Annotated in this window: 46 protein-coding genes and 1 pseudogene (1 of these 47 only partly in view); 21 read left to right on the top strand and 26 right to left on the bottom strand. The window is 66.1% G+C overall.

Going from position 1 to position 54,971, the window contains the following annotated elements; genetic code table 11:
* Positions 1–490 precede the first annotated feature (490 nt).
* A complete protein-coding gene (gene purB, locus ACJ7C5_RS01815) occupies positions 491–1,858 on the bottom strand; it encodes an adenylosuccinate lyase (RefSeq protein WP_412702907.1) in 1,368 nt (455 codons plus the stop codon).
* A 294-nt stretch (positions 1,859–2,152) separates the two neighbouring features.
* Between purB and ACJ7C5_RS01810 the strand changes: the two genes are divergently transcribed.
* On the top strand, positions 2,153–3,580 hold the full coding sequence (locus tag ACJ7C5_RS01810) for a class II fumarate hydratase (RefSeq protein ID WP_097049571.1): 1,428 nt from the start codon (positions 2,153–2,155) through the stop codon (positions 3,578–3,580).
* A gap of 114 nt (positions 3,581–3,694) precedes the next feature.
* Here ACJ7C5_RS01810 and ACJ7C5_RS01805 read toward each other — a convergent pair whose 3' ends face one another.
* The 6 genes from ACJ7C5_RS01805 to ACJ7C5_RS01780 form a co-directional block, all read right to left on the bottom strand.
* Entirely contained in the window at positions 3,695–4,120 is a 426-nt protein-coding gene (locus ACJ7C5_RS01805; RefSeq protein WP_088026520.1) for a hypothetical protein, read from the bottom strand.
* A 100-nt stretch (positions 4,121–4,220) separates the two neighbouring features.
* Entirely contained in the window at positions 4,221–4,832 is a 612-nt protein-coding gene (locus ACJ7C5_RS01800; RefSeq protein ID WP_412702906.1) for a DUF2884 family protein, read from the bottom strand.
* Positions 4,833–4,862: 30 nt separating this feature from the next.
* The gene (locus ACJ7C5_RS01795; RefSeq protein ID WP_412702905.1) at positions 4,863–5,750 is read right to left on the bottom strand and encodes a DUF4097 family beta strand repeat-containing protein; all 888 of its coding nucleotides are present in this window, start codon (positions 5,748–5,750) and stop codon (positions 4,863–4,865) included.
* Positions 5,751–5,775: 25 nt separating this feature from the next.
* Complete coding sequence (locus ACJ7C5_RS01790) at positions 5,776–6,804, bottom strand: ABC-2 transporter permease (protein ID WP_094000990.1); 1,029 nt, start codon at positions 6,802–6,804, stop codon at positions 5,776–5,778.
* A complete protein-coding gene (locus ACJ7C5_RS01785) occupies positions 6,801–7,676 on the bottom strand; it encodes an ABC transporter ATP-binding protein (protein WP_088026516.1) in 876 nt (291 codons plus the stop codon). Before ACJ7C5_RS01785 ends, ACJ7C5_RS01790 begins: the two co-directional genes overlap by 4 nt.
* The gene (locus tag ACJ7C5_RS01780) at positions 7,676–8,035 is read right to left on the bottom strand and encodes a GntR family transcriptional regulator (protein ID WP_006453095.1); all 360 of its coding nucleotides are present in this window, start codon (positions 8,033–8,035) and stop codon (positions 7,676–7,678) included. The genes ACJ7C5_RS01785 and ACJ7C5_RS01780 overlap by 1 nt, the downstream gene beginning before the upstream one ends.
* Before the next feature lie 609 nt (positions 8,036–8,644).
* Here ACJ7C5_RS01780 and ACJ7C5_RS01775 point away from each other — a divergent pair.
* From ACJ7C5_RS01775 to ACJ7C5_RS01755, 5 genes are all read left to right on the top strand, one after another.
* The gene (locus ACJ7C5_RS01775) at positions 8,645–9,232 is read left to right on the top strand and encodes a glutathione peroxidase (protein ID WP_412702904.1); all 588 of its coding nucleotides are present in this window, start codon (positions 8,645–8,647) and stop codon (positions 9,230–9,232) included.
* Positions 9,233–9,445: 213 nt separating this feature from the next.
* Positions 9,446–10,306 carry an FKBP-type peptidyl-prolyl cis-trans isomerase N-terminal domain-containing protein gene (locus tag ACJ7C5_RS01770; RefSeq protein ID WP_412702903.1) on the top strand — a complete coding sequence of 287 codons (861 nt, stop codon included), beginning with the start codon at positions 9,446–9,448 and terminating at the stop codon, positions 10,304–10,306.
* Between the two features lie 23 nt (positions 10,307–10,329).
* On the top strand, positions 10,330–11,679 hold the full coding sequence (locus tag ACJ7C5_RS01765) for a UDP-glucose dehydrogenase family protein (RefSeq protein ID WP_412702902.1): 1,350 nt from the start codon (positions 10,330–10,332) through the stop codon (positions 11,677–11,679).
* Positions 11,672–11,911: a SlyX family protein gene (locus ACJ7C5_RS01760; RefSeq protein ID WP_049445667.1), complete on the top strand. Its 240-nt coding sequence runs from the start codon at positions 11,672–11,674 to the stop codon at positions 11,909–11,911. The genes ACJ7C5_RS01765 and ACJ7C5_RS01760 overlap by 8 nt, the downstream gene beginning before the upstream one ends.
* A gap of 10 nt (positions 11,912–11,921) precedes the next feature.
* Positions 11,922–12,608 (top strand): DUF2058 domain-containing protein, encoded by a 687-nt coding sequence (locus ACJ7C5_RS01755; RefSeq protein WP_088026511.1) that lies wholly within the window; start codon positions 11,922–11,924, stop codon positions 12,606–12,608.
* 48 nt (positions 12,609–12,656) lie between these two features.
* Here the strand turns inward: ACJ7C5_RS01755 and ACJ7C5_RS01750 are convergent, their stop codons facing one another.
* From ACJ7C5_RS01750 to ACJ7C5_RS01735, 4 genes and pseudogenes are all read right to left on the bottom strand, one after another.
* Entirely contained in the window at positions 12,657–13,844 is a 1,188-nt protein-coding gene (locus ACJ7C5_RS01750; protein ID WP_094000985.1) for an MFS transporter, read from the bottom strand.
* 86 nt (positions 13,845–13,930) lie between these two features.
* On the bottom strand, positions 13,931–16,615 hold the full coding sequence (gene metH, locus ACJ7C5_RS01745) for a methionine synthase (protein WP_412702901.1): 2,685 nt from the start codon (positions 16,613–16,615) through the stop codon (positions 13,931–13,933).
* Positions 16,612–17,706: a homocysteine S-methyltransferase family protein gene (locus ACJ7C5_RS01740; RefSeq protein WP_412702900.1), complete on the bottom strand. Its 1,095-nt coding sequence runs from the start codon at positions 17,704–17,706 to the stop codon at positions 16,612–16,614. The genes metH and ACJ7C5_RS01740 overlap by 4 nt, the downstream gene beginning before the upstream one ends.
* A 145-nt stretch (positions 17,707–17,851) precedes the next feature.
* Positions 17,852–18,649 (bottom strand): annotated as a pseudogene (locus tag ACJ7C5_RS01735) (ArsR/SmtB family transcription factor); the annotation flags it as partial.
* Between the two features lie 153 nt (positions 18,650–18,802).
* Between ACJ7C5_RS01735 and ACJ7C5_RS01730 the strand changes: the two are divergent.
* Both ACJ7C5_RS01730 and ACJ7C5_RS01725 read left to right on the top strand, forming a co-directional pair.
* A complete protein-coding gene (locus ACJ7C5_RS01730) occupies positions 18,803–19,951 on the top strand; it encodes an acyl-CoA dehydrogenase family protein (protein ID WP_097049561.1) in 1,149 nt (382 codons plus the stop codon).
* A 148-nt stretch (positions 19,952–20,099) separates the two neighbouring features.
* The gene (locus tag ACJ7C5_RS01725; RefSeq protein ID WP_412702899.1) at positions 20,100–20,387 is read left to right on the top strand and encodes a hypothetical protein; all 288 of its coding nucleotides are present in this window, start codon (positions 20,100–20,102) and stop codon (positions 20,385–20,387) included.
* Between the two features lie 153 nt (positions 20,388–20,540).
* On the opposite strand, the gene ACJ7C5_RS01720 is transcribed toward ACJ7C5_RS01725, so the two are convergent.
* From ACJ7C5_RS01720 to ACJ7C5_RS01710, 3 genes are read right to left on the bottom strand one after another with little or no spacing between them, the layout of a single operon-like run.
* Complete coding sequence (locus tag ACJ7C5_RS01720) at positions 20,541–23,714, bottom strand: multidrug efflux RND transporter permease subunit (protein ID WP_094000981.1); 3,174 nt, start codon at positions 23,712–23,714, stop codon at positions 20,541–20,543.
* Positions 23,715–23,729: 15 nt separating this feature from the next.
* On the bottom strand, positions 23,730–24,998 hold the full coding sequence (locus ACJ7C5_RS01715; RefSeq protein ID WP_094000980.1) for an efflux RND transporter periplasmic adaptor subunit: 1,269 nt from the start codon (positions 24,996–24,998) through the stop codon (positions 23,730–23,732).
* Positions 24,998–25,654, bottom strand: coding sequence for a TetR/AcrR family transcriptional regulator (locus ACJ7C5_RS01710; protein ID WP_088026504.1), 657 nt, complete (start codon positions 25,652–25,654; stop codon positions 24,998–25,000). Before ACJ7C5_RS01710 ends, ACJ7C5_RS01715 begins: the two co-directional genes overlap by 1 nt.
* A gap of 319 nt (positions 25,655–25,973) precedes the next feature.
* On the opposite strand from ACJ7C5_RS01710, the gene ACJ7C5_RS01705 reads away from it, so the two are divergent.
* From ACJ7C5_RS01705 to ACJ7C5_RS01695, 3 genes are all read left to right on the top strand, one after another.
* Positions 25,974–30,881: an NAD-glutamate dehydrogenase gene (locus tag ACJ7C5_RS01705; protein ID WP_412702898.1), complete on the top strand. Its 4,908-nt coding sequence runs from the start codon at positions 25,974–25,976 to the stop codon at positions 30,879–30,881.
* A gap of 393 nt (positions 30,882–31,274) precedes the next feature.
* Positions 31,275–32,048, top strand: a complete 774-nt coding sequence (locus ACJ7C5_RS01700) for an NAD kinase (RefSeq protein WP_049445646.1) — start codon at positions 31,275–31,277, stop codon at positions 32,046–32,048.
* Between the two features lie 47 nt (positions 32,049–32,095).
* Complete coding sequence (locus ACJ7C5_RS01695; protein ID WP_005417414.1) at positions 32,096–33,040, top strand: 5'-nucleotidase; 945 nt, start codon at positions 32,096–32,098, stop codon at positions 33,038–33,040.
* A gap of 149 nt (positions 33,041–33,189) precedes the next feature.
* On the opposite strand, the gene ACJ7C5_RS01690 is transcribed toward ACJ7C5_RS01695, so the two are convergent.
* The 11 genes from ACJ7C5_RS01690 to asnS form a co-directional block, all read right to left on the bottom strand.
* Entirely contained in the window at positions 33,190–33,741 is a 552-nt protein-coding gene (locus tag ACJ7C5_RS01690; RefSeq protein ID WP_125428448.1) for a DUF2939 domain-containing protein, read from the bottom strand.
* Positions 33,742–33,796: 55 nt separating this feature from the next.
* Positions 33,797–34,483, bottom strand: a complete 687-nt coding sequence (locus ACJ7C5_RS01685) for a DUF2461 domain-containing protein (RefSeq protein WP_094000977.1) — start codon at positions 34,481–34,483, stop codon at positions 33,797–33,799.
* Complete coding sequence (sbcB, locus tag ACJ7C5_RS01680; RefSeq protein WP_412702897.1) at positions 34,480–35,919, bottom strand: exodeoxyribonuclease I; 1,440 nt, start codon at positions 35,917–35,919, stop codon at positions 34,480–34,482. The genes ACJ7C5_RS01685 and sbcB overlap by 4 nt, the downstream gene beginning before the upstream one ends.
* Entirely contained in the window at positions 35,919–37,286 is a 1,368-nt protein-coding gene (locus tag ACJ7C5_RS01675; protein WP_412702896.1) for an FAD-dependent oxidoreductase, read from the bottom strand. Before ACJ7C5_RS01675 ends, sbcB begins: the two co-directional genes overlap by 1 nt.
* A gap of 31 nt (positions 37,287–37,317) precedes the next feature.
* Positions 37,318–38,592, bottom strand: coding sequence for a kynureninase (gene kynU / locus ACJ7C5_RS01670; protein ID WP_412702895.1), 1,275 nt, complete (start codon positions 38,590–38,592; stop codon positions 37,318–37,320).
* A gap of 246 nt (positions 38,593–38,838) precedes the next feature.
* A complete protein-coding gene (locus tag ACJ7C5_RS01665) occupies positions 38,839–39,360 on the bottom strand; it encodes a 3-hydroxyanthranilate 3,4-dioxygenase (RefSeq protein WP_412702894.1) in 522 nt (173 codons plus the stop codon).
* A 19-nt stretch (positions 39,361–39,379) separates the two neighbouring features.
* A complete protein-coding gene (can, locus tag ACJ7C5_RS01660; protein WP_014037740.1) occupies positions 39,380–40,042 on the bottom strand; it encodes a carbonate dehydratase in 663 nt (220 codons plus the stop codon).
* 72 nt (positions 40,043–40,114) lie between these two features.
* A complete protein-coding gene (locus tag ACJ7C5_RS01655) occupies positions 40,115–40,753 on the bottom strand; it encodes an FMN-binding negative transcriptional regulator (protein WP_412702893.1) in 639 nt (212 codons plus the stop codon).
* 7 nt (positions 40,754–40,760) lie between these two features.
* Positions 40,761–41,075: a hypothetical protein gene (locus ACJ7C5_RS01650; protein WP_006453002.1), complete on the bottom strand. Its 315-nt coding sequence runs from the start codon at positions 41,073–41,075 to the stop codon at positions 40,761–40,763.
* Positions 41,076–41,082: 7 nt separating this feature from the next.
* Complete coding sequence (locus ACJ7C5_RS01645) at positions 41,083–41,382, bottom strand: hypothetical protein (RefSeq protein ID WP_005410232.1); 300 nt, start codon at positions 41,380–41,382, stop codon at positions 41,083–41,085.
* Between the two features lie 30 nt (positions 41,383–41,412).
* A complete protein-coding gene (gene asnS / locus ACJ7C5_RS01640) occupies positions 41,413–42,807 on the bottom strand; it encodes an asparagine--tRNA ligase (RefSeq protein WP_057500623.1) in 1,395 nt (464 codons plus the stop codon).
* A gap of 128 nt (positions 42,808–42,935) precedes the next feature.
* On the opposite strand from asnS, the gene ACJ7C5_RS01635 reads away from it, so the two are divergent.
* From ACJ7C5_RS01635 to zipA, 7 genes are all read left to right on the top strand, one after another.
* Positions 42,936–43,274 carry a HesB/IscA family protein gene (locus ACJ7C5_RS01635; RefSeq protein ID WP_006376495.1) on the top strand — a complete coding sequence of 113 codons (339 nt, stop codon included), beginning with the start codon at positions 42,936–42,938 and terminating at the stop codon, positions 43,272–43,274.
* 58 nt (positions 43,275–43,332) lie between these two features.
* Entirely contained in the window at positions 43,333–43,875 is a 543-nt protein-coding gene (locus ACJ7C5_RS01630) for a CbrC family protein (RefSeq protein WP_412702892.1), read from the top strand.
* 229 nt (positions 43,876–44,104) lie between these two features.
* Positions 44,105–44,542 (top strand): 30S ribosomal protein S6, encoded by a 438-nt coding sequence (gene rpsF, locus ACJ7C5_RS01625; protein WP_049445625.1) that lies wholly within the window; start codon positions 44,105–44,107, stop codon positions 44,540–44,542.
* A gap of 11 nt (positions 44,543–44,553) precedes the next feature.
* On the top strand, positions 44,554–44,784 hold the full coding sequence (gene rpsR, locus ACJ7C5_RS01620; RefSeq protein ID WP_002804494.1) for a 30S ribosomal protein S18: 231 nt from the start codon (positions 44,554–44,556) through the stop codon (positions 44,782–44,784).
* Between the two features lie 105 nt (positions 44,785–44,889).
* A complete protein-coding gene (gene rplI, locus ACJ7C5_RS01615; protein ID WP_014037734.1) occupies positions 44,890–45,339 on the top strand; it encodes a 50S ribosomal protein L9 in 450 nt (149 codons plus the stop codon).
* Between the two features lie 259 nt (positions 45,340–45,598).
* A complete protein-coding gene (gene smc, locus ACJ7C5_RS01610) occupies positions 45,599–49,102 on the top strand; it encodes a chromosome segregation protein SMC (protein ID WP_412702891.1) in 3,504 nt (1,167 codons plus the stop codon).
* A gap of 46 nt (positions 49,103–49,148) precedes the next feature.
* Positions 49,149–49,886, top strand: coding sequence for a cell division protein ZipA (gene zipA / locus ACJ7C5_RS01605; RefSeq protein ID WP_088026490.1), 738 nt, complete (start codon positions 49,149–49,151; stop codon positions 49,884–49,886).
* A gap of 196 nt (positions 49,887–50,082) precedes the next feature.
* Here the strand turns inward: zipA and ACJ7C5_RS01600 are convergent, their stop codons facing one another.
* Positions 50,083–51,207, bottom strand: a complete 1,125-nt coding sequence (locus ACJ7C5_RS01600; RefSeq protein WP_412702890.1) for a pyridoxal phosphate-dependent aminotransferase — start codon at positions 51,205–51,207, stop codon at positions 50,083–50,085.
* Between the two features lie 317 nt (positions 51,208–51,524).
* On the opposite strand from ACJ7C5_RS01600, the gene ligA reads away from it, so the two are divergent.
* The 3 genes in view from ligA to epmA are tightly spaced (at most 49 nt apart) and all read left to right on the top strand, a layout consistent with a single transcriptional unit that may run on beyond the window.
* Positions 51,525–53,990, top strand: coding sequence for an NAD-dependent DNA ligase LigA (ligA, locus tag ACJ7C5_RS01595; protein ID WP_412702889.1), 2,466 nt, complete (start codon positions 51,525–51,527; stop codon positions 53,988–53,990).
* Positions 53,991–54,039: 49 nt separating this feature from the next.
* A complete protein-coding gene (locus ACJ7C5_RS01590) occupies positions 54,040–54,525 on the top strand; it encodes a GNAT family N-acetyltransferase (protein WP_010480482.1) in 486 nt (161 codons plus the stop codon).
* Positions 54,522–54,971, top strand: the 5' end (the start) of a protein-coding gene (gene epmA / locus ACJ7C5_RS01585; RefSeq protein WP_412702888.1) for an EF-P lysine aminoacylase EpmA. It continues 507 nt past the right edge of the window; only the first 450 of its 957 coding nucleotides appear in the window; it begins with the start codon at positions 54,522–54,524; its stop codon lies beyond the right edge, outside the window. The genes ACJ7C5_RS01590 and epmA overlap by 4 nt, the downstream gene beginning before the upstream one ends.

Genomic DNA, 54,971 nt, shown 5'->3' with positions numbered 1-54,971 from the left:
GGGCGCTTGGGGGATTCCTCTCCCCCTGGCGCCCCCCCCCCCCCCGCCCCACCCCCCCCCCCCCCCCCCCCCCCCCCCCCCCCCCCCCCGGCCCCTGACAGTTTCCTGCGCGGCCCGCCACGGAATGGAAGAAGAAGATCAAAGGCAACGGCGGGTCGCGCGCTGCGCTTGCTCATGCCAAAACAAAAGAGGGACGCGGCGAAGCCGCGCCCCTCTTTCAAATTCCGTCCCGACAACCCAAAGCTCTTCGATCCGTCACCAGGAATCTGTCAGAGGTGGGGCGGGATGGGCCAGCGGGACCGTTGGCGCCATGGATGGCGCCATCGAGCCCCCATGGACGGGTTTACGGCGTGTCCCGCTGGCCCATCCCGTCCCGCCCAGCTAGCAGCAATCCAGAGCCGCTCTTGACGTTGCTGTTGCTGTTGCCGTTGCCGTTGCAGTAGAGCCTGCCGCAGGCAGCGCCCGCGGCCGCCGCCGCAAAGGAAACCCCTTAAATCTTCTTCGCCAGCGACTCGGCCAGACCGGTGTAGCTGCCCGGGGTCATCTCCAGCAGGCGCTGCTTCGCATCCGCCGGCAGCTCCAGCCCCTGCACGAACGCACGCATCGACTCGGCGGTGATGCCCTGGCCGCGGGTCAGCGCCTTCAGCTGCTCGTACGGGTTCGGCAGGCCGTGGCGGCGCATCACCGTCTGCACGGCCTCGGCCAGCACTTCCCAGGCCGCGTCCAGATCGGCGTCCAGACGCTGCGGGTTCACTTCCAGCTTGCCCAGGCCCTTGGCCAGCGAATCCAGTGCCACCTGGCTGTGGCCGAACGCGGTACCCAGTGCACGCAGCACGGTGGAGTCGGTCAGGTCACGCTGCCAGCGGCTGATCGGCAGCTTCGCGCTGAAGTGCTCGAAGAGCGCGTTGGCGATGCCGAAGTTGCCTTCGGCGTTCTCGAAATCGATCGGGTTGACCTTGTGTGGCATCGTCGACGAACCGACTTCGCCTTCCTTCAGACGCTGCTTGAAGTAGCCCAGCGAAACGTAGCCCCAGATGTCACGGGCCAGGTCGATCAGGATGATGTTGGCGCGGCGTGCGGCATCGCCGATCTCGGCGATGTTGTCGTGCGGCTCGATCTGCGTGGTGTACGGATTGAACACCAGGCCCAGACCGGTCACGAAGCGCTCGGCGAAAGCCGGCCAGTCCACGTCCGGGTAGCTGGCGATGTGGGCGTTGTAGTTGCCCACCGCGCCGTTGATCTTGCCGGTCAGTTCGACGGCGGCGATCTGCTTGCGCTGGCGTTCCAGGCGGGCGACCACGTTGGCCAGTTCCTTGCCCAGGGTGGTCGGCGAGGCGGTCTGGCCGTGGGTGCGCGACAGCATCGGCTGGCCGGCGTGGGTGTGGGCCAGGGTGCGCAGGGTGCCGGCGATGCCGTCCAGGGTCGGCAGCAGCACCTCGCGGCGGGCCTGTTCCAGCATCAGGCCGTAGCTGAGGTTGTTGATGTCTTCGCTGGTGCAGGCGAAATGCACGAATTCCAGCGCCGGGGCCAGCGCGGCGTCGTCCTTCAGCTGTTCCTTGATGAAGTACTCCACCGCCTTGACGTCATGGTTGGTGGTGCGCTCGATCTCCTTCACGCGCGCGGCCTGGGCCGGGCTGAAGCTGGCGGCCAGGGCGCGCAGGCGGGCGATGGCGGCGTCGGAGAACGGCGCCAGCTCGACGATGCCCGGCTCGGCGGCCAGGGCCAGCAGCCATTCCACCTCGACCGTGATGCGGGCCTTGATCAGGCCGTACTCGGAGAAGATCGGGCGCAGGGCGTCGACCTTGGCGGCATAGCGGCCATCGAGCGGGGACAGGGCGAGCAGGGCGGAATCGGACATGTCGGCAGGGCTGGGGCGAGCGGCGGGGGCCATATTCTACGACGTGCCGGTGAGGTTGGGCCGGCGGCTGGCCGCCCACCCCGCCCGGTCCTGCTCCCCTTGTGTTGCCGGCCAGCGGCCGGCACTACCCCTTGCGCGTGCAGATCGGCCGTGCAGACGGAACGATCTGGCCCGCCCTCGTCATCCCATGCTGCGGGCAAGGGAGTATCGTTGGCGCAGCCGCCAGCCCGGGAAGCGACACCCTGCCAGCCGCCGCTTCCCTTTCCCCAACTGAAGTAGTGCGGAGTTGATGCAATGAGCAAAGCTGCAAGCAAGGGTTTCAGAATCGAACACGACAGCATGGGCGAGCTGCAGGTGCCTGCGGACGCCCTGTGGGGCGCCCAGACCCAGCGTGCCGTGCAGAACTTCCCGGTGTCGGGCCAGCGCATGCCGCGCGGTTTCATCCGTGCCCTGGGCCTGGTCAAGGGCGCCGCCGCCGGCGTCAACGCCGAGCTGGGCCACCTGCCGAAGAATGTGGCCAAGGCCATCCAGACCGCCGCTGCCGAAGTGGCCGCCGGCAACTGGGACGCACACTTCCCGATTGACGTCTACCAGACCGGTTCGGGCACGTCGTCGAACATGAATGCCAATGAGGTCATTGCCACCCTGGCCAACCGTGCCGGCAAGGCGGGCAAGACCACAGTGCATCCCAATGACCACGTCAACCAGGGGCAGAGCTCCAACGACGTGATTCCGACCGCGCTGCGCGTGTCGGCGGTGCTGGCGACGCACGAACAGCTGCTGCCGGCGCTGGTGCACCTGCGCAAGACCCTGGACAAGAAGGGCCGCAGCCTGCGCAAGGTGGTCAAGACCGGCCGTACCCACCTGATGGACGCGATGCCGCTCACCTTCGAGCAGGAATTCGGTGCGTGGTCGGCGCAGCTGGCCTCGGCCCAGGAGCGCATCGAAGATAGTCTCAAGCGCGTGCGCCGGCTGCCGCTGGGCGGCACCGCCATCGGCACCGGCATCAACGCCGACCCGCGTTTCGGCGCGCAGGTGGCCAAGGCGCTGAAGCAGCAGACCGGCTTCAAGTTCGACAGCGCCGAGAACAAGTTCGAAGGCCTGGCCGCGCAGGACGATGCAGTGGAGCTGTCGGGTCAGCTCAATGCACTGGCGGTGGCGCTGATCAAGATCGCCAACGACCTGCGTTGGATGAACGCCGGTCCGCTGGCCGGGCTGGGCGAGATCGAACTGCCGGCACTGCAGCCGGGCAGCTCGATCATGCCGGGCAAGGTCAACCCGGTGATTCCGGAAGCGACCGTGATGGCCTGTGCGCAGGTGATCGGCCACCACACTGCGATCACCGTGGCCGGTCAGACCGGTAACTTCCAGCTCAACGTCACCCTGCCGCTGATCGCGGTGAATCTGCTCGATGGCATCGGCCTGCTCGCCAACGTGTCGACCCTGCTGGCCGACAGTGCCATCGTCGGGTTGAAGGTGCGCGAGGACCGCGTGGCCGAGGCGCTGGCGCGCAACCCGATCCTGGTCACCGCACTGAACCCGATCATCGGCTATGAGAAGGCTGCGGCAATTGCCAAGCGCGCCTACAAGGAACAGCGCCCGGTGCTGGACGTGGCGCTGGAGGACAGCGGGTTGGCCGAAGCCGAGCTGCGTCGCCTGCTGGACCCGGCCGCGCTGACTGCCGGTGGCATCCAGGCCGGTGGCGGTGGCGGCGGCGGTTGATCTGGATTCTGCAATCTGTAGAGCCGAGCCCATGCTCGGCTCAGGTTCCAGCCAGTAGCCGAGCATGGGCTCGGCTCTACAAAAGGAAACGCCGCCCTCGGGCGGCGTTCTTCTTCAGCGACGGTCGGCGACGATGTTGCCGAAGGTGTCGGTGTAATCCTTGAACTCCGGGATGCGCTGGATCAGGTCCGCCGGAATCACGTCCATGCCCTCCGGCGGCTGGATCTTCACCGGCTGCATGTTGGGATCGGCCGGGGCCGCCACCAGAGTGTTCTGGCGCAGTACCTGCAGTTTGCCGAACATGGTCTGCAGCATCTGCTTCTGCGCGTCGTCCAGCGGAATCTGGATTTCGTCCATCTTCATCGTGCCATCGGCGAGGATGATGATGTTCGGTGCGGGCGGGCGACGCACGGTGACCATGCCTTCGCTGACGGAAATCTTGGGCTTGCCGCGCTCGGCGCGATGGTTGCGGTACTCCTGGTCACAGCCGACCAGGCCGAGGCAGAGCAGGGCGGTCAGCAGCAGAAACAGTTTCTTCATGGCATTCGGTTCGGGGACATCCGGGGGCCCCATTGTAAGCCCGCCAACGCAGTACGACCGGCAACGGAAGGCCGCTGCCGGTCCGGCGCGTCGATTTGTCTCACTTGGAGAACGTGACCGAGTTGTTCTTGCCGCAATCGTCCACGTCGCTCTGGTCCATCGTTGCGTACGGCTTGAAGGCCGGCAGTTCACGCGCCAGGGCTTGCTGGCTGGCCAGCATCGCCGGCAGGCGTTCGCAGATGCGCTTGGCCTGGGTCTCGATCTTCGCGGCTTCGGCGTTGATGCGCTTCTCGACACCTTCGCTGTCGCCGCTGAAGATGCCCTTCAGTGCTTCACCGGCCGCATTGGCCCCCAGCTTGGCGCCGGCCAGGCCAACGTCCATGCCATCCATCGCGATGGCGACCACGTGGCCACGGTACTCCTGCAGGTGGCGGCGCTGGGTGTCGTTGACGGTGATCTCCTTGCCGGCGATCAGCAGGCGGCCATCCGGCGTGATCTCCGCACGCGGCTGCTTGTCGGCCGAGATCTTGATGTTGCCCTGGGCGATGTCCTTGCGGGCATCGTCCATGGCGTTCTTGACGGTCTGACCGACGCCGCTGGTGGCTTCGGCGACGCTCTTGCCGACAGTCTTGTCGGGCGAGGACGAGGTGCCGCCGCAGGCGATCAGCGGCAGGGACAGCAGCATAGCGGGCAACAGGCGCAACAGGTTCATGGTGGTCCCCTGGAGGTGTCTGGAAGTGGATTATTTGCTGCGCGGCAGGGTGACCTTGCCGTTGACATTGCGATGATCGACGTCACCGCTGCCGCTGTGGTCGACGGTCAGGCTGCCGCCAACGCCGTCGACCTGGATGTCGCCCGAGCCGTGGCTGCGGACGTGCACGTTGCCGCCGATGTCGGCCAGGTCGATGCCGCCGGAGCCGACCACGCCCACCTCGACGCTGCCCTTCACCCGCTTGAACTCGATATCACCCGAGCCCACGGTGTCCAGCCGCGCGTTGCCACGCACATCGGTGATCTTCAGGTCACCGGAGCCCACGGTACCGGTGCTGGCATCACCGCTGATGTTGCGCACGTTGACATCGCCGGAGCCCAGCGACAGCAGGTTCAACGAAGTGCCGCCATCGATGTTGAGGTCGCCCGAACCCACCGCGGCGTGGATGCTGCCACGGGTGCCGCGGGCCACGGCATCACCGGAACCCACGTCCACGCTCAGCGACTGCGCGTTCTCCACGCTGGCATCGCCCGAGCCGACCTTGAGCTGCAGCGGCAGGTTGTCCGGCACGCTGCCGCGGACGTCCAGCCAGGCGTAACTGTTGCCGATGCTGATGCTGGGCGAGCGACCTTCGCGGCGCAGGCTGACCACCAGCTTGTCGCCCACCTTGCGCTGGTCCAGTACCAGCTGGTCCAGCCATTCCTGGCTGGACGCGCAGGCGCGGCCGTCCAGCTGGCCGCCGCCGGCGCTGGCGACCACCTTCAGGTCATGCTGGTTGACCTCGAACACCACCGTTTTGGCACCGGCCACGTCCAGCTTCAGCGCGCGGGGGGCAGTGAACTTGCAGTTCGGAGCATCGGCAGCGAGTGCCGACAGCGGCAACAGCAACAACGCAGAACAGGCGAGCAGGGAACGCATGGGTGGTGCCTCCGGGTGGATGGAATCAGATCTCGCCGGCGCGCTTGCGCAGGCGGATGGCGAGGAAGATGAACACTGCACCGACGGCCGCACCGATCCACAGTTCCGGCATCGCCAGCGACTTCAGCTGTGAAGCCGGGGACATCAGGCTGACCACCGAGTCCAGGTCGCGGCGCGAACCTTCACCGGCGCTGAGGCGATACAGCAGGTCCATGCCAGGGACACCGCCCAGCAGCAGGCGGCCGACGATGTTCTGCCAGAACCAGCCGGTGCTCAGGCCGAACAGCGGCATGATCTTGGTGGTGCTGACGATGACACCGGCAAACAGCGGCAGCATTACCGCCCACAGGAATGGCTTGCTCTTGGCCCAGGCCGAGCACAGCAGCAGCCAGCCGGCGGTGGGCAGCGCCCACAGGGCATAGACCGGAATCCAGGCCAGGTGGCCTGCGGCCAGGGTCAACGGGCTGGCCGGACCCCAGATCAGCGCCATCGGGCTGCCGCCGTGCATCAGCGCGACGACACTGATGATCAACATGAAGCCGAACATGGTGATGATGCCGGCGATGACTGCGATCAGCGGTGCCACGATCAGTGCGCTGATCACCTTGGACAGCACGGTCTGGGTATCCGACAGCGGCAACGACTTCCAGAACAGGATGCTGCGGTCGCGGCGATCGTCGTACAGGGCGCCCAGGCAGTAGAAGAACACGACGAAGGCCAGTACCAGGAACGGCCACGCCGAGCTGAGCACCAGGGTCAGGTCCAGGCCATTGCCGAGATCGGCCAGATCCTTGCCGTTGATGTTGCGGGTGAGCAGTGCCAGGTCCAGGCCGTTGACGTTCACGCTTTCGCCATCGACATGCAGTGCGCCGTTGCGCGCTGCACGGTTCAGCGCGAACAGGCCGAAGGCGATGCCGACGGTGCTCATCACCAGCGAGATCAGGCCGGCGATCAGCGGGGCATACAGGAAACCGCCGCGGTTCTCCCAGTACTCGCGCTTGAGCAGCCAGCGCAGGGTACCCAACGGGCTGACGGGGTGGTTGACGGCATTCATGCGTAGGTCCCCTTCATGATGGCGACGAACAGGTCGGCCAGGCCCGGGCTGCGGGTCTCGCCGAGGGTGGAGAGCTGGGTGCGCGGCACGCCATCGAACAGCATCACGGTCTTGCCGAACGCCAGGCTGCGCTCGTCGATCGGCTTCAACGCGCGGGCCGTTTCGAGCTGGTCGGCATTGACCAGCAGTTCGGTGTAGCGCTGGCCGACCTCGTCCATTTCCGCATCGAGCACGATGCGGCCATCACGGATGAACATCACGTCGCTGAGGATGTGCTCGATCTCTTCCACCTGGTGGGTGGTGACGATGATGGTCTTCTGTTCGTCGAAGTAGTCTTCCAGCAGGCGCTGGTAGAACTCCTTGCGATAGAGGATGTCCAGGCCCAGGGTGGGCTCGTCAAGCACCAGGATGCGGGCGTCGATGGCCATCACCAGCGCCAGGTGCAGCTGCACGATCATGCCCTTGGACAGTTCGCGTACACGCTGCTTCGGCTGCAGCTTGGTGTTGGCCAGGAAGCGCTCACAGCGGGCGCGGTCAAAGCGCGGGTGGACGCCGGCGACGAAATCGATCGCTTCGCGGACCTTCAGCCAGCGTGGCAGCACCGCGACGTCGGCGATGAAGCAGATGTCCTTCATCAGTTCGTCGCGGTGCAGCCGTGGGTCGCGGCCGAGCACGCTCAGGTCGCCTTCCACCGAGGTCAGGCCAAGGATGGCCTTCAATGCGGTGGTCTTGCCGGCGCCGTTGGGGCCGATCAGGCCGACGATGCGCCCACTCGGAATGCTGAAGCTGGCGTTGTCGAGGGCGACGGTGGTCTTGTAGGCCTTGCGCAGGCCTCGGGCGGTGATGACCGATTCGCTTGCAGTGCTATTCATCAGACTTTCCCCTGGGGCAGCAATTCATCAAGGCTCAGGCCCAGGCGCTGGATGCGCTCCAGGACTGCCGGCCATTCTTCGTTGAGGAAACGGTCGCGCTCGCTGCTGCGCAGCTGCGTGGCCGCCTGCTCGGTCATGAACATGCCCAGGCCGCGGCGCTTCTCGACCAGGCCTTCGTCGGCCAGTTCCTGGTAAGCGCGCGAAACGGTGATGGGGTTGAGTTGATAGTCGGCGGCCACCTGGCGCACCGAAGGCAGGGCATCGCCCGGCTTGAGGATTCCGTCGAGCATCATGGCGATCACGCGCTCCTTCAACTGACGGTAGATGGGAGCGCCGTCGCTCCACTGGATGTCGCTCATATTCAGCTCCGTGGGGTCAGCGGCTGGGCGAACGAGAAATACGGCATGGACAGGGAGCTGTGCAGCCGACGCGGGGGAGGGGGGGAGGAGGGGGGGGCGTTCCCTGCCGGGGAGGCGGTCGCGTCCTGCGCACTGTCAGCGGAGTCGGAGAGGCTGGGCGCGGCCAACCAGGCCAGCACGATCAGGGTCGAAACAGCAGCGGCCGCAGGTGCGGTGAAGTTGCGACAGATCCGGACGTTCATGGCTTCCCCCTGTCTCAGGTGACTGGTGTTGTATGCAACTATAACACCGGCACGCCTACGTGCAACCCCTTGCCGGCCCCAACTGATGGCAGGGGTGGTCAGATGACTGAAACTTCAATTTATATGATTGATTTGGAAGGGAAATAAAACTGTCGCAGATGCCGATCCAAGCCATCCTTCCATTCAGTGATGTCCATGCTATGTCATCACTGCGCCGTGGATTGCGCCCGCGCAGCGCATTCGCCACGCTGCGCAAAGCCCGGGTGGGCCTGTGCCATCAGGGGCGCCGGAGCCCGGTGCTATAGTTCGGCCGATTCCCGGCCGGCAGTGGCCGGGCCTTGTGAATGGCTACCGCGGACCACCCCTGATGCCTCTGTCGACCGTTTCTCCGCGCCGCCTGCGCGGTCTGTCCCTGCTGGCCTTGCTGGTGGCCGGCGTCGCCGGTTCCGCCAGTGCGCTGGCCGCCGATCTGCTCGACCTGGACTACCGGCCGCTGGCCAGCAAGCAGCAGGTCAACCTGCAGCAGCGCTACCACGGTCAGGTACTGCTGGTGGTCAACACTGCCAGCAAATGCGGCTACACCCCACAGTACGAGGGGCTGGAGGCGCTGCAGAAGCGCTATGCAGGCCGGGGTTTCGCGGTACTGGGCTTCCCGTCCAACGACTTCAAGGGCCAGGAACCGGGTGATGAGAAGCAGATCCAGGACTTCTGCACCCTGACCTACGGCGTCAAGTTCCCGATGTTCGAGAAGGTGCATGTGATCGGTGCGGAGGCTACGCCGCTGTACCAGCGCCTGACCGCGGCCACCGGCGTGGCGCCGGGCTGGAACTTCCACAAGTACCTGGTCGGCCGCGATGGCAAGGTCATCGCCCAGTTTGCCAGCAAGGTGACGCCCGACGATCCGCAGCTGACGGCTGCCATCGACAAGGCGCTGGCCGCAGCGGCCGCGCATTGATATCCGGCACGCATGCCTCGACATCGACGGCATGCGTGCGACAATGTTTCTTTTCGCGCCGACGTCGGCGCCCAGACACTTCCAGGAATGCAGCGAATGAAGATGGGAATGCGCGGCGCCGCGGCGTCGGTTCTGATTCTGGCGATGGGCACTTCGGGTGTCGCTCTGTCGCAACAACCGGCTGCCGGCGCAGCCGCCAAGGAGACCGCAACCTTGAATTCCCCCAAGCAGAAGCTCGGCTACGCCATCGGCCTGGACGTGGCCAAGTCGTTCACCCCGATCGCCGATGAGATCGACGTTGCCGCCCTGCGCACCGCCGTCGAGCGCTCGTTCGAAGGCCTGCAGCCGCAGATCACCCAGGAACAGGCCAAGGCCACCGATGCCGCGCTGCGCCAGGTCGTGATGGCCCGCAGCGGCCAGCAGGTGCCGGGCGTGGCGCCGGGCTCGCAGCCGCCGAAGGTGGACCGCGTCAAGGTGTCGCAGATGATCGGTTCGTACTCGGTGGGTCCGTCGCTGGCACAGCTGAAGGACGACATCGACGTCGCCTCGCTGTTCGACGCGATCAGCACCGGCCTGAGCAAGGGCCAGCCGAAGATGACGGAAGCTGATGCGACCGCCACCATTCAGGCCTTCATGGGCAGCAAGCAGGCTGAAATGCAGGCCAAGGCTGCCGCCGCCGCGCAGACCAACCGTGAGGAAGGCAATGCGTTCATGGCCAAGAACAAGACCCAGCCGGGCGTGGTGACCACCGCGTCGGGCCTGCAGTACCAGATCATCCGCCCGGGCAGCGGCGAGCGTCCGCTGCCCAGCAGCAAGGTGCGCGTGAACTACGAAGGCAAGCTGCTCAACGGCACCGTGTTCGACAGCTCCTATGGTCGTCAGCCGGCCGAGTTCGGCCTGGACCAGGTGATCAAGGGCTGGACCGAAGGCGTCGCGCTGATGCCGGTCGGTTCGAAGTACCGCTTCTGGATCCCGGGTAACCTGGCCTATGGCGAGAACGGCACCCCGGGTGGCCCGATCGGCCCGAACGCAACTCTGACGTTCGACGTCGAGCTGCTGGGCGTCCTGCCGTAAGTCATCCAGGAGCGAATACGGATATGCGCGTTGCGATTTTTGGTACCGGTTACGTTGGACTGGTGACCGGTACCTGCCTGGCCGATGTTGGTCATCAGGTGGTCTGTGTCGATATCGACCAGGCCAAGGTGGATGGCCTCAACCAGGGCATCATCCCGATCTATGAGCCCGGCCTGGAGCCGATGGTGAAGGCCAACCACGCCGCAACGCGGCTGGCGTTCACCACCGATGCCGCGGCCGCCATCGATCATGGCCAGGTGGTGTTCATCGCCGTCGGCACGCCGCCGGACGAGGATGGCAGTGCCGATCTTCAATACGTGCTGGCCGTCGCCCGCACCATCGGTCGGCACATGAGCGTGCCGACCGTGGTGGTGAACAAGTCGACGGTGCCGGTCGGCACCGCCGACAAGGTGCGTGCCGCCATTGCCGAAGAGCTGGCCACGCGTGGCGCGGACATCGCCTTCGACGTGGTGTCCAACCCGGAATTCCTGAAGGAAGGCGATGCGGTTGCGGACTGCATGCGCCCAGACCGCATCATCATCGGTGCGGCCAATGAAGAGTCGGTGGCGGTGATGCGCCGCTTGTATGCGCCGTTCAACCGCAACCATGACCGCGTGGTGGAAATGGACGTGCGTTCGGCCGAACTGACCAAGTACGCCGCCAATGCGATGCTGGCGACCAAGATTTCGTTCATGAATGAAATCGCCAATATCGCCGAACGCGTCGGTGCTGACGTCGAGCAGGTCCGCCAGGGCATCGGTTCGGATCCGCGCATCGGCTGGCACTTCATCTATCCGGGCGCCGGCTACGGCGGCTCGTGCTTCCCCAAGGACGTGCAGGCGCTGGCCCGCACTGCCCAGCAGTATGGCCTCGAGCCGAAGCTGCTGAACGCGGTGGAAGCAGTCAATGACGCGCAGAAGGGCCATCTGTTCGCCCTCATCCAGCGCCATTACGACAAGGGTGAAGACGAAGGCGTGCGCGGCAAGACCTTTGCCGTGTGGGGCCTGGCGTTCAAGCCGAACACCGACGACATGCGCGAGGCCTCCAGCCGCCGCCTGCTGGCGCAGCTGTGGGAAAGTGGTGCGACGGTGCGTGCCTACGATCCGGAGGCGATGCACGAATCGCAGCGCATCTTCGGCGAGCGCGATGACCTGGTGTTCTGCAACAGTGCCGATGAAGCACTGCAGGGCGCCGACGCGCTGGTCGTAGTCACCGAGTGGAAGCAGTTCCGCAGCCCCGATTTCCAGAAGCTGCGCGAGCAGTTGAAGGATGCGGCGGTGTTCGACGGGCGCAACCTGTACGAACCGGCCGAAGTGGAAGCTGCAGGCCTGGCCTACTACGGCATCGGCCGGGGACGTTCGCTGCATGTCTGATCTACCGTCCGAACGCGAGCAGGCGCTGGAAGCGCGCCTGGTCGAGCTGGAAATGCGCGTGTCCTTCCAGGAGCAGGCGCTGGCTGAGCTGAGCGATGCGTTGGCCGACGCCCGCATGCAGGGCATGCGCAACGCCGATGTGCTGCGCGTGCTGCTGGAAGACCTGGGCAAGGTCCGCAACGCGCTGAATTCTTCCGATCCGGCGAGCGAACCGCCGCCGCCGCACTACTGATCCGAATCCTATGAGCGATACCCTCCGCGACCAGCTGATGGGCCTGGGCTTCAAGCCGGCGCCCAAGCCCGAGCGCAAGAATGATGGCCCCCGCCGTGACGGCCGCCCGCAGGGCAAGGGCGGCAATGGCAATGGCAATGGAAAGCCGCAGGGCGCAGGCAAGGGCGAGCACAAGCCCGGCGAGCGCCGTGGGCAGGGCCATGGCGGTCCGGGCAAGCCCGGTGGCCAGCGTGGCCAGGGCCAGCATGGCCCGCGCAAGCCGCGCAGCGCCGAAGAGATGGACCTGGCCAAGGCCTATGCCATCCGCGCGCAGCGGGAGAAGGAGGAGCGCATCGAGACCGAGCGCCTGAAGCAGGAGGAGGCGCGCGTGCGCCGCGAGGCGAAGGCCAAGCTGGAAGAGCTGCTGAAGGACAAGAGTCTCAATGCCGAAGCGGCGGACATTGCCCGCCACTTCCCGTATGGCGGCAAGATCAAGCGCATCTACGTGACTGCCGAACAGCTGACCGCGCTCAATGCCGGTGAGCTGGGCGTGGTCCAGCTCAATGGCCGTTACCTGCTGGTGACTGCCGAGGTGCTGGCACAGTCCGAGGCGGTGTTTGCCGCATCGGTGGCGCTGAAGGTCGATCCGAATGCGCCGGCCGAGGAAGATCCCTACGCCGACCCGCAGTACCAGGTGCCGGACGACCTGGTCTGGTAACCAGGCCAGCAGCATGATCGAAACGCCGGGCACTGCCCGGCGTTTTCGTTATGGGGCATGCATGCTGCTGCGGCGTGCGCGGATCAGCGGCAGGCTCAGCGCGAAGAAGCACAGCAGGGCGCCGACCAGGGCGAAGCCGCTGCCGGCCAGGAAGGCGGTGCGACCATCGTCGATCTTCCACAGCTGGCCGGCAATGAGCGCGCCCAGCACGCCGCCGACACCGGACGAGAAGCCGTACAGCAGGCCTTGGCCATGGCCATTGAGGCGGCCTGGGAAGTAGGTCGCCAGCATCTGCATTGCCGCTGCGAAGAAGGCGGCGAATCCCAGCGCATGCGCGCTCTGCGCGACCAGCATCACTGGCAGGTTCTGCGGGAACAGGGCGGTGACGGCCCAGCGCAGGCAGGAGCTCACCAGTGCGATCAGCAGCATCCAGCTGGCGTCGTAGCGGCGGAAGAAGCGGCCGATGGTGAAGAACACGCCGACCTCGAACACTACGCCGATGGTCCACAGCAGGCCGAGCGTGGACGTGCGGTAGCCGTGGTGGTCCATGTAGACCGAGAAGAACGTGTAGTACGGCCCGAACGAGAGCTGTTCCATGAAGGCGGCCAGGAAGAACGCCAGCACCGGTGGCCGCCGCACGATCTGCCAGAAACCGCTGGCATCGCCTTCGGCCTTGCCGATGCCGCGTGCGTAGTGGTTGCTGAAGGCGGACACCACCATCAGGGCGAACAAAGGAAGCATCATCCACGGCAGCAGCCCGGCGTGGCTGGTGATGCCGTCGCCCTCGATCAGCCACCCGAACAGGGTCACGACGGCGATGAACCCGAGCGAGCCCCAGACCCGGATCAATCCGTAGCGATGGCTGTCGCTGCCCAGGTGGGTGAGGGTGATCGACTCGAACTGCGGCATCACCGCGTTGTAGAAGAAGCAGAACACCACCATTGCCGGATACATCCACGGCTGCGGCAAGGGCAGCAGGAACGCTGCGAAGCTGACCAGGGTCAGCACACAGCCGATGCGCAGCAGGCGGATCGGCCGTGGCGAGGCCGCAGCCAGTGAGGTCCAGGTGCTGGGCGCGATCACGCGGGTGGCATACCACAGGCCCATCATCACGCTGATGGCGGTCACGCTCATGCCGCGCGCAGTCAAAAACAGGCTCCAGTACGGAGTGAACGCGCCCAGCGCCGCGTAATAGAACAGGTAGAAGCTGGAGAGGCGGGCTACGGGGACGGTCATCGCGGAATGATGAGGCAAAAAGGGGACGGAGGGGATTAAGTCGTTTGTGCCTCAAACGACTTAATCCCCTCCGTCCCCTTTTGGGGTCATTCGGGATCGTAGTCGAGGTTGGAAGCCAGCCAGCGCTCGGCCAGGGCGCGATCCACGCCTTTGCGCCGGGCGTAGTCGCTGACCTGTTCGCGGCTGAGCCGGCCGACCACGAAGTACTGGCTCTGCGGATGGCTGAAGTAGTAGCCCGACACCGCGGCCGTGGGCAGCATCGCGAAGCTCTCGGTCAACTCCATGCCGGCGTTGGCTTCGGCCTGCAGCAGGTCGAACAGGCGAAGCTTCTCGCTGTGCTCCGGGCAGGCCGGGTAACCAGGGGCCGGACGGATGCCACGGTACTGCTCGTCGATCAGGGCTTCGTTGTCCAGCGTCTCGGCGCGCTCATGGCCCCAGAAGTCGGTACGCACGCGCTGGTGCAGACGTTCGGCCAGCGCTTCGGCGAAGCGGTCGGCCAGTGCCTTCAGCAGGATCGCGTTGTAGTCGTCGTGGTCGGCTTCGAAGCGCGCCACGTGCGCGTCGATGCCAATGCCGGCAGTGACGGCGAAGGCGCCGATCCAGTCCTGCTTGCCACTGTCGGCCGGCGCAATGAAATCGGCCAGGCAGAAGTCCGGGCGCTCGGCCGGCTTGTCCACCTGCTGGCGCAGGAAGTGCAGGGTGGTCTCGCCCTGGGGGTGCTGCACGCGCACGTCGTCGCCGATGCTGCTGGCCGGCCACAGGCCGAACACGGCCTTGGCGGTCAGCCATTTTTCGCCGACGATGCGCTCGAGCATCGCGCGGGCATCCTTGTACAGATCGCTGGCCTGGGTGCCGACGATCTCGTCGGTGAGGATGGCCGGGAACTTGCCGGCCAGTTCCCAGGCCTGGAAGAACGGCGTCCAGTCGATGTAGTCGACCAGTTCGGCCAGCGGGTAGTCGTCGAATACGTGCAGGCCGGGCTGGTTCGGTGCCGGCGGCGTGTAGCTGTCCCATCCTCCCTGGAATTTCTGCCCGCGTGCATGTTCCAGCGTGACCAGGCGCTTGGCGTCGCCACGGTTCCGGTGGCGGGCGCGGATCTCGGCATAGTCGGCTTCGTTGGCGGCAACGAAGGCCTCGCGCAGGTCACGCGAGATCAGCGACTGGGCCACGCCGACCGCGCGCGAGGCATCCTTCACCCACACCGTGGGCGCCTTGTAATGCGGGTCGATCTTCAGCGCGGTATGCGCGCGCGACGTAGTGGCGCCACCGATCAGCAGCGGCAGCTCGAAGCCCTGGCGCTGCATCTCGCGGGCGACGTGGCTCATCTCCTCCAGCGAGGGAGTGATCAGTCCGGACAGGCCGATCAGGTCGGCGTTGTGTTCGCGGGCGGCATCGAGGATTTTCTGCGCCGGCACCATCACGCCAAGATCGACGACCTCGAAGTTGTTGCAGGCCAGGACCACGCCGACGATGTTCTTGCCGATGTCATGCACATCGCCCTTCACCGTGGCCATGATGATCTTGCCGTTGCTCTTGGCGGTGTCGCCGCTGCGTGCTTTTTCCGCCTCGATGTATGGCAGGAGGTAGGCCACGGCCTTCTTCATCACCCGCGCGGACTTGACCACCTGTGGCAGGAACATCTTGCCGGCGCCGAACAGGTCGCCGACCACGTTCATGCCATCCATCAACGGGCCTTCGATCACGTCCAGCGGGCGGCTGGAGGCCTGCCGGGCCAGTTCGGTGTCTTCTTCCACGAAGGCATCCAGGCCGTGCACCAGTGCATGCGCCAGGCGCTGCGCCACCGGCTTCTCGCGCCAGGCCAGGTCTTCGGTCTTTGCCGCACCCTTCCTGCCCTTGTAGCGCTCGGCGATTTCCAGCAGGCGCTCGGTGGCATCACTGCGGCGGTTGAGGATCACATCCTCCACGCGCTCCCGCAGTTCCGGTTCCAGTTCGTCGTAGATCGGCATCGCGCCGGCGTTGACGATACCCATGTCCATGCCGGCGGCGATGGCGTGGTACAGGAACACCGAGTGGATGGCCTGGCGCACCGTTTCGTTGCCACGGAACGAGAACGAGACGTTGGAGACGCCACCGGAGACATGGCAGTGCGGCAGCGTCTGCTTGATGATGCGGGTGGCTTCGATGAAGTCGACCGCGTAGTTGTCATGCTCTTCGATGCCGGTGGCGACGGCGAAGATGTTCGGATCGAAGATGATGTCCTGGGGCGGGAAACCGATCTCGTCGACGAGGATGCGGTAGGCGCGGGTGCAGATCTCGACCTTGCGCGCACAGGTGTCAGCCTGGCCGCTTTCGTCGAACGCCATCACCACCGCGGCGGCGCCGTAGCGCAGGACCTTGCGCGCGTGTTCGCGGAACAGCGCCTCGCCTTCCTTCAGCGAGATCGAGTTGACCACGCTCTTGCCCTGCAGGCACTTCAGGCCGGCCTCGATCACGCTCCACTTGGAGGAGTCGACCATCACCGGGATGCGGGCGATGTCCGGTTCGGACATGATCAGGTTGAGGTAGCGGGTCATCGCCGCTTCCGAATCGATCAGGCCCTCGTCCATGTTGACGTCGAGGATCTGCGCGCCGCTGGCGACCTGCTGGCGGGCCACGTCCACCGCTTCTTCGTAGCGGCCTTCCTTGATCAGTTTGCGGAACTGCGCGCTGCCGGTGACGTTGGTGCGTTCGCCGACGTTGATGAACAACAGGTCCGGGGTGATGACCAGCGGCTCCAGGCCGGACAGGCGGGTGTAGGGTGAGGTGCTCATGCGGCCTGCTGCTCCTGTGCGCCGGGCAGGGCACGCGGCGGCAGCCCGGCCACGGCCTGGGCGATCGCACGGATGTGGTCGGGGGTGGAGCCGCAGCAGCCGCCGACCAGGTTCAACAGCCCGTCCTCAGCGAAACCTCGCAGGGTGGTGGCCATGTCCTCGGGCGTTTCGTCGTACTCGCCGAAGGCATTGGGCAGGCCCGCGTTCGGATGCGCACTGACATAACAGTTCGACACCTGCGACAGGGTTTCCACGTGTGGACGCATGGCATCGGCGCCCAACGCGCAGTTCAAGCCGATCGACAACGGGCGCGCATGTGCCAGTGACGCATGGAAGGCCTCGGCGGTCTGGCCGGACAGGGTGCGACCGGAGGCATCGGTGATGGTGCCGGAAATCATGACCGGCAGGCGTGCGCCGCGCGCATCGAAGGCCTCTTCCAGCGCATACAGCGCGGCCTTGGCGTTGAGTGTGTCGAAGATGGTCTCGACCATGATCGTGTCGGCACCGCCGTCGATCAGGCCGTCGATGGCTTCGCGGTAGGTGTCGCGCAGTTCGTCGAAGCTGGTGTTGCGGAAGCCGGGATCATTGACGTCGGGGCTGATCGAGGCCGTGCGGCTGGTCGGGCCAAGCACGCCGATGACAAAGCGCGGTTTGTCCGGGGTGTTCGCAGCGGCGGCATCACAGCAGGCACGAGCTACCGCAGCGCCCGCTTTGTTCAGCTCATAGACCAGGTGTTCGAGGTGGTAGTCGGCCTGACTGACCGAGGTGGCGTTGAAGGTGTTGGTCTCGACCAGATCCGCACCGGCTTCGAGATAGGCGGTGTGGATGTCGGCGATGACCTGCGGCCGGGTCAACAGCAGCAGATCGTTGTTGCCTTTGAGATCGTGACCTTCCGGTGTGCCGTGGTCGCAGCCGGGGCCATGGGCATGGTCGTAACCTCCGGCGAAGCGCTCGCCTCGGTAATCGTCTTCCTGCAGCCCATGACGCTGGATCATCGTCCCCATCGCGCCGTCGATGATCAGGATCCGCTGGCGCAGGGCGTCGAGCAGGGCATTGACACGATCAGGATGCAACCAGGGCAGGGCGGACATGGCGTTCTCGGGCTCAGGGCTTGTTGGCGATCAGCGAAATTACTTCAAAGTGCGGCGGGCGCTTCTCGCGGGTAACCGTCTCCAGGCTCGATACCTGCAGGCCGGCCTTGTCGACGAACTTGCGCAGCTCCTTGTCGCTGAAGCCGAGGTTGACGTGGCCGTAGGCCTCCACGGCCGCCTTGTGCTCGTGCCGGGCCAGGCTGCACAGCAACAGGCGGCCACCGGGGCGCAGCACACGCGCGGCTTCGGTGACCGCCTGCGCCGGCTTGCTGGCGTAGGTCAGCGCATGCATCAGCACCACCAGGTCGAAGCTGCCGTCCTTGAACGGCAGCGCATGCATGTCGCCCTCGCGCACTTCCACATTGGGCAGGCGGCGCAGGCGCTCGCTGGCGGCGGCAACCACGCGCGCGCTGGTATCGATGCAGATGTAGCGCTTGGCATGCGGGGCGACCAGTTCGGCCAGCACGCCGTCACCGGAGGCGATATCGAGCACGTCGCCGGTCTCCAGCAGGGGTAGCGCGGTACGCGCCAGCGCCTCCCAGGTGCGGCCAGGGGAGTAGTGGCGTTCCATGTCGCCGGCCACGCTGTCGGCCCAGTTCTGGTCGGAGGCACGGTGGGCCAGCACGGCGGCGACACGTTCAGCGTCCTGCCGCAGCAGCGGGTCGTCACTTCCGTTGCTCAAGGCATGCCACAATGCACGCTGCGCCGGGTCCAGCTGGGCCTCGTCGAAGCGGTAATAGGCCGACACGCCGGCACGGCGGTCGCGGACCAGGCCGGCTTCCTTCAGGCGCGCCAGGTGGGTGGACACGCGTGGCTGCGCCAGCCGGGTGATCGCCGACAGTTCGGCCACGGTCAGCTCTTCCTGCTCCAGCAGCGCCAGCAGGCGCACGCGGGTCGCATCGGCGAACACCTTCAGGCGGGTCGACCAATCTTCCAGATCCATAAATATCTACCTATCGCGATATAGAGATATATTCGCCGAGAGAGCCTTCCGCGGTCAAGTCGCTGGCGTACGGAAACTGGCGGGCCCCGGTACAATCGAGGCACCTGGGCGCGCGGTGCGCGGCCCATAACTTCATGTACCCGGGAGGGTGTTGTGGATTTCAGCTTTACTGAAGAGCAGTTGATGCTGCAGGACGTGGCGCGGCGCATCGCGCAGGAGAAGATCGGCCCGAGCGCGGAGCACCATGACCGCACCGGCGAGTTCCCGCTGGACAACATCCGCCTGCTGGGCGAGAACGGCCTGATGGGCATCGAAGTGCCGACCGAATACGGTGGCGCGGGTATGGACCCGGTGGCGTACGTGCTGGCGATGGTGGAGGTCGCCGCCGCCGACGCTGCCCACTCGACCATCATGTCAGTCAACAACTCGCTGTTCTGCAACGGCATCCTCACCCATGGTACCGAGGAACAGAAGCAGAAGTATGTGCGTGCCATCGCCGAGGGCGAGGCCATTGGCGCGTTCGCGCTGACCGAGCCGCAGTCCGGTTCGGACGCCACCGCCATGCGCTGCCGTGCAGTGAAGCAGGCCGATGGCACCTTCGTCATCAACGGCAAGAAGAGCTGGATCACCTCTGGCCCGGTGGCCAAGTACATCGTGCTGTTCGCAATGAGCGAGCCGGACAAGGGCGCGCGCGGCATCACCGCATTCCTGATCGATACCGACAAGGCGGGCTTCGGCCGTGGCAAGACCGAGCCGAAGCTGGGCATCCGTGCCTCGGCCACCTGCGAGATCGAGTTCAACGATTACGTGGCGCAGGCTGAGGATGTGCTGGGCCAGGAAGGCGAAGGCTTCAAGATCGCGATGAGCGTGCTCGATGCCGGCCGCATCGGTATCGCCTCGCAGGCCATCGGCATCGCCCGTGCCGCCTATGAAGCGACCCTGGAATACGTGAAGGAGCGCAAGGCATTCGGCGCGGCCATCGGCACCTTCCAGATGACCCAGGCCAAGATTGCCGACATGAAGTGCAAGCTGGATGCAGCGCTGCTGCTGACCCTGCGCGCTGCGTGGGTGAAGGGGCAGGGCAAGCGCTTCAGCACCGAAGCGGCAGTGGCCAAGCTGACCGCTTCGGAAGCGGCGATGTGGATCACCCACCAGGCCGTGCAGATCCACGGCGGCATGGGCTACTCCAAGGAAATGCCGCTGGAGCGTTACTTCCGTGATGCCAAGATCACCGAGATCTACGAAGGCACCTCGGAAATCCAGCGCCTGGTGATCGCCCGCAACGAAACCGGGCTGCGCTGAGTTGCAAGGGCCGCGCCGCTGCAACGGCGGCGCGGCCTGTACATCCATTCTGTGCCTGAATGAGGGCCTCATTCAGATGACGTGATCGACCCTGGCTTGAGGCGATGGGTGCTGCTCTAATGCAGTCCGTTTTTTCGGGAATTACGACGTGATCTATCGCGGTTGGGGAATCATGACGCTGGTGACGCCGATTGCAGCGATCCTGCTGCTGGCGTACTTCTTTCCGCATGACGGCCCCAGGGGCAACATCCCGCTGCAGCAGGTGCTGATGGGGGCAGGTATCGGCGCAGCCCTGAACGTGCTGCTGGGCCTGTGGCTCAACCGGGCACCCAGGCAGAAGGGTGTGGCCGCACCCCATCATTTCTTCTTCGTACCCATGCAGTGGGCGGCGCTGGCTCTCGTGATGGTGTGCGTGGTGGTAGCTCTGTTGCGTTGAGACGTTGCCCGAACAGTGCCAACCAAGGTTGGCGGCTACTGGGCATGCCGTCGCTCTGGTGGATGCCAACCTTGGTTGGCATGGATTCAAAAGCGGCAAGAAAAAAGGCCCCGGATCGCTCCGGGGCCTTTCTCGTTTCAGCTCACCACCGGATCAACGATCCGGGCGGTGCGCGGATTCCGCATCGCGCTGGCGTTCCATGAACTCCTTCGACGGTTCATCCAGCTTGTCACCCAGCATGCGGCGCACGACCACGAAGAACACCGGGATCATCAGCAGGCCGAGCAGGGTGGCGAACAGCATGCCGCCGATCACGCCGGTACCGATGGCATGGCGGGAGTTGGCACCGGCGCCGGTGGAGATCGCCATCGGGATCACGCCCATGATGAACGCGAACGAGGTCATCAGGATCGGGCGGAAGCGCAGGCGGGCCGCTTCGATGGTGGCATCGCGCAGGTTCTTGCCTGCTGCGCGCTGCTCGACCGCGAACTCCACGATCAGGATCGCGTTCTTCGCCGCCAGGCCGATCACGGTGATCAGGCCGATCTTGAAGAACAGATCGTTGGGCAGGCCACGCAGCATCGACAGACCGAGAGCGCCGAGCACACCCAGCGGCACGACCAGCAGCACCGCCACCGGGATCGACCAGCTTTCATACAGGGCTGCCAGGCACAGGAACACCACCACGATGGACAGCACCAGCAGCAGGGTGGCGGCGTTGCCGGCCAGGATTTCCTGGTAGGACATGCCCGACCAGTCGTAGCCGAAGCCGGCCGGCAGGTCGTCGTTGACGATGCTCTCCATGGTCTGCATCGCCTCGCCCGAGCTGGTACCCGGGGCCTGCGAGCCGACGATGTTGATCGCCGAGTAGCCGTTGTAGCGGCTCAGCGACGGCGGCGCCGACACCCATTCGGACTTGACCACCGTGTTGAGCGGGATCATCGAATTGGTACCGTCAGCGTTCGTGGTCAGGCTGGACGGGCTGTAGAAGCTCTTCAGCGATTCCTGGCCGGTGCGGTACGGACCATCGGCCTGCATGGTCACGCGCTTAATGCGGCCTTCGTAGAAGAAGTCGTTGACGTACACCGGGGCCAGCATCAGCTGGATGGTGCTGTACACGTCCGACACCGACATGCCCATCGACTGCGCCTGCACGCGGTCCACGTGCAGCTGCAGCTGCGGGGCGTTTTCCAGTCCGTTCGGACGCACGCCGACCAGTGCTTCGGGCTTCTGCGCGGCCTTGCCCAGCAGGATGTTGCGCGCCTGGGTCAGCTGTTCGTAGCCGGCACCACTGCGGTCCTGCAGCCACATGTCGAAGCCACCGAACTGGCCGAGGCCCTGCACGGTGGGCAGGTTGACCACGAAGATCTGCGCTTCCTTGATGCCGTAGAACGCGCCGTTCATGTTCTGGATGAACTCGGGCGCGGTGAACTTGCGTTCCTCCCACGGCTTCAGGCGGATGAAGCCCATGCCGACGTTCTCGCCGGAACCGACGAAGCTGAAACCGGCCACCTGCAGCATGCCTTCATAGCCATCCTGCTTTTCCAGGATGCCACGCATCTGCGCGAACACTTCGTTGGTCTGGCCCTTGGTCGAGCCCGGCGGCAGCTGCACGATCGCCAGCGCATAGCCCTGGTCTTCTTCCGGCAGGAAGCTGCCCGGCATGCGGGTGAACAGGAAGCCGCACAGTGCGGTCAGCACCACGAACAGGATCATCCAGCGCGGCGCATGGCGCACCGCCGAGGTGATGTGGCCCACATAGGTGTGGCTGATCTTGTCGTAGTACTTGTTGAAGGTGCGGTAGATGATGTTCGGGTTGTCATTGTGCGTCGGCTTGAGGAAGGTCGCGCACAGCGCCGGGGTGAAGCCCAGTGCCAGGAACGCCGAGAACGCCATCGAGATGGCGATGGTCAGCGCGAACTGCTTGTAGATCTCACCGGCAGCACCGCCCTGCAGGGCGGACGGGATGAACACCGCGGCCAGCACGACGGTGATCGCCACCACCGCGCCGGTGATCTGGGTCATCGCCTTCTGCGTGGCCGGCTTCGGCGCCAGGCCTTCCTCGGTCATGATGCGTTCGACGTTCTCGATCACCACGATCGCGTCATCGACCACGATGCCGATCGCCAGCACCATCGCGAACAGGGTCAGCTGGTTGATCGTGAAGCCGATCATCCACATGCCCAGGAAGGTACCGAGCAGGGCCACCGGGATGACCAGGGTCGGGATCAGGGTGGCGCGGAAGTTCTGCAGGAAGATCAGCATCACCAGGAACACCAGGAACACTGCTTCAAACAGTGTCTTGACCACTTCCTGGATGGAGATCTTGACGAAGGTGGTGCTGTCGTACGGCGAGAACCAGGTGACGCCGGACGGGAAGCTGGGCTGCAGCTCGTCCATCTTGCCGCGCACCGCATCGGCCACGTTCAGGGCGTTGGCGCCCGGCAGCAGCTGGATGGCGAAGGCGCCGGTCGGCTTGCCGTTGTACTGGGTATCGAAGCCGTAGTTGTTTGCACCGAAGGCAACGCGGGCGATGTCCTTCAACAGCACGCGCGAGCCGTCAGCGTTGGCGCGCAGGATGATGTTCTCAAACTCCTGCGGCGAGCTGAAGCGGCCCTCGGCCGAGACCGTGGCGGTGAAGTGCTGGCCTTCCGGCGACGGGTCCGAACCCAGCGCACCGGCAGCGAACTGCACGTTCTGCGCACGCACCGCGGCCAGCACCTGGCTGGCCGACAGGCCATAACCCTGCATCTTTTCCGGGTTCAGCCAGATGTTCATGGCGTACTCGGAACCGAACTGCTGGGTGCTGCCGACGCCGGGGATACGCGAGACCTGGTCGAGCACGCGCGAACCGACGATGTCGTTCAGGGCGTCACGGTTGATGGCCGGCGTATCGGACTGCAGCGCGATCACCATCAGGAAGCCGGCGTTGGCCTTGGCCACCACCACGCCCTGCTGGGTTACTTCCGAAGGCAGTCGTGGCGTGGCCAGCGACACCTTGTTCTGCACCTGCACCTGGGCGATGTCCGGATCGGTACCGGTCTCGAAGGTCAGCGTGATCTGCGCGCGGCCGTTGGAGGCCGACGAGGAGCTGAAGTACAGCAGGTGATCGATACCGGTCAGCTGCTGCTCGATCACCTGGGTGACCGATTTCTCGGTGGTGTCCGCACTGGCGCCCGGGTAGGTCGCCGAGACGGTGACCTGCGGCGGGGCGATGTTGGGATAGGACTCCACGCCCAGGTTGAGGATCGCGATCACGCCGCTGAGCGAGATCAGGATCGCAACCACCCAGGCGAAGACTGGATGTTCGATGAAAAATTTAGGCATGACGGAAGGTTCCCGTTACTGCTTGTTCGAATCGGTGGCGGCCGGCTTGGCCGCATCGGCCTGCTCGGGCTTGGCCGCGTCGGCCGGTGCCTTGCCTGCGGCCGGTGCTGCGCCCGCCGGAGCGGCGCCGCCTGCGGCAGGCTTGCCGTTTGCGTCCTGCCCCGGGGTCCACGGCTTGGCCACCGCCGGTGCACCTTCCTTGACCTTCTGCACGCCGGCCACGATCACCTTGTCACCGGCGGCCAGGCCGTCGCTGACCAGCCAGTTGCCGTTCTGCGCGCCATCGGTCTTCACGTTCTTGCGTACGACCTTGCCGTCGGCACCGACCACCATCACGTAACCGCCGGTGGTATCGCGCAGCAGCGCCTGCTGCGGCACCAGGTAAGCGTTGTTGCGCTCGCCCAGGTTGGCCTGGAAGCTGACGAAGGCGCCAGGCAGCAGGATCTGCTGCGGGTTCGGCAGCAGCGCACGCAGCGACACCGCGCCGGTGGCCGGGTCGACCGTGGTCGAGGAGAAGTCCAGCGTGCCCGGCTCGCTGTACGTGGTGCCGTCGGCCAGCTTGACGTTGACCGTGGCCTTGCCGTCGCCGGACAGCGCCAGCGCGCCCTTGGCCTGCTGTGCGCGCAGCTGGGTCAGCTCATCCACGCTCAGCGAGAAGTTGACGTACAGCGGGTCGAGCTGGTCGACGGTGGTCAGCAGGGTCACATCGCCCTGGCCGACCAGCGCACCCTCAGTGACCTGCTGCTTGTTGGCCACGCCGCTGATCGGCGCGGTCACTTCGGTGTAGCCCAGGCTGATGCGCGAGGAGGTCACCGCTGCTTCGGCCTGCTTGACCGCGGCCAGCGCGGTGCGCTCGGCCGATTCGGCGTTGTCCAGGTCGGACTTGGAGACGAACTGCTGCGGTGCGAGCGAACGTGCGCGGTCTGCGGCGACCTTGGCATTGGCGTAGGTCGCGCGGGCCGAGGCCAGCTGTGCTTCGGAGGCGTTGAGCGAGGCGCGCAGCGGCGCCGGGTCAATCAGGAACAGGGTCTGGCCCTGCTTGACCTGTGAGCCCTCCTGGTAGACGCGCTTGAGCAGCACGCCCGGCACGCGCGCGCGCACGTCGGCGCTGCGGAACGGCGACAGGCGGCCGACCAGCTCACGCTGCAGCGGCAGGGTCTGCGGCTTGGCGTCGATCACGCCCACCTCCGGCGGCGGGGGCGTCTGCTGTTCCGGCTTCTTGCAGGCAGCCAGAGCGACAGCAACGGCGCACGTCAAGGCAAGGGTGCGGAGTGGGGCGATCATCAGGAGGAACTCCGGGGTTGGTTTGTAGACGGGGCCGCCGACGGCTGTGGCGCGAACGCGCGCAGGAAGCTGTCGACGGAGAATTCTGCCCAGCGCCGACGCAGCAGCGCGTCATCACGATGGGGGGTATGGAAGCGCTGTTTGTCGAAATCCTGACCGGCGATCATGCTCAGCAGCAGTTCGGCCATGAAGTGCGGGTCGTCATGCCGGAGCTGGCCTTGCATGCAAACGGTTTCAATCCATTCAGCAAGATGAAGCGTCAGTGCGCCGGCGCCATGCCGGTACAGCGTACGCGCCTCTTCGGGAAACTGGGACGCATCGGCGGCGATCAACCGACAGGCCTGTCCTACGTGCGGTTGGTTGAAATGCTCCAGGAAGTCGGTGGCGAACTGGAGCAGGCTGGCACGCAGGTCGTCACTGCGGAGTGCACGAACCATGGCACCGGTGGCGTGGCCGACATGGCGCTGCATCACCCGCCGCAGCAGTTCCTGCTTGCTGCCATAGCGCGAGTACAGGGTCTGCTTGGAGCATCCGGCGTGCTGGGCCACCGCGTCCATGCTCATCTGCATGCCCTGCTGGGCCAGCAGCTCGCGCACGGCATCGAACACGCGCTCATCGCGTGCGTCGAGGGCAACGGGGAGGTAGGCCGGGTTCACGCGGTGGACTATACCGTCCAGTTCAGGATTGTGGAATCGAATCGGAGTCGCTGCGTGTGTCTTCCGGTAACACGCTTTGCCGATCCTGTCGGCAGTGCTGAAGCGGGCGCCAGCACCATACCGGTGCGAACTGAATAGGCGTCTAAACCGCAGCAAACCCGAATCTACTTATTCCGTCCTGCAGCAAGGCCTTTTCGTGCGGTAGGGCTACAATTTCATTTTCCCAACTGAGCAAGCGCATCGCTCTGCCATGAAACCGCAAAAAACCGCAGCCAAGACCGTGAAAAACAAGACCAAACCAGCAGAGTCGGAGGTCGCAGTGACCGCTGGTTTCTCCCTGGAGCCGGTGTACACGGCATTGCGCAAGCGTTACCCCGCGGCCGCACAGGCCGAAGCGGTGGCCTTCGCCACTGACTTCTACAAGCGCATGGAGTCGGACGAGTTCCCGCACCACAGCGCTGAAGAGTGGGCCGCGCTCGCGGCTGAGACGCTGGAATTCGCCCGTGCCCGCAAGGCCGGCAAGGCCAACGTCCGCGTGTTCAATCCGACCGCGAAGGCCAACGGTTGGGAATCGCCGCACACCGTGCTGCAGATCGTCAACGACGACATGCCGTTCCTGGTCGACACCGTCACCATGTCGCTGGCCGAACAGGGCGTGGGCGTGCACGTGCTGGGCCATCCGGTGCTGCGCTTCACCCGCGACAAGGCCGGCAAGCTGGTCAAGGTCGGCGAGGGGGATGCCGAGTCGGTGATGCTGCTGGAAATCGACCGCCAGCCGGCCGAAGCCATGGCGGCCATCGAGCAGGCCATCAACAAGGCGCTGGACGAAGTGCGTGCGATCGTGCGCGACTGGCAGCCGATGAAGGACAAGGCGCTGGCACTGGCCGACGACCTGGGCAGCCGCCAGCTGCCGGTCGACGCAGCCTCGCGCAAGGAAGCACAGGAATTCCTGCGCTGGGCCGCCGACAACCACTTCACCTTCTTCGGCTACCGCGAGTACCGCGTCGAGAAGCAGGGCAAGGAAGAAGTGCTGGCGCCGCTGAACGACACCGGCCTGGGCCTGATGCGCGGCAAGGACAAGTCCGCCGCACGTCCGGTCAAGACGCTGGCCGCGCAGGGTCTGAACACCACGTCCGGCCTGAAGGACGCGCTGATCCTGACCAAGACCAATGCCCGTTCGCGCGTGCACCGCGCCGGCTACATGGACTACATCGGCGTGCTGGAATTCGACGCCAAGGGCAAGATCATCGGCGAGCAGCGCTTCCTTGGCCTGTTCACCTCCAGTGCCTACAACCGTCGTCCGTGGGAAATCCCGCTGGTGCGCCAGCGCCACGAGCACGTGATGAAGCAGTCGGGCCTGGCCTCGGCCAGCCACAGCGGCAAGGCCCTGCGCCACATCCTGGAAACCCTGCCGCGCGAAGAACTGTTCCAGTCCAGCGAGGACGAACTGTTCCGCACTGCCATGGGCGTGCTGGGCCTGCAGGAGCGCGTGCGCAGCCGCCTGTTCCTGCGCCGTGACAAGTACAGCCGTTTCATCTCCGCGCTGGTCTACCTGCCGCGTGAGCGCTTCAACACCGACGTGCGCCTGCGCATCGAAGCGATGCTGAAGGAAGCGCTGCACGGTGAGTACGTGGACAGCTCGGTGGTGCTGGGCGAATCGCCGCTGGCCCAGGTGCACCTGATCGTGCGCCCGAAACCGGGCGAAATGCTCGACGTCGATACCGCCGAACTGGAGCAGAAGCTGGCCCAGGTGCTGCGCAACTGGCAGGACGACCTGCGTGAAGCGCTGGTGACCCGCCATGGCGAAACCGAAGGCCTGCGCATCGCCGCCCGTATCGGCAAGGCGCTGCCGGCCGGCTACATCGAAGACAACAGCACTGCCGTTGCCGCCAACGATGTCAGCCAGCTCGATGCCCTGACGGGCCCGGACGACCTGCGTCTGAGCCTGCAGGCCGTGCCGCGCGAAAGCGGCGATGGCCTGCGCCTGAAACTGTATCGCCAGCTGGACGACATTCCGCTGTCGGACGCGCTGCCGATGATGGAAAACATGGGCCTGCGCGTGATCGCCGAGCGTCCGTACCGCCTGTCGGTCGACAACGCCCCGGTGTACGTGCAGGACTTCGAGGTCGAATCGACTGCCGGCGCGATCGATGCCGCCAGTGTCGATGAAGCCTTCGGCGAGACCTTCGCCCGCGTCTGGCACGGCGATGCCGAGAACGACGGCTTCAACCGCCTGGTGCTGGCTGCCGGCCTGCACTGGCGCCAGGTCGCCATGCTGCGCGGCTACTGCAAGTACCTGCTGCAGACCGGCGTGCCGTTCTCGCAGGCGTATGTGGAAGGCACCTTCGCCCGTTACCCGCTGCTGGCCCGCCTGCTGGTGGAACTGTTCGAAGCACGCTTCGATCCGGCTACCGGCCACGAGAGCAAGGACGACATCGCTGCCGGCCAGGCCCAGCTGAAGGCCCACTTCGATGTGCTGGCTGCCGGCGACGACGCCACCCTGAAGGTGCTCAAGACCGTGGTCGACGCCCGCAAGGGTGACCGCGACGCGCAGATGCAGGCCGCGCGCGATGCGCTGCTGAAGCTGATGGACCGCGTGTCCAGCCTGGACGAGGACCGCATCCTGCGCTCGTTCATGGGCGTGATCGACGCGACCCTGCGTACCAGCTACTACCAGACCGATGCCAACGGCCAGCACGGTCATGTCATCAGCTTCAAGTTCGATTCGGCGTTGGTGCCGGACCTGCCGAAGCCGCGCCCGTACCGCGAAATCTTCGTCTACGGCCCGCGCGTGGAAGGTACCCACCTGCGCTTCGGCGCGGTCGCCCGTGGTGGCCTGCGCTGGTCGGACCGTCGCGAAGACTTCCGCACCGAAGTGCTGGGCCTGGTCAAGGCGCAGATGGTCAAGAACACCGTCATCGTGCCGGTCGGCGCGAAGGGCGGCTTCTTCGCCAAGACCCCGCCGGTGAACGGCGACCGCGATGCGATCTTCGCCAACGGCGTGGCCTGCTACAAGCTGTTCATCCAGGGCCTGCTGGACATCACCGACAACATCGTCAACAACAAGATCGTGCCGCCGGTGGATGTCGTGCGCCATGACATGGACGATCCGTACCTGGTGGTGGCCGCCGACAAGGGCACTGCGACCTTCTCCGACATCGCCAACGGCCTGGCCATCGCGCACGGCTTCTGGATGGGCGATGCGTTCGCCTCCGGTGGTTCGGTGGGTTACGACCACAAGGGCATGGGCATCACCGCACGTGGTGCGTGGGAGTCGGTCAAGCGCCACTTCCGTGCGCTGGGCCGTGACAGCCAGAGCCAGGACTTCACCGCAGTCGGCGTCGGCGACATGTCCGGCGACGTGTTCGGCAACGGCATGCTGCTGTCGCGCCACATCCGCCTGGTCGCTGCATTCGACCACCGCCACATCTTCCTGGACCCGAACCCGGATGCGGCCACCACGTTCGTCGAACGTGAGCGCCTGTTCACCGTGCCGCGTTCGAGCTGGGCGGACTACGATGCCAAGCTGATCAGCAAGGGCGGCGGCGTGTACCCGCGCAGCCTGAAGTCGATCGAGATCACCCCGCAGGTGCGTGAAGTGCTGGGCCTGGACGAGAGCGTCAAGGCGCTGTCGCCGAACGATCTGATGAGCGCGATCCTGAAGGCACCGGTCGACCTGCTGTGGAACGGCGGTATCGGTACCTACGTCAAGGCCGCCAGCGAGCAGCACAGCGATGTCGGCGACCGCGCCAACAACGCGCTGCGTGTGAATGGTGGCGAGCTGCGCTGCAAGGTGGTGGGCGAGGGCGGCAACCTGGGCATGACCCAGCTGGGCCGCATCGAAGCCGCCCAGGCCGGCGTGCTGCTCAACACCGACTTCATCGACAACTCGGCCGGTGTGGATACCTCCGACCACGAAGTCAACATCAAGATCCTGCTCAACGATGTGGTGCGGGCCAAGAAGCTGACCGTCGAGCAGCGCAACAAGCTGCTGGCCTCGATGACCGATGAAGTCGCCGAGCTGGTGCTCAACGACAACTACCGCCAGAACCAGGCGCTGAGTCTGATGGAGCGGATGGCGGTCAAGCGCCTGGGTTCCAAGCAGCACTTCATCCGTACGCTTGAACAGCAGGGCCTGCTCGATCGCCAGATCGAATTCCTGCCGTCCGACGCCGAGCTGTCGCAGCGCAAGGCACGCGGCCAGGGCCTGACCCGTCCGGAACTGTCGGTGCTGCTGTCCTACTCCAAGCTGGTGGCGTTCGCCCAGCTGCTGGATTCGGACATCCCGGAAGATCCGTACCTGTCCAAGGAACTGCAGCGCTACTTCCCGACCCCGCTGCAGAAGAAGTACGCCGACGCGATGGAGCGTCACCGCCTGAAGCGCGAAATCATCGCCACGGCGGTGACCAACCAGACCATCAACCGCATGGGCGCCACCTTCCTGATGCGCATGCAGGAAGACACCGGCCGTTCCATCGCCGAGGTCGCCAAGGCCTACACCATCAGCCGCGAAACGCTGGATGCACGCGCGCTGTGGGCGCAGATCGATGCGCTCGACGGCAAGGTGCCGGAGTCGGTGCAGATCGACGCGCTGGAAGTGATCTGGAAGCTGCAGCGCTCGTTCGTGCGTTGGCTGCTGTCGCGCCCGGGCGCGATGCCGGGCATCACCGAAGCGGTCAACCGCTACCAGGGTCCGTTCAACGACATCCGTGTTGCCTCGGGTGTGCTGCCGGATTCGCAGCGTCCGACCTACGAAGCCCTGGTGGCCGAGTGGAAGGAAAAGGGCCTGCCGTCCGCACTGGCACAGCAGCTGGCCGAACTGCACTTCCTGGAGCCGGCGTTCGACATCATCGAACTGGCCCGCACCCGCAAGCTGAAGCCGGTGGACGTGTCCAAGGTCCACTTCCGCCTGGGCGATGCCCTGCAGCTGCCGTGGCTGTTCGAGCAGGTCGATGCGCTGGAGGTCAACGGCCGTTGGCACGCGGTGGCACGTGGCGTGCTGCGTGACGAACTGGCCGCCAACCACCGCAACCTGGCCGGCCAGGTGCTGGGCACCAAGGGTGGCAGTGCCGAAGCCAAGGTGGCGGCATGGATGGGGCGCGACGACAACAGCCTGCGCTTTACCCTGGCGATGCTGGCCGAACTGGCCGAGCAGAAGACCCTGGACTACCCGACCGTCTCGGTCGCGGTCCAGCGCCTGGGCCAGCTCGCAGCGCATGGTGCGTAAGCGCATTCGCGCTGACGCCCCACGGTTTGCTCTGCAAACCGTGGGCCCCATGCCAACCATGCTCCCAGACCCCCGCGCCGTTGGCGCGCCCCCCTGACTCAGGGGGGCTCCTGATCTGCAGCAGTTGGAGGAACGGCCCCGCGAAAGCGGGGCCGTTCTGTTTCTGCCTTTGGCCTTTTGCGACCACCTGTCCCGACGCCGGCTGTGAACCTGCCAGGTGGATGACCGGCATATCCGCCGGGACCGTGAGCGCCATGGATGGCGCGATCGAGCCCCCAGGGACGGGTTTACGGCGTGTCCCGGCGGATATGCCGGTCATCCGCCCCGCGCGGTCCAACCCCCGGCGCTCGGTTATGCTCTTCATCAGTTACCCCCCCCCCCCCGGATCCACCGATGAGCGACACCCCCCGAATCGCTTTCCTGGCCAGCACCACCGAGCCCGCGCAGATGGCCCGCGCGGCCATGGTGTCGCGCTATGGCGACTACACGCCCGAGCAGGCCGATGTACTGTGCCCACTGGGCGGCGATGGCTTCATGCTGCAGACCCTGCACCGGCATGGGCACCTGGGCAAGCCGGTGTTCGGCATGAAACTGGGCACGGTGGGCTTCCTGATGAACCAGTACCGCGGCGACGATGACGTGCAGGCGCGCATCGCCCGTGCCGAACCGGCCAACCTGCGTCCGCTGGAAATGGTCGCACTGACCGAATCGGGCACCAGTACCGGCTCGCTGGCCTACAACGACGTCTCGCTGTTGCGCCAGACCCGTCAGGCCGCGCATATCGGCATCGATCTCAACGGCCAGGAGCGCGTGGCCGAACTGATCGGTGACGGCGTGCTGGTTGCCACCCCGGCTGGCAGTACCGCGTACAACTATTCCGCGCACGGCCCGGTGCTGCCGCTGGGCTCGCATACCATCGCGCTGACGCCGCTGGCCCCGTATCGGCCGCGACGCTGGCGCGGGGCGATCCTCAAGGCCGACACCGAAGTACGTTTCCGTGTGCTTGATCCCTACAAGCGCCCGATCAGCGTGACCGCTGATTCGCACGAGACCCGCGACGTGGTCGAAGTGACCATCCGCGAGTCGAAGGACCGCCGCGTGACCCTGCTGTTCGACCCGGAGCACAACCTGGAAGACCGGATCCTGAGCGAACAGTTCGTTTTTTGAGGACAATAGGCGGCCGGCCGTGCCGACCGCTTGAAGGACCCCCACCGATGGGCGACAACTCCCCCCGTTTGCTGACCGTTGCGGTGACCTCGCGCGCCCTGTTCGACCTCGAGGAAAGCCACGCGCTGTTCGAGAGCGATGGCGTGGCGGCCTATGCCGAGTTCCAGCGCCAGCACGAGGACGATATCCTCGGGCCCGGCGTGGCCTTCCCGGTGGTGCGCAAGCTGCTGGCGCTGAACCAGGGCGCCAGCCCGGAGAACCCGCGGGTCGAGGTCATCCTGCTGTCGCGCAACTCGGCCGATACCGGCCTGCGCATCTTCAACTCGATCCAGCACTACGGCCTGGGCATCATCCGTGCGACGTTCACGGCCGGCGAGCCGACCTGGCCGTACGTGAAGCCGTTCGGCACCGACCTGTTCCTGTCGGCCAACCCCGAATCGGTGCGCAGCGCGCTGCGCCATGGCATCGCCGCGGCCACCATCCTGCCCAAGCCGCCCGGTGAGACTGCTGCGGCGGCGGCCGACCAGATCGATACCGGTCGCCCGGCCGGCCAGCTGCGCATCGCCTTCGACGGTGACGCGGTGATCTTCGGTGACGAGAGTGAGCGCATTTCGCGCGAGCAGGGCGTGGAAGCCTTTGGCCGCCACGAGCGTGAACGGGCCCGCGAGCCGCTCAGTGGCGGCCCGTTCCGCGGCTTCCTGTCGGCGCTGCATACGCTGCAGGAAGTGTTTCCGGCCGGTGACAGCGCACCGATCCGTACCGCGCTGGTGACCGCGCGTTCGGCGCCGGCGCATGAGCGGGTGATCCGCACCCTGCGCGAGTGGGGCGTGCGCCTGGACGAGGCCCTGTTCCTCGGAGGGCGCCACAAGGGACCGTTCCTGCAGGCGTTCGGCGCCGACATCTTCTTCGATGATTCACAGCACAACATCGACAGCGCCCGCGAGCACGTGGCCGCCGGCCACGTGCCACACGGCGTCGCAAACGAGGGGTAGGGTCTGGTAGTCGCCAACCTTGGTTGGCACCCACCGGGGGCACTGCGCTCTGGTAGATGCTCACCTTGGTGGGCATGGATCCAAGACGGCGCCAACCAAGGTTGGCAACTACCAGGCCCAATGCGCCAACCGGGGTGGGCCTCTACCGGTCACGGGCTGCCTGACATCCCCAGCTGCAGATCCACCACCTTCCAGCGCAGCCCCTGCGGCTCCAGCACCACCTTCAGCGGCGGCTGGCCGGGACCGCGATCGACATTGATGACGAAGCGGTCCAATGCCTCGAAATGGTGCTCGGCATGCTTCAGTGGCCGTGCCGGTTCGGTCGGGCCGAAGGCATCGCCGCCCTGCAGTTCATTGCGGCCGCGCTTCCACAGCACGTGGCCCTGCAGCATCGCGCCAATCCCGGTCGGGGTCACCATCGTCTCCACCGCCGCACCACCGAGCTGGTCGCCCAGCCCGTAGAGCAGGGCGCCGAACGGGCTGGCCGCCACGTCAGGCCCGGCCTGGCGCACAAGATAGTCGTTGAGCTGGGCGCGCAGGCTGCTGCGCACGCGCGGGAAATCGACGTAGCGTTCCAGCCGCGCGGTGTCGCGTTGCTCGATGGCCTTGGACAGGCCATGCACGGTCACGTACGGGCCGCCGAACCACCAGGCGGCCAGCGCAAGAACCACCAGCACCAGCAGTGCAATGAGCTTCTTCATGCCGCCCAGACTGCCGCAACTGCGGCAGCCGGTGGTGAACGGCAGGTGATGCAGTCTAGAACTCCAGGTCCAGCGCCGCACACAGGTAGTCGACGAACGGGCCGAGCCCAGCCAGGTCCTTGCCCAGCGTGGACAGCAGGCGCGGGCCAGTCATGGTGGTGTCGTCCAGCGAGCGCCACATCACCCAGTTGCGGTGCTTGAGGTCGTCGATGAACTCGAAGTCGGCCGGGAAGCCACGCGGCGGCCGTACCAGCTTCTCGCTCTCCTCGAAATCGAAGCGCTTGCGCAGCGCTGGTGCATGCGCAGCGGCCTTCCAGCTGCCGGGGTTGTCGAGGATGAAGTGGCGCACGCGGCGCTGGGTTTCCGGTTCCGGATGCCACAGACCGGCGCCGACGAAGCTTTCGCCCGGCTGCAGGTGCACGTAGAACGAGGGCGCGGCCACCTCGCGGCGGCGCTCATGGAACAGACGTGCACCCTGCCAGGTCTTGTACGGGGATTTGTCGTTGGAGAAGCGCGCGTCGCGATGGATGCGGAACAGTGAGCCGCCGACGCCGCGGGTATCGGCACGGAAATGGTCGCTGACCTCGGCCAGCGCCGGCTGCAGGTCGCCCAGCAGGCGCAGGAACGGCTGCCGGACGTGGTCTTCATACTGCTGGCGATGGTCGTTGAACCACGCCTTTTCGTTATGCCGCGCCAGGCTGCGCAGGAACTTGAAGCTGGCGTCCGAGAAATAGGTACTCACAAGGTCTCCTGCAGCTGCTGGCCCCAGTCGCGCAGCGATTGCAGCAGGGCCTGGCGCCGCGCATCGTCGGGTGCTTCGGCGGCCAGTGCATCGAGCTGCTGCTGGTACTGGGGCAGATTGAGTTCGCCCAGGCCGCCGTCTCCCAGCAGGCGCTGGCGGCGGTAATCCTGCCAGCGCTGATGTTCAGCCGGCGCGAGGCTGTCGGGATGGTTGCGTGCGCGGTAGCGGAACAACAGCTCTGGCAGGCGCGGGTCGCGGAAGCGGCCTTCCAGCGCGGCCAACTGCTCCGGTGCGGTGGTGCGTGCCAGCGCAAGCAACGGCTTGTCGCCATTGCCGAGGAAGCCGTCGTACAGCGAGGCATCGACGTCGGCCACGGTTGCCGCGCGCGGTTGGTTGTAGACCTGGCGGGCTTTTTCGGCCAGCGCCGGGGCGAATTCGCGCAGGCGCTCGACCTTGGCTTCGATGGCCGCAACGTCCAGGCCCAGGCGCTCGTGGTCGTCGACACGCAGGTGGTTCCAGGCGATCAGTGCCGGCACCTTGTTCAGATGCACTTCCTTCAGCGGTACCCGCGCAACGCCTTCGGGCAGCTCGCTGGCGCGCATGTACAGGCGCTGTGCGATCACCTCGGCCGGCAGTTCCAGCAGATCGTCGATCTCGCCTTCCAGGTCGAACACGATCACCCGGTTGTTGATGGTCGGGTGCATGGCCAGCGGCAGCACCGGTGCCGCGCACAGGCGGCTGGCCGGGTAGCGCATGGAAATGTGCAGCACCGGCTTCATCGCGGCCACGTCCAGCAGGCCGCCGACGAAGCGCTTGTCACGCAGCTTCAGGGCGTAGTCCCACAGGCGCGGCTGCGACTGCTTGAACAGGCGGGCCATGCCGATGGTGGCGCGCACGTCTGAGAGTGCTTCGTGCGCATCGCCTTCGCGCACGTTGTTGGCCTCTGCCAGATGCTCGAGCTTGAACGAGGTGGCGCCGTCTTCGCGCAGCGGCCATTGGATGCCATCCGGGCGCATCGCGCGCATCAACCGCAGCATGTCCAGCAGGTCCCAGCGCGAATTGCCATTGCGCCACTCGCGTTCGTACGGGTCATGGAAGTTGCGGAACAGCCCGTAGCGGACGAACTCATCGTCGAAGCGCAGCGTGTTGTAACCCAGCGCGCAGGTGCCGGGGCGCGACAGCTGCTCGTTGATGCGGTCGAAGGCTTCGGCCTCGCTGATGCCTTCGGCCAATGCCTGCTGCGGAGTAATGCCGGTCACCAGCGTGGCCATCGGTGAGGGCAGCAGGTCATCGGCCGGGCGCACGAAGAAGCTGACCGGGGTATCGATCTCGTTGAGGTTGGCGTCGGTACGGATCGCGGCGTACTGCGAGATGCGCGTACGCCGCGGGTCCTGACCGAAGGTTTCCAGGTCGTAGAACAGGAAGCTGTCAGCCATCAGTGCGCGCCCTCCAGGACCGGCAGCTGCGCGTGGATCTGCGCTTCCAGTGCCGCCCAGTCGATGTTGTCCAGTGAATCGTGACCTGCGGTGGCCGCGACCAGCATCCCGCGCTGCACTTCGGTGCGGTGCAGCGCCTCGGCGTACGGCGTGTGCAGGAAGGTGACCATGGTGTAGTGCGGCACGAAGCGGGTCGGCCAGCGACGCTGCAGCTCCTGCTCCAGCTCGCGCTGCAGCAGGAAGGCCGGGTCGGCCACCCGGTCGCGCATCTCCAGATAGTTTTCCAGCGCCATCTGCTGGATCGCGCGCGCGTTTGGCTTGCGCTCGGCTTCGAACGCGGCGAACGCACCTTCCAGATCATCGGCCTCCATCAGGTGACGGGCCAGCGCAACGCAGTCCTCGAACGCGCAGTTCATGCCCTGGCCGTGGAACGGCACCATCGCATGCGCGGCGTCGCCGATCAGCACGGCGCGGCCCTGTTGGTGCCAGCGTTCCAGGGTGAGTGTGCCGAGCAGGCCTGGCGGGTGCTGTTCCCAGTCCGCACGCAGGTTCGGGATCAACGGCAGGGTGTCGGCGAACTCGCGTGCGAACAGCGCTTCGGCCTGCGCGCCGGTGTTGACCGTCGCGAAGCTGGGATCGCCCTGGTTGGGCAGGAACAGGGTGACGGTGAAGGTGCCTTCGTGGTTGGGCAGGGCGATGCACATGTAGTGGCCGCGCGGCCAGATGTGCAGCGCGTTGCGCTCGATGCGGAAGCTGCCGTCGGCGGCCGGCGGGATCTCCAGCTCCTTGTAGGAGTGGTCGAGGAAGGCAATGTCCTCGCCCAGCGGTGCACGGCGGTTCATCGCCGCACGCAGTGCCGAGCCCGCTCCGTCGGCACCGATCAGGGTGTCGAAGCGGATGTCGTGCGGGCTGTCGTCACGGTCATCGATGAAGCGCGCGTAACCCGCATCGAAATCAACGGTGTGCAGGCGGCGATGGAAGTGCACGGTGGCGCCGGCCTGTTCGGCCAGCTCCAGCAGCGTGGTATTCAGATCACTGCGATGGATCGACCAGATCACTTCGCTGTCATCACGGCCATAGCGCTGCAGCTGCGGTTCGCCCTCGCGTGGGCGCACCATGCGTCCGCGCATCATCACCGCGCGTGCCATCACTTCGTCCTCCACGCCCGCCTGGCGCAGCGCATTGCGCCCGCGCTCGGCCAACGCCAGGTTGATCGAGCGGCCGCTCTCGTAATCGGCCACGCGTGGATCACCGCGGCGTTCGTACAGGGTGATGCGCCAGCCCTGGCGTGACAGCAGGATGGCCAGCAGGGACCCGGCGAGGCCGGCACCGATAATGCTCAACGAGCGGGAAGCGTGTGCGATCAACGAACTGTCCAGCAGTAGGGGAGGGGCCGGCTTAGAGGCCGGCCCAGGCTTCCACTTCCTCGACGAAGTGGTGCACGTCCAGGTAGCGGTTGTAGAGCGGGGTGGGCGAAATACGGATCACGTCGGGCTCGCGCCAGTCGCCGAGCACGCCGATGCCGCGCAGGTGTTCGAACAGTGCGCGGCCACGTTCGCGGCCACCGATCACGCGCAGCGACAGCTGGCAGCCGCGGCGCTGCGGGTCAGCCGGCGTGATGATGTCCAGCACGCTGGACAGGCGCGCGCGCACCAGCGCTTCGAGCATGCCGGTCAGCGCCAGCGATTTGCTGCGCAGCGCCTCCATGCCGGCGCGCTCGAACAGGTCCAGCGATGCACGCAGCGGGGCCAGGCCGAGGATCGGTGGGTTGCTCAGCTGCCAGCCCTCGGCGCCGATGGCCGGGGTGAACTGCGGTGCCATCTGGAAACGGGTGGACTCTTCATGGCCCCACCAGCCGGCAAAGCGCGGCAGGCTGGTGTCGCGGTGATGGCGTTCGTGCACGAAGGCGCCGGCCACTGCGCCCGGGCCGCTGTTGAGGTACTTGTAATGGCACCACACGGCAAAATCGGGTGCGATGTCATGCAGGCGCAGCGGCAGGTTGCCGACCGAGTGCGCCAGGTCGAAGCCGATGCGCGCGCCCTGCAGGCGCGCGGCGCGGGTGATCGCATCCAGGTCGAAGGCCTGACCGGTGCGGTACTGCACACCCGGCCACAGCACCAGCGCCAGGCGCGGGCCGTGTTCGGCGATGGCGCGCTCGATCGCGGCCAGCGAGATCGTGCCGTTGGCCTCGTCCGGCTGCACTTCCACCAGGCACTCGGCCGGGTCGAAGCCATGGAAGCGGATCTGCGCCTCCACCGCATGGCGGTCGGTCGGGAACGCGCCGGCCTCCATCAGGATCACCGGGCGCTCGGCCGTCGGCCGGTAGAAGCTGACCATCATCAGGTGCAGGTTCACGCTCAGCGTGTTCATCGCCACCACTTCGCTGGGCAGCGCACCGACCACGCGGGCCAGCTGCGCGCTCACCAGGCGGTGGTAGGACAGCCACTGCGTCGGGCCGGTGAAGTGGCCTTCCACTGCCAGCTCGCCCCACTGCTTCATCACTTCCTGCACGGCCGCCTGTGCGCCACGCGGCTGCAGGCCCAGCGAGTTGCCGACGAAGTAGGTCTGCTCGCCGCCACCATGGCGCGGAATCAGGAATTCATTGCGCAGCGGGCGCAGCGGATCGGAGGCGTCCAGGGCAATGGCGTGGGTGCGGCTGAGCAGGTCGGACATGGTCGGGCAACAGGCTGCAACGGGACCGCCAGTGTAGCGCCTGGGGGATGGCCCGGTAGCAGCCAACCCGACACCGGCGCCACGTGATCCGGTAGTCGCCAACCTTGGTTGGCGCACGTGTAACCAAGCGCTCACCAAGGTGGGGATCTACCAGAGCGGGAGCGACCAAGCGCCCACCAAGGTGGGGATCTACCAGAGCGGGAGCGACCAAGCGCCCACCAAGGTGGGCATCTACCGTTCGATGGCTCAGCCCGCCGCTGGCGCCGGCAGCGGATCCACGTGCCCGCATTCGCTGCAGGTGCGCAGTTCCAGGCTGGCGTGGTAGCGCGCAAACACTTTGGGCAGATCGGTTTCGATGTTCTGCAGCGGGAAATACTCTTCGTGCAGCTTGTGGTTGCAGCGTTCGCAGTGCCAGATCACGCCGTCCATCTCATGCGGCAGGCGCTTGCGCTCGACCACCAGGCCGATACCACCGGGCGGGCGCCGCGGCGAGTGCGGCACCTTCGCCGGCAGCAGGAAGATCTCGCCGGCACGGATCGGAATATCACGCACCGCGCCGTCTTCCTGCACCTTCAGCACCATCTCGCCTTCGAGCTGGTAGAACCACTCCGGACCTTCGTCGTAGTGGTAGTCGGTGCGCGAATTCGGCCCGCCCACCACCATTACGATGAAATCGCCGTTGTCGATCATCTTGTTGCCCACCGGCGGCTTCAGCAGGTGGCGGTTTTCTTCGATCCAGGCGTGCAGGTTGATCGGCGAAGCGAGCATGGTGGTCTTCCGTAGGGAATCAGTCGCGCTTGCCCTTGCGCGGGACGTAGGACAGGGCCTTTTCATAGGCTGGCTGCAGCTCTTCCTGTGAGCCGACGTCGATGCCCATCTCGCGCACGCGTCCGTCCTTCAGGCTGTAGACCCAGCCATGCACCATCAGCTTCTGGCCGCGGGCCCAGGCGTCCTGCACGATGGTCGAGCGGCACAGGTTGGCAACCTGCTCGATTACGTTCAGTTCGCACAGGCGCGCGTGCTTGAGCTCATCGGTCTCGATCGCATCGAGGATGCCGGTGTGCTTCTGCATCACATCGCCCACGTGGCGCAGCCAGTTGTCGGCCAGGCCGACGCGGGTGTTGTGCAGGCAGGCATGCACGCCGCCGCAGCCGTAGTGGCCGACGATCAGGATGTGCTTCACCTTCAACTGGTCCACCGCGTACTGCACCACGCTCAGGCAGTTCAGATCGGTGTGGGCGACCACGTTGGCGACGTTGCGGTGCACGAACACTTCGCCCGGGGCCATGCCGATGATCTGGTTGGCCGGCACGCGCGAATCGGAACAGCCGATCCACAGGTATTCCGGGTGCTGCTGCTTGGCCAGCTGGTGGAAGAACTCGGGGTCTTCCTTCTCGATGCGGTCGGCCCAGTCGCGGTTGTTCTGCAGCAGCTTGTGGATGTCTTTCATGTACGGGTCCCTGGCGTCGGGTGGGGGCGCGCCGCAGCCATCCGGCTGCGTCGTCGCGGGAATCTGGGGCGTTCAGTCGCTGCGGGCGGCCTGTTCGCGGTGCCAGCGCATCCACTGCGCCAACTCGGTGGAAGCGGGGAAGCCCAGCTGTTCCAGTTCGGTGATCACTGCGCGCTGGTTGGCATCGGGATGGTTCTGGCTCAGCTTGAGCTTCAGCTGCACGTGTTCGACCTGGAAACGGAAGCCAACGATGGCGCGCAGTTCCGGGCCGTGTTCGGCACGCGTGGCATCGAACTGCCAGGCCTGGCCGACACTGGCTTCGAAATGGTCGCTGATCGTACCGACCAGTTCGGCCAGCGCATCAGTGTCGTCAAAGGTCTGCAGCTGGCCACACAGTTCGGCGGCGGCGTAGTTCCAGGTCGGCACCCGCGCCGCAGGTTCCTTGTCCGGGTACCAGCTGGCCGAGACATAGCCGTGTGGGCCGTCGACAAGCACCTTGGCCGCGCCGCTGTGGCGCGACTGCGGGTTGGCGCGGGCCCAGTGGCCGCGCAGTTCGATCTGTTCGCCGTCACGCCGGTACAGTACCGGCATCCGGGTCAGCTCCGGCAGACCATCGTTACCGGGCGTGAGCACGGTAACGAACGGGTCGCGCGCCAGCAGGCGGTCCAGCCAGAGCAGGTCGGTCTCGGCGAAGGCGCGCGAGGTGAACATGCCGGGGTCAGGCGCGCCCGCCCAGCGACTGGATCATGCGGCCACGCAGGCCCTCGTCGCTGTCGGCCTGCGGCGGCTGCACTTCGTGCAGGCTGAAGCCGCGCACCAATGCATCTTCCTCGTCCAGGCCGTCGTACTCGACGAACTCGGCATCGAACAGCTGCGAACGCGCGGTGTCTTCGCTGTCATAGCTCAGCGTGTTGCCATCGCTGTCGAGCACTTCGGCGGTGCCGGCCGGGCGCACGCGCAGGCGCGCCCAGATCAGGGTGTTGCCGAGGCTGGCCAGCCACCAGCTGTCGCGCGAGGCGGTGATGTCATTCATGGATGTGTTACCAGAGCGAGGCCAGCCAGAGCAGGGCGGCCATGCCCAGTCCGGCCAGCAGGGTCAGCAGCGATACCCAGGCCGGCGTCGCCAGCCCGGACAGCGAGCGGTCCGGCTGCTGGCGATAGTCACGGCGAAGCAGCCAGGCCAGGGCATCGGGCTTGAGGAAGGCGCCGCTGCCAAAGCGCGCGGCGAGCGCCGGATGGCGGTCGCGCACATGCACCAGGGTCAGCGGCCAGAAGATCACGAAGGCACTGAACCCGGCCACTGCAACGCCGACGAAACAGAGGGCGAAGAACAGGGTCATGGGAGCGGTACCTCCGTGGTCGTGTGGGGCTTAGAAGTCCGCGCTGCCCGGGGCGCGCGGGTAGGGGATCGCATCGCGGATGTTGGACAGCCCGCAGACGTAGACCACCAGGCGTTCGAAGCCCAGGCCGAAGCCGGCGTGCGGCACCGAACCATAGCGGCGGAAATCGCGGTACCAGCTGTAGTGCTCACGGTCCAGGCCGAACTGGGCCATGCGCGCATCCAGCACGTCCAGGCGCTCTTCGCGCTGGCTGCCGCCGATGATCTCGCCGATGCCCGGGGCCAGTACGTCCATCGCGGCAACGGTCTTGCCGTCGTCGTTCAGGCGCATGTAGAAGGCCTTGATGTGCTCCGGGTAGTTGGTCACCACCACCGGGCGGCCGACGTGTTCCTCGGTCAGCCAGCGCTCGTGCTCGGTCTGCAGGTCCAGGCCCCATTCGACCGGGAAGTCGAACTTCTTGCCGGACTTCTGCAGCAGGCTGACCGCATCGGTGTAGTCGATGCGCTCGAACGGTGCGTTGATGAAGTCTTCCAGCTTGGTGATCGCGTTCTTGTCCACGCGCTCGGCGATGAAGGCCAGGTCGTCGCTGCGCTCGTTCAGCACCGCGCGGAACAGGTACTTCAGGAACTCTTCGGCCAGGCGCGCGTCTTCGGCCAGGTCGGCGAAGGCGATTTCCGGCTCGATCATCCAGAACTCCGCCAGGTGGCGGGTGGTGTGGCTGTTCTCGGCGCGGAAGGTCGGGCCGAAGGTGTAGACCTTGCTCAGCGCCAGGCAGTAGGCCTCGACGTTCAGCTGGCCGGACACGGTCAGGAACGTTTCCTTGCCGAAGAAGTCGCGGCTGAAATCGATCGCGCCCTTCTCGTCACGCGGCAGGTTAACCATGTCCAGGGTGGACACGCGGAACATCTGGCCGGCGCCTTCGGCGTCGGAGGTGGTGATGATCGGGGTGCTGATCCAGTTGAAGCCGTTCTCGTGGAAGAAGCGGTGCACGGCCTGGGCCAGGCAGTTGCGGATGCGGGTGACCGCGCCGAACAGGTTGGTGCGCGGGCGCAGATGCGCCACTTCGCGCAGGAATTCCGGCGACATCGGCTTGGGCTGGATCGGGTAGGTGAGCGGGTCTTCGACCCAGCCGACCACTTCCAGTGCGCTGGCCTGGATCTCGAACGACTGGCCCTTGCCCTGCGACTTCACCAGGGTGCCGGTGGCGATGACCGAGCAGCCGCTGGTCAGGCGCTTGATCTCGTCGAAGTTGGCCAGGCTGTCGCCGGCCACGACCTGGATCGGGGCGAAGCAGGAGCCGTCGCTCACATTCACGAAAGCCAGATTCGCTGAACCGCGCACCGTGCGCACCCATCCGCGTACCGTGACTTCGCCGCCTTCCGGGATCTTCCCGGCAAGCGCATGTTCAACGCTGACCACCGTCATGACTTGAATCCTCTGCTGATCGACTCGATCTGTGAACACGGGAGTTTACCGGTTGCAGCGTTCTGCTTGCGAGGCATTTTTCGCGGCAACGGCTCCTTATAATGTCCCCGTACCTCTGGAGTAGCCCCATGGCCGTCAGCCTGACCCCCATTGCCTTCGAGCGCGTGCAGCGCTTTGTCGCCCAGACCCCCGGCGCGCTGGGCCTGCGTTTTGGCGTGACCAAGACCGGTTGCTCGGGTTGGGGTCACATCACCGACCTGGCCCGCGACGAGCGCGAGGGCGATACCGTGTTCGACCAGGACGGCGTGAAGATCTACGTCGATGCCAAGAGTCTGGCGCTGGTGGACGGTACCGTGATCGACTTCGGCAAGCACGGCCTGAGCGAGACCTTCACGTTCAGCAACCCCAACGCCACCGCCGAGTGTGGCTGCGGCGAGAGCTTCACCACCGACGCCGACAAGGCCTGAGGGCCGGTTCTGGTGCCCGCCGGGCGTGGCCCGGCGCTACCAGGGCGAGGATCCACGGATGGAACGACCGCTTTTCATTTATCACCCCAACGCCTACGCCCTCTCCTTCGAAGAGGTCGACGGGGTCTGCGACTGCTGCGGTCAGCCGCGCACACTGCGCTACCGGGGGCCGTTCTACTCCGTTCTGAGCCCCGATTACCTGTGCCCCTGGTGTATCGCCGATGGCAGGGCGGCGGCCAGTTACGAGGGCGAATTCACCGGCTGGAGCGATATCGAGGGGGTATCCCCGGATCCGTCCGATCCGCCGCCGACCATCGCCCGTGAGCTGCTGCTGGAGATCTGCGAGCGCACCCCGGGCTACTTGTCCTGGCAGCAATCGGTCTGGCTGAGCCATTGCGAACGACCCTGCGCCTTCCTCGGCTACGCCGGCAGCGACGATCTGCTGCCCATCCTCGACCAGGTCCGGCCCGATGTGGCGGCGGTCAATCCACGCGACGCCGACTGGGTGCTGGAGCATCTGAGCCGGGACGGGATGATGGTCGGCTGCCTGTTCCAGTGCCTGGAATGCGGCCAGCATCGCCTTCACGTCGATCTGGGGTGAATCCAGGCGGATTCGTGGAGCGTGCGGGGCTCCGGTAGCAGCCAGCCTTGGTTGGTATGAGGGCTGCGCCCCGGTTCAGGTTGCCCTGTGGACCGCCGGTTGCCCGGCCACCCCATCTGCGCCATAATGCGCGGCTTCCTGCCTTCCTGGCGGGAATCCTTGCCCCACCGCGGTATCAACGGCGGGGGGCTGTCCGGCCGCAAGGCCACATCCGAAAGGTAGAAAAAACATGAGTCGTCATTACGAAATCGTGTTCATGGTCCACCCGGACCAGAGCGAGCAGGTCCCGGCCATGATCGAGCGCTACAAGTCGCTGGTCGAGAACGGCAACGGCACCATCCACCGTCTGGAAGACTGGGGCCGCCGCCAGCTGGCGTACCCGATCCAGAACCTGGTGAAGGCCCACTACGTGCTGCTGAACATCGAAGCCGACCAGGCCGTGCTGAACGAGCTGACCGAAAGCTTCCGCTTCAACGACGCCGTGCTGCGCAACCTGGTCATCAAGCGTGACGAGGCTGACACCGAGCAGTCGCTGATCATGAAGAGCAAGGACGAGAAGGGTGACAAGCCGGAGCGCGGTGAGCGCCGTCGTCGTGACGACGAAGAAGGCGAGTCCACCACCACCGCTGACAACGAAGCCGGCGACGACGCCGCTTCCGCCGCCTAAGGAGCCTTCCCATGTCCAAGTTCTTCCGTCGCCGCAAGTTCTGCAAGTTCACGGCTGAAGGTGTGAAGGAGATCGACTACAAGGATCTCAACACCCTGCGCCAGTACCTGACCGAGAACGGCAAGATCGTGCCGAGCCGCGTCACCGGTACCAAGTCGAAGTACCAGCGTCAGCTGGCGACCGCCGTCAAGCGCGCTCGCTTCCTGGCCCTGATCCCGTACACCGACAACCACGACGTCTGATGCCCGGCGGGGCGGCCCGGTGCCGCCCCCGCTGTGCCAGCTATTCGGACAGCCTTTGTTGCGGGGCATCGCCTCGCTAACGAATAACTCATCTGGAGCAATACCATGCAGCTGATCCTCCTGCAGAAAGTCACCAACCTCGGCAACCTGGGCGACCTGGTCGACGTGAAGCCGGGCTACGGCCGTAACTTCCTCGTGCCGCAGGGCAAGGCCGTTCCGGCCACCGAGAGCAACAAGGCCGAGTTCGAAGCCAAGCGCGCCGAATACGAAGCCAAGGCCCAGGCCATCCACGCCGACGCTGACGCCCGCAAGGCCAAGCTGGAAGGCGCGAGCGTGACCATCCCGGCCAACGCTTCGACCGAAGGCAAGCTGTACGGCTCGGTCGGCGCCCGCGAAATCGCCGATGCCTTCACCGCTGCCGGCCTGCCGGTCAGCAAGAGCGAAGTCATCCTGGGCGAAGGCGCCTTCCGCAACATCGGCGAATACGACGTGCTGGTCCACCTGCACGCCGACGTCGAGACCACCGTCAAGGTCGTCGTCGTCGCCGAAGCCTGATCCCACGCCGCAAGGCCTGGCATCACCGCAGAACGGGCGCCCGCAAGGGTGCCCGTTTTGTTTTATGGCTCCGTTTCGTGGTGTCGGGCCACGTCTGGCCGACGGGGTGGGGCTGGACAATGTTCCACGCCCATTCGTAGAACACGGCCACATCGGTATACTCAGGGCGTCACACCCGTTCCACGGGCATTGATTTCAACAGGATCAATGACTTGGAGGGTAAACGCAGGCCGCTTGCCGGCCCCAGTCCGGAACCCCTATGCGTCTTTCCACGATCAAGCTGTCCGGCTTCAAGTCGTTCGTCGATCCGACCACCCTGCACCTGCCGACCAACATGACCGGCGTGGTGGGCCCCAATGGCTGCGGCAAGTCGAACATCATCGACGCCGTGCGCTGGGTCATGGGCGAGAGTTCGGCCAGCCGTCTGCGTGGCGACTCGCTGACCGACGTGATCTTCTCCGGCTCCAATGCCCGCAAGCCGGTCTCGCAGGCCACCGTCGAGCTGATCTTCGACAATTCGGACCACACGATCTCGGGCGAGTACGCCTCGTTCAACGAAATCTCGGTCAAGCGCACGGTCAGCCGCGACGGCACCAGCAACTATTACCTCAACGGCACCAAGTGCCGCCGCCGCGACATCACCGACCTGTTCCTCGGCACCGGCCTGGGCCCGCGCAGCTACTCGATCATCGAGCAGGGCATGATCAGCCAGATCATCGAGGCGCGCCCGGAAGACCTGCGCGTGTACCTGGAAGAGGCGGCCGGCATCTCCAAGTACAAGGAGCGCCGCAAGGAAACCGAGACCCGCATCCGCCACACCCGCGAGAACCTGGACCGGCTGGGCGATCTGCGTGACGAGATCAGCAAGCAGCTCGAACACCTCAAGCGCCAGGCCAAGCAGGCTGAGCAGTACCAGGCCCTGCAGGAAGAGCGCCGGGTCAAGGATGCCGAGTGGAAAGCCCTGGAATTCCGCGGGTTGGACGGTCGCCTGTCCAAGCTGCGCGAAGGGCTGTCGCAGGAAGAGACCAAACTGCAGCAGCTGATCGCCGACCAGCGTGACGCCGAGGCCCGCATCGAGACCTCGCGCGTTCGACGCGAAGAGGCCGCCGACGCGCTGAACACCGCGCAGGCTGCGGTCTACCAGGTCGGCAGCACGCTGGCGCGCGTGGAACAGCAGATCCAGCACCAGCGCGAACTGTCGCAGCGCCTGCACAAGGCGCGCGACGAGACGCGCCAGGCGTTGGCCGAACTGGGCCAGCACATCAGCGGCGACGAGGCCAAACTGCTGGTGCTGCGCGAGGCGGTGGAAGCTGCCACCCCGCAGCTGGAGGAGCTGCAGGAAGAGAACGAGATCAAGCAGGAAAGCCTGCGCGAGGCCGAAGACCGGCTGGCCAGCTGGCAGCTGCGCTGGGAGCAGCACACCTCGCAGAGTTCGGAGGCGTCGCGCGCCGGCGATGTCGAGCGCACGCGCGTGGACTACCTGGACAAGCAGATCCTCGACGCTGACCGGCGCCGTGAAGCGCTGGCCGCCGAACGCGCCGGCCTGGACGTGGACGCGCTGGAAGAAGCCTTCGAGCAGCTGCACCTGCAGCACGACACGCAGAAGACCGCGCTGGATGAATTGAGCGAAGACGTCGAGCTGCGCAAGCAGGGCGTGGCGACGGTGCAGGAACAGCAGCGCAATGGCCAGAACGAACTGGCCGAACTGCGCAAGCAGGCCAACGGCCTGCGCGGTCGCCTGGCTTCGCTGGAAACCCTGCAGCAGGCCGCGCTGGGCCAGGAGCAGGGCGCGGCCGTGGCCTGGTTGAAGGCGCGTGGACTGGATTCGGCGGCGCGTGTCGGCGAACGCCTGGACGTTGATGCCGGCTGGGAGAACGCGGTGGAAAGCGCGCTCGGCCAATTGATCGAAGGCGTGCTGGTTGATGATCCGGCCAGCCTGGTCGATGCCCTCGGCGAATTGGGCGAGGGCCACATCGCGCTGGTTGCCAACGATGGCGCGGACCTGAAGGTCGCACCGACCTCGCTGGCCGCCCGCGTGCGTGGCCCGGCAGCGATCCGTCGCCTGCTGGCACACCTGCACGCAGCCAAGGACCTTTCCGAAGCGAAGGGGTTGCAGGGCAGCCTTCCGGAAGGCGATTCGATCATCACCCAGAGCGGCGAGCGCCTGGGCCAGGGTTGGCTGCGCGTATCGCGCTCCGGCGCGGCCCAGCAGGGCGCGCTGCTGCGCGAACGTGAGATCAACGAACTGCGTGAGCAGATCGAGCAGCTGCAGGACCGCGAGGCCGAGCTGGAAGAACAGCTGAGTGGTTTCCGTGAGCAGCTGCACGCCGCGGAGCAGCAGCGCGAAGACGCGCAGCGTGCGCTGTACCAGGCCCATCGAGCGGTCTCTGAACTGGCTGGCCAGTTGCAGGGCCAGCAGGGCAAGGTGGAAGCGGCGCGCACGCGCATCGACCGCATCGAAGGTGAGCTGAAGCAGTTGCAGGAAACGCTGGACGCCAACAACGAGCAGGCGCGTGAAGCGCGTTCGCGGTTGGAGAACGCGGTCAGCAGCATGGGCGACCTGGAATCGACCCGGCAGCGGCTGGAGGGCGAGCGCCGCCAGCTGACCGAGGCCCGCGACCTGGCCAGAGACGCCGCGCGAGCGGTGCGCGAGCGCTCGCATTCCTTGGCGCTGACCCTGGAATCGCAGCGGGCACAGCTGGCTTCACTGAGCCAGGCGTTGGAACGCATGGGCACCCAGCGCGGGCAGCTGGATTCGCGCCTGGGCGAACTGCATTCGCAGCTGGATGAGGGCGATTCGCCGGTCGAATCGCTGCAGGCCGAGCACCAGAACGCGCTGGAAGAGCGCGTGCGCGCTGATCGCGTGCTGACCGAGGCGCGCACGCTGCTGGACGGCATCGACGCCGAGCTGCGCAATTACGAACAGACCCGCCACCAGCGCGACGAACAGGCACTGGCCCAGCGCGAACGCATTTCGCAGCGCAAGCTGGACCAGCAGGCGCTGGTGCTCAGCGCGGAGACCCTGCAGGGCGCGGTGGAGAAGGCCGGATTCGTGCTGCAGGACGTACTCAACGCATTGCCCGAGGATGCCCGCCTGGGCGACTGGGAGCAGGCCGTGCACCAGATCGATGGTCGCATGCGCCGGCTGGAGCCGGTCAACCTGGCGGCCATCCACGAGTACGGCGAGGCCTCGCAGCGCTCGGAGTACCTGGATGCGCAGCATGTGGACCTGACCACCGCGCTGGAGACCCTGGAAGAGGCCATCCGCAAGATCGACCGCGAGACCCGTGGCCGTTTCAAGGACACCTTCGACCGCGTCAACGCCGGCGTGCAGGCGCTGTATCCGCGCCTGTTCGGTGGCGGCCATGCCTATCTGGAGCTGACCGGTGAAGACCTGCTCGACACCGGTGTGACCATCATGGCGCGTCCGCCGGGCAAGCGCGTGTCCAGCATCTCGCTGCTGTCCGGCGGCGAGAAGGCGATGACCGCGGTGGCGCTGGTGTTCGCCATCTTCCAGCTGAATCCCGCGCCGTTCTGCCTGCTGGACGAGGTGGATGCGCCGCTGGACGAAGCCAACGTTGGCCGCCTGGCCAACATGGTCAAGGAAATGAGCGAAAAGGTGCAGTTCCTGTTCGTCAGCCATAACAAGGCGACGATGGAGGCCGCGCACCAGCTGTCGGGCGTGACCATGCGTGAGCCGGGCGTCAGCCGCCTGGTCAGCGTGGACCTGGAAGAAGCCGCGCGATTGGCGGGCGCGGCCTGACGTGCCATCCTAGTTACCTGAATGAACTAGCCGGAGAACCTATCGAATGTCCGACACGGCACTGTTGCGCATCGGCATCCTGGCCGCCGGCCTGCTGTTGATCGCCGCGATCTTCCTGTTTGGCCGTCCGAAGAAGAAGCCCCAGGGGCGCCGCGTGGAAGGCGCGGAACCGACCAGCGGCGAGCGCCGCGAGCCGGTGCTGGGCGAAGACGGCGTCACCGTGGCCGATGGCCGCGTCGAACCGGGTATGGGCACGGAAGGCGAGCAGGCCGAACTCGGCCTGGGCGAAACCGACCCGGGCGCCAGCGACCTCGGCAAGCGTGCCACCCAGGATTTCGACAAGATCGTCTCGCTGTTCGTGGCCGCCCGGGCTGGCGAACAGCTGCGTGGCGAAGACATCGTGGTGGCGGCGGAGAAGACCGGCCTGGTGTTCGGCCACATGAACGTGTTCCACCGGCTGGTGGAAGGTCATCCCGAGCGCGGCCCGATCTTCTCGATGGCCAGCATCATGAAGCCGGGCAGCTTCGACATGGCCAACATCCGTGCCATGGAGACCCCGGCCATCGCCTTCTTCCTGACCTTGCCGGCGCCGCTGACCGCGCTGGACGCCTGGGAGAAGATGCTGCCGACCGTGCAGCGCATGGCCGAACTGCTGGATGGCGTGGTGCTGGATGACAGCCGCAACGCTCTGGGCCGCCAGCGCATCGCGCACATCCGTGACGAGCTGCGCGCCTACGACCGCCAGCACCAGGCCCCGCCGCTGACCAAGACCCCGCGCTGGTAAAGGCATTTTTTCGGTGTGCCGACCAACGGTCGGCACCCACCCCGACCAATGGGTCGGCACCCACCCCGACCAATGGGTCGGCACCCACCCCGACCAATGGGTCGGCACCCACCCCGACCAATGGGTCGGCACCCACAACAGTAGATCCACGCCATGCGTGGATAGGGCGAACCAAGGTTCGCCCCCACCAACTGGGTCAGGCCGGTACGCCGGCCACCTTCGCGAACGCATTGCGGAACGCGGCCATCTCCTCTTCGGTGCCAACGGTCACGCGCACGCGCTGCGGCCAGATCGGCCAGCTTCGCCCTATCACCACGCCGTTGTCGGCCATTGCCTTGGCAAACGCGCTGCCGTCGCGTTGCACGTCGACCACGAAGCAGTTCGCTTCCGACGGCAGGCAGCTGAAACCACGCTTGCCGAGCCATGCGATGGTCGCCTGCCGGACCTTGGCATTCTGCAGGCGGCGCTGCGGAATCAACTGCGGATCGTGCAGGCTGGCCAGTGCCGCCGCCAGCGCCGGAACCGGCAGCGGGTTGTCGCCCAGGCTGGCCAGTTCGCGCAGACGCTCGGGATGTGCGGCCGCTACGCCCAGGCGCAGGCCGGCCATGCCATAAAGCTTGGAGAATGTGCGCAGCACGATCAGGTCATCGCGCTGCGCCACCTGCGCGATCAGGCTCGGCTGTTCGCTGTACTGCAGGTAGGCCTCGTCCAACAGCACGCGTGTGGACGTGGGCTTGTGGGCCAGTAGCCAGGCGAGCTCATCCGGTGGGCTGATTGATCCGGTCGGGTTGTTCGGGTTGCACACGTACAGCAATCCGGTCGGGCGTGCGTGTGCGGCGGCGACCATCGCGCGCAGGTCATGTGCGCCGTCGTCGCGCAGTGGCACTTTCTGCACGTGCGCACCGTGTGCAATGGCGACCTCTCCCAGCGTCTCGAAGGTCGGGTCGGCCACCACCAGTCCCGCCTGTGGGCCGGTCCATAGCACAGCGGCACGGTTCAGCGGTTCGCTGGAACCCGGATAGAGCCGTACGTGATCGGCCGGAATGCGTGCCTGTTCGATGAAGGCGTCGCGCACCTGTCCGGCCAGTGCGAAACGGTAGCGGCCGCAGCTGGCGATGCTGTCGCGCGCGGCCTGCTGGGCAGCGGGCGAGGGGCCGTACGGGCATTCGTTGAAGTTCAGTAGTACGGCGCCTTCGGCAGGGGGCGCGGCGACGGCGACCGCGGGTTGGGCCTGGCCGAGCTGCGGCAGGCCGCTGCTGGCGACGGCGAGGCCGGCACCGGCCAGTTGCAGGAAGCGTCGACGGGAGGCGGGCAGGGTCACGGGTGGGGTTCCGAGGGGTAACCGTCGCACGCTAGCGCTGGTGGAGGTGGGCGGCAAGCTGCTTTTGTAGAGTCGAACCGTGCTCGACTGTAGATGTGCCAACCAAGGTTGGCACCTACCAGAGCGGGGGAGTAGTTGGCACCTACCAGGGCGGGGGGAGTGGTTGGCACCTACCAGGGCGGGGGAGTGGTTGGCGCCTGCCAGAGCGAGGGAGGACCCGTCGAGCTTGGCTCGACTCTACAAAAGGCGGTGGCGTTACAGGGGCTGACAGCCGGGCGCGGTAGAATCCCCGGCCATCCCAGAACCACCGGATCCCGATGAGCCCCAGCCCCGCCGAACGCGCCGAAGACCTTCGCCGGCAGATCGCCCAGGCCAACCGCGCCTATCACGAGCTGGACGCGCCGGAGATCCCTGACGTCGACTACGACCGGATGGTGCGCGAGCTGGAAGCGCTGGAGCGCGAGCACCCGGAACTGGCCCGTGCCGACAGCCCGACCCAGCAGGTCGGTGCGCGCCCCTCCGGCCGCTTTCCGGAAGTGCGCCATGCGGTGCCGATGCTGTCGCTGTCCAATGCCTTCAGCGATGAAGAAGTGGCCGATTTCGTGCGCCGCATCGATGAGCGCCTGGGCCGTCGCAGCCTGCAGTTCTCGGCCGAGCCGAAGATGGACGGCCTGGCGATCAGCCTGCGCTACGAGGATGGTCATTTCGTGCTCGGCGCGACCCGTGGCGATGGCAGTACCGGCGAGGACGTGACCGCGAACCTGCGCGAGATCGGTGACATTCCCAAGCGCCTGCACGGCAAGGACTGGCCGGATGTGCTGGAGGTGCGCGGCGAGGTGTACATGGCCCGCGCCGACTTCGAGGCCTACAACGAACGTGCGCGGCTGCAGGGCGGCAAGGTGCTGGCCAACCCGCGCAACGCTGCGGCCGGTTCGCTGCGCCAGCTCGACCCGAAGATCAGTGCGCAGCGCAGGCTGAGTTTCTTCGCTTACGGCACTGGCGAAGTGCAGGGCGGCGAGCTGCCGGACACCCATTCGGGCACCCTGGCCCAGCTCGGTGCCTGGGGCTTCCCGGTCAGTGAGTTGTGCAAGGTGGTGGAAGGCACCGACGGCCTGCTGGGCTACTACCGCGACATCGGTGAGCGCCGCGATGGCCTGCCGTTCGATATCGATGGCGTGGTCTACAAGCTGGATGACCGTGCGGGTCAGCAGGCGATGGGCTTCGTTTCGCGCGCGCCGCGCTGGGCTATTGCGCACAAGTTCCCGGCGCAGGAACAGAGCACCACGGTGGAGGCGATCGAGATCCAGATCGGCCGCACCGGTGCCGCCACCCCGGTCGCGCGACTGGCGCCGGTGGCGGTGGCAGGTGTGATCGTGTCCAACGCCACGCTGCACAACGCCGACCAGATCGCGCGCCTGGATGTGCGCGTGGGCGACAGCGTGATCGTGCGCCGCGCCGGTGACGTGATTCCGGAAGTGGTCAGCGTCATCCTCGACCGCCGCCCGCAGGGCACCACGCCGTGGCAGATGCCGACGCGCTGCCCGGTGTGCGGCTCGGAAATCGTGCGCGAGGAAGGTGCAGCCGCATGGCGCTGCTCGGGCGAGCTGTCCTGCCCGGCGCAGCGCAAGGAGGCCATTGCCCATTTCGCTTCGCGTCGTGCAATGGATATCGACGGCCTCGGCGACAAGTACATCGAAACCCTGGTCGATGCCGGCATCGTCAAGAGCGTGGCCGACCTGTACCGGCTCAACCGCGACCAACTGCTGCACCTGAAGCTGGTGCTGGATGCCGAAAACCCTTCTGCACTGGCCGCTGCGCTGAAGCTGCATCTGCCCGCTGAAGGCAGTGGTGCGGTGCTCAATGCGGTGCTCAAGCTGGATGGCAACGATCCGGGCTGGCGCGCACAGGCGCTGGCACAGCCGGCCAGCTTCGAATGGAACACGAAGAAGATCGCCACCAAGTGGGCCGACAACCTGATCGCGGCGATCGACGCCAGCCGTGCGGCCACGCTGGAGCGTTTGCTGTTCGCGCTCGGCATCGAACATGTGGGCGAGAGCACAGCCAAGGCGCTGGCGCAGTGGTTCGGTGACCTGGAGCTGATCCGCCATCTGCCGTGGCCGTTGTTCAAGCGTGTGCCGGACATCGGTGGCGAAGTGGCGCGTTCGCTTGGTCACTTCTTCGAGCAGCAGGGCAACCAGCAGGCCATCGATGACCTGCTGCAGGTCGGGCAGGTGCGCATCAGTGATGTGCATGCGCCCAGCGCCAAGCTGCGCGAGGGCCTGGATCTGGCGCAGCTGCTGGTCGAGTCGGAGATCCCTGGCATCACCCGCCTGCGTGCGGAGAAGCTGGTGGCTGTGTTGCCGGGCGCTCAGGCGGTGCTGGATGCAGAGCATGGCCAGTTCGTCAACGCGGGCCTGCCGGACGACACCGCGCGCGGTCTGGCTGCGTGGCTGGACGCCGAAGGCCATGGCGCGATGCTGCTGGCGGCAGAAAAGGCGATGCAGCAGATCCTGACCAAGGCGCCGGCGCTGGCCGAGATCGTGGCCGGCCCGCTGGATGGGCAGACCGTGGTGCTGACCGGCACCCTGGCCCAGCTCACCCGCGATGCCGCCAAGGAGCGCCTGGAAGCGCTGGGTGCCAAGGTCTCCGGCAGCGTGTCGAAGAAGACCAGTTTCGTGGTGGCCGGTACCGAGGCCGGCTCCAAGCTGGACAAGGCGCAATCGCTGGGTGTACCGGTGTGGGACGAAGACCGCCTGCTGGCCTACCTTGCCGAACACGAATGATGACCCCGCCGGGTGCCTCGCGCCCGGCATGAAACACAAGGGAACACCGATGCAGACCGCCCCGCTGGATTTCCGCCTGGCTACCCGTGCCGACGAAGAACTGTTGATCGCATTGATGCGCGAGTTCTATGCCGAAGACAGGATCGACTTCGACGACGCGCGCGTGCGTCGCGGCGTGGATGCGCTGCTGGCCGACCCACGCAACGGCGAAGTGCTGTTGTGGCTGGACGAGGCGGGCGAGGTGGTCGGTTACGCAGTGATCGCGATGGGCTTCAGCCTGGAGCAGGGCGGCCACTTCATGCTGCTGGACGAGCTGTACCTGAGCCACCGCGCGCGCGGCCGCGGCCGCGGCAAGCAGGCGCTGGCCATCTGCGAGCAGCGCGCTCGCGGGCGAGGCGTCAGCCGCCTGCGCCTGGAAGTGAACCATCACAACGAACTGGCCCGCCGCCTGTACCTGGCCAGCGGTTACATCGATGACACCCGCGATCTGCTGACCCTGCCGCTGGACCACCCGCGACCGGAGGGCATCCTGTGAGCGAGGCCCTGCTGCGCGCGCTGCAGCAGCGTGCCGCGCTCAATGCGCTGGTACGCCGCTTCTTCGCCGAGCGCGACGTGCTGGAGGTGGAAACGCCGATCCTGTCGGTGGCAGGCAACACCGAGCCGAACATCGACAGCTTCCATACCGATTTCACCGGGCATGTCGATGCCGGTGGCCGTCGCCGTTGGTTGCGCACCTCGCCGGAGTACCCGCTCAAGCGATTGCTGGCGGCAGGTGTGGGCGACTGCTACGAGCTGGGCCGGGTGTTCCGCAATGGCGAAGCGGGTGGTCGCCACAACCCCGAATTCACCATGCTGGAGTGGTACCGGGTCGGCTGGGACCACCACCGGCTGGTGCAGGAGACCGCCGAGCTGGTCGGCCAGGCGCTGGCCCTGGTCGGGCGCAGTGCGACCCTGCGCGTGCTGAGCTACCGCGAACTGTTC

The organism is Nocardiopsis yanglingensis (genome assembly GCF_045809185.1).
Lineage (GTDB): Bacteria > Pseudomonadota > Gammaproteobacteria > Xanthomonadales > Xanthomonadaceae > Stenotrophomonas > Stenotrophomonas yanglingensis.
This window is presented reverse-complemented; position numbering and strand designations above follow the sequence as displayed.

Bases quoted from the DNA above. Each gene is read 5' to 3' on its own strand.
- ACJ7C5_RS01755 (WP_088026511.1), top strand. From the start codon at position 11,922: ATGAGCGATACCCTCCGCGACCAGCTGATGGGCCTGGGCTTCAAGCCG.
- ACJ7C5_RS01700 (WP_049445646.1), top strand. From the start codon at position 31,275: ATGAGCGACACCCCCCGAATCGCTTTCCTGGCCAGCACCACCGAGCCC.
- ACJ7C5_RS01775 (WP_412702904.1), top strand. From the start codon at position 8,645: ATGCCTCTGTCGACCGTTTCTCCGCGCCGCCTGCGCGGTCTGTCCCTG.
- ACJ7C5_RS01655 (WP_412702893.1), bottom strand. From the start codon at position 40,753: ATGTTCACCTCGCGCGCCTTCGCCGAGACCGACCTGCTCTGGCTGGAC.
- rpsR (WP_002804494.1), top strand. From the start codon at position 44,554: ATGTCCAAGTTCTTCCGTCGCCGCAAGTTCTGCAAGTTCACGGCTGAA.
- rplI (WP_014037734.1), top strand. From the start codon at position 44,890: ATGCAGCTGATCCTCCTGCAGAAAGTCACCAACCTCGGCAACCTGGGC.
- ACJ7C5_RS01590 (WP_010480482.1), top strand. From the start codon at position 54,040: ATGCAGACCGCCCCGCTGGATTTCCGCCTGGCTACCCGTGCCGACGAA.
- ACJ7C5_RS01795 (WP_412702905.1), bottom strand. From the start codon at position 5,750: ATGCGTTCCCTGCTCGCCTGTTCTGCGTTGTTGCTGTTGCCGCTGTCG.
- ACJ7C5_RS01785 (WP_088026516.1), bottom strand. From the start codon at position 7,676: ATGAATAGCACTGCAAGCGAATCGGTCATCACCGCCCGAGGCCTGCGC.
- ACJ7C5_RS01780 (WP_006453095.1), bottom strand. From the start codon at position 8,035: ATGAGCGACATCCAGTGGAGCGACGGCGCTCCCATCTACCGTCAGTTG.
- zipA (WP_088026490.1), top strand. From the start codon at position 49,149: ATGTCCGACACGGCACTGTTGCGCATCGGCATCCTGGCCGCCGGCCTG.
- ACJ7C5_RS01810 (WP_097049571.1), top strand. From the start codon at position 2,153: ATGAGCAAAGCTGCAAGCAAGGGTTTCAGAATCGAACACGACAGCATG.
- ACJ7C5_RS01630 (WP_412702892.1), top strand. From the start codon at position 43,333: ATGGAACGACCGCTTTTCATTTATCACCCCAACGCCTACGCCCTCTCC.
- can (WP_014037740.1), bottom strand. From the start codon at position 40,042: ATGAAAGACATCCACAAGCTGCTGCAGAACAACCGCGACTGGGCCGAC.
- ACJ7C5_RS01800 (WP_412702906.1), bottom strand. From the start codon at position 4,832: ATGAACCTGTTGCGCCTGTTGCCCGCTATGCTGCTGTCCCTGCCGCTG.
- rpsF (WP_049445625.1), top strand. From the start codon at position 44,105: ATGAGTCGTCATTACGAAATCGTGTTCATGGTCCACCCGGACCAGAGC.
- ACJ7C5_RS01650 (WP_006453002.1), bottom strand. From the start codon at position 41,075: ATGAATGACATCACCGCCTCGCGCGACAGCTGGTGGCTGGCCAGCCTC.
- ACJ7C5_RS01645 (WP_005410232.1), bottom strand. From the start codon at position 41,382: ATGACCCTGTTCTTCGCCCTCTGTTTCGTCGGCGTTGCAGTGGCCGGG.
- ACJ7C5_RS01690 (WP_125428448.1), bottom strand. From the start codon at position 33,741: ATGAAGAAGCTCATTGCACTGCTGGTGCTGGTGGTTCTTGCGCTGGCC.
- ACJ7C5_RS01750 (WP_094000985.1), bottom strand. From the start codon at position 13,844: ATGACCGTCCCCGTAGCCCGCCTCTCCAGCTTCTACCTGTTCTATTAC.
- ACJ7C5_RS01740 (WP_412702900.1), bottom strand. From the start codon at position 17,706: ATGTCCGCCCTGCCCTGGTTGCATCCTGATCGTGTCAATGCCCTGCTC.
- ACJ7C5_RS01760 (WP_049445667.1), top strand. From the start codon at position 11,672: ATGTCTGATCTACCGTCCGAACGCGAGCAGGCGCTGGAAGCGCGCCTG.
- ACJ7C5_RS01720 (WP_094000981.1), bottom strand. From the start codon at position 23,714: ATGCCTAAATTTTTCATCGAACATCCAGTCTTCGCCTGGGTGGTTGCG.
- ACJ7C5_RS01805 (WP_088026520.1), bottom strand. From the start codon at position 4,120: ATGAAGAAACTGTTTCTGCTGCTGACCGCCCTGCTCTGCCTCGGCCTG.
- ACJ7C5_RS01715 (WP_094000980.1), bottom strand. From the start codon at position 24,998: ATGATCGCCCCACTCCGCACCCTTGCCTTGACGTGCGCCGTTGCTGTC.
- kynU (WP_412702895.1), bottom strand. From the start codon at position 38,592: ATGTCCGACCTGCTCAGCCGCACCCACGCCATTGCCCTGGACGCCTCC.
- ACJ7C5_RS01665 (WP_412702894.1), bottom strand. From the start codon at position 39,360: ATGCTCGCTTCGCCGATCAACCTGCACGCCTGGATCGAAGAAAACCGC.
- ligA (WP_412702889.1), top strand. From the start codon at position 51,525: ATGAGCCCCAGCCCCGCCGAACGCGCCGAAGACCTTCGCCGGCAGATC.
- purB (WP_412702907.1), bottom strand. From the start codon at position 1,858: ATGTCCGATTCCGCCCTGCTCGCCCTGTCCCCGCTCGATGGCCGCTAT.
- sbcB (WP_412702897.1), bottom strand. From the start codon at position 35,919: ATGGCTGACAGCTTCCTGTTCTACGACCTGGAAACCTTCGGTCAGGAC.
- ACJ7C5_RS01635 (WP_006376495.1), top strand. From the start codon at position 42,936: ATGGCCGTCAGCCTGACCCCCATTGCCTTCGAGCGCGTGCAGCGCTTT.
- ACJ7C5_RS01790 (WP_094000990.1), bottom strand. From the start codon at position 6,804: ATGAATGCCGTCAACCACCCCGTCAGCCCGTTGGGTACCCTGCGCTGG.
- ACJ7C5_RS01765 (WP_412702902.1), top strand. From the start codon at position 10,330: ATGCGCGTTGCGATTTTTGGTACCGGTTACGTTGGACTGGTGACCGGT.
- smc (WP_412702891.1), top strand. From the start codon at position 45,599: ATGCGTCTTTCCACGATCAAGCTGTCCGGCTTCAAGTCGTTCGTCGAT.
- asnS (WP_057500623.1), bottom strand. From the start codon at position 42,807: ATGACGGTGGTCAGCGTTGAACATGCGCTTGCCGGGAAGATCCCGGAA.
- ACJ7C5_RS01695 (WP_005417414.1), top strand. From the start codon at position 32,096: ATGGGCGACAACTCCCCCCGTTTGCTGACCGTTGCGGTGACCTCGCGC.
- metH (WP_412702901.1), bottom strand. From the start codon at position 16,615: ATGAGCACCTCACCCTACACCCGCCTGTCCGGCCTGGAGCCGCTGGTC.